The 57,671-nt window shown below is 61.4% G+C and carries 53 protein-coding genes (1 of these 53 only partly in view); 28 read left to right on the forward strand and 25 right to left on the reverse strand.

Annotation, left to right across the window (positions count from 1 at the left end):
• The 9 genes from LAN70_02875 to LAN70_02915 all read left to right on the forward strand — a co-directional run.
• Nucleotides 1-855, forward strand: partial view of a cyclic 2,3-diphosphoglycerate synthase gene (locus LAN70_02875; protein ID MBZ5510092.1) — the 3' portion only. The gene continues 492 nt to the left of window position 1, outside the view; 855 of the gene's 1,347 nt are visible here — the last part of the coding sequence; the start codon falls outside the window, past its left edge; its stop codon occupies nt 853-855.
• 124 nt (nt 856-979) lie between these two features.
• The gene (argF, locus tag LAN70_02880; protein ID MBZ5510093.1) at nt 980-1,957 is read left to right on the forward strand and encodes an ornithine carbamoyltransferase; all 978 of its coding nucleotides are present in this window, start codon (nt 980-982) and stop codon (nt 1,955-1,957) included.
• A 9-nt stretch (nt 1,958-1,966) separates the two neighbouring features.
• Complete coding sequence (gene rocD, locus LAN70_02885) at nt 1,967-3,178, forward strand: ornithine--oxo-acid transaminase (protein ID MBZ5510094.1); 1,212 nt, start codon at nt 1,967-1,969, stop codon at nt 3,176-3,178.
• 317 nt (nt 3,179-3,495) lie between these two features.
• Nucleotides 3,496-3,714, forward strand: coding sequence for a DNA-directed RNA polymerase subunit omega (locus LAN70_02890; protein MBZ5510095.1), 219 nt, complete (start codon nt 3,496-3,498; stop codon nt 3,712-3,714).
• Between the two features lie 77 nt (nt 3,715-3,791).
• Complete coding sequence (rho, locus tag LAN70_02895; GenBank protein MBZ5510096.1) at nt 3,792-5,042, forward strand: transcription termination factor Rho; 1,251 nt, start codon at nt 3,792-3,794, stop codon at nt 5,040-5,042.
• A gap of 169 nt (nt 5,043-5,211) precedes the next feature.
• Complete coding sequence (locus tag LAN70_02900) at nt 5,212-5,475, forward strand: AbrB/MazE/SpoVT family DNA-binding domain-containing protein (protein ID MBZ5510097.1); 264 nt, start codon at nt 5,212-5,214, stop codon at nt 5,473-5,475.
• Nucleotides 5,476-5,504: 29 nt separating this feature from the next.
• Nucleotides 5,505-5,909 (forward strand): PIN domain-containing protein, encoded by a 405-nt coding sequence (locus LAN70_02905; GenBank protein ID MBZ5510098.1) that lies wholly within the window; start codon nt 5,505-5,507, stop codon nt 5,907-5,909.
• A 232-nt stretch (nt 5,910-6,141) separates the two neighbouring features.
• Nucleotides 6,142-6,453 (forward strand): PilZ domain-containing protein, encoded by a 312-nt coding sequence (locus tag LAN70_02910; protein MBZ5510099.1) that lies wholly within the window; start codon nt 6,142-6,144, stop codon nt 6,451-6,453.
• Nucleotides 6,454-6,641: 188 nt separating this feature from the next.
• Complete coding sequence (locus LAN70_02915) at nt 6,642-7,340, forward strand: GAF domain-containing protein (protein ID MBZ5510100.1); 699 nt, start codon at nt 6,642-6,644, stop codon at nt 7,338-7,340.
• A 77-nt stretch (nt 7,341-7,417) separates the two neighbouring features.
• On the opposite strand, the gene LAN70_02920 is transcribed toward LAN70_02915, so the two are convergent.
• From LAN70_02920 to LAN70_02970, 11 genes are all read right to left on the reverse strand, one after another.
• Nucleotides 7,418-7,735: an antibiotic biosynthesis monooxygenase gene (locus LAN70_02920; protein MBZ5510101.1), complete on the reverse strand. Its 318-nt coding sequence runs from the start codon at nt 7,733-7,735 to the stop codon at nt 7,418-7,420.
• A gap of 97 nt (nt 7,736-7,832) precedes the next feature.
• Complete coding sequence (locus LAN70_02925; GenBank protein ID MBZ5510102.1) at nt 7,833-8,177, reverse strand: hypothetical protein; 345 nt, start codon at nt 8,175-8,177, stop codon at nt 7,833-7,835.
• Between the two features lie 195 nt (nt 8,178-8,372).
• The gene (locus LAN70_02930) at nt 8,373-10,067 is read right to left on the reverse strand and encodes a M48 family metalloprotease (GenBank protein MBZ5510103.1); all 1,695 of its coding nucleotides are present in this window, start codon (nt 10,065-10,067) and stop codon (nt 8,373-8,375) included.
• Between the two features lie 61 nt (nt 10,068-10,128).
• Nucleotides 10,129-11,136, reverse strand: coding sequence for an energy transducer TonB (locus LAN70_02935; protein MBZ5510104.1), 1,008 nt, complete (start codon nt 11,134-11,136; stop codon nt 10,129-10,131).
• 447 nt (nt 11,137-11,583) lie between these two features.
• Entirely contained in the window at nt 11,584-11,778 is a 195-nt protein-coding gene (locus LAN70_02940; GenBank protein ID MBZ5510105.1) for a hypothetical protein, read from the reverse strand.
• A 153-nt stretch (nt 11,779-11,931) separates the two neighbouring features.
• Nucleotides 11,932-12,258 (reverse strand): hypothetical protein, encoded by a 327-nt coding sequence (locus tag LAN70_02945; GenBank protein ID MBZ5510106.1) that lies wholly within the window; start codon nt 12,256-12,258, stop codon nt 11,932-11,934.
• Between the two features lie 87 nt (nt 12,259-12,345).
• A complete protein-coding gene (locus LAN70_02950) occupies nt 12,346-12,759 on the reverse strand; it encodes a secondary thiamine-phosphate synthase enzyme YjbQ (GenBank protein MBZ5510107.1) in 414 nt (137 codons plus the stop codon).
• 188 nt (nt 12,760-12,947) lie between these two features.
• Complete coding sequence (locus tag LAN70_02955; GenBank protein ID MBZ5510108.1) at nt 12,948-15,314, reverse strand: DNA translocase FtsK 4TM domain-containing protein; 2,367 nt, start codon at nt 15,312-15,314, stop codon at nt 12,948-12,950.
• Nucleotides 15,315-15,554: 240 nt separating this feature from the next.
• Complete coding sequence (locus LAN70_02960; GenBank protein ID MBZ5510109.1) at nt 15,555-16,475, reverse strand: undecaprenyl-diphosphate phosphatase; 921 nt, start codon at nt 16,473-16,475, stop codon at nt 15,555-15,557.
• A gap of 63 nt (nt 16,476-16,538) precedes the next feature.
• Entirely contained in the window at nt 16,539-17,483 is a 945-nt protein-coding gene (locus LAN70_02965) for a hypothetical protein (protein ID MBZ5510110.1), read from the reverse strand.
• An 82-nt stretch (nt 17,484-17,565) separates the two neighbouring features.
• Nucleotides 17,566-18,537 (reverse strand): threonine/serine dehydratase, encoded by a 972-nt coding sequence (locus LAN70_02970; protein MBZ5510111.1) that lies wholly within the window; start codon nt 18,535-18,537, stop codon nt 17,566-17,568.
• 190 nt (nt 18,538-18,727) lie between these two features.
• On the opposite strand from LAN70_02970, the gene LAN70_02975 reads away from it, so the two are divergent.
• The 3 genes from LAN70_02975 (at nt 18,728) to LAN70_02985 (ending at nt 21,593) form a co-directional block, all read left to right on the forward strand.
• A complete protein-coding gene (locus tag LAN70_02975) occupies nt 18,728-19,801 on the forward strand; it encodes a radical SAM protein (GenBank protein ID MBZ5510112.1) in 1,074 nt (357 codons plus the stop codon).
• 295 nt (nt 19,802-20,096) lie between these two features.
• Entirely contained in the window at nt 20,097-20,486 is a 390-nt protein-coding gene (locus LAN70_02980) for a fibronectin type III domain-containing protein (protein MBZ5510113.1), read from the forward strand.
• A gap of 684 nt (nt 20,487-21,170) precedes the next feature.
• Nucleotides 21,171-21,593 (forward strand): type II toxin-antitoxin system VapC family toxin, encoded by a 423-nt coding sequence (locus LAN70_02985; GenBank protein MBZ5510114.1) that lies wholly within the window; start codon nt 21,171-21,173, stop codon nt 21,591-21,593.
• Between the two features lie 22 nt (nt 21,594-21,615).
• Here LAN70_02985 and LAN70_02990 read toward each other — a convergent pair whose 3' ends face one another.
• Nucleotides 21,616-22,305: an EcsC family protein gene (locus LAN70_02990; protein MBZ5510115.1), complete on the reverse strand. Its 690-nt coding sequence runs from the start codon at nt 22,303-22,305 to the stop codon at nt 21,616-21,618.
• A 102-nt stretch (nt 22,306-22,407) separates the two neighbouring features.
• On the opposite strand from LAN70_02990, the gene LAN70_02995 reads away from it, so the two are divergent.
• From LAN70_02995 to LAN70_03015, 5 genes are all read left to right on the forward strand, one after another.
• Nucleotides 22,408-24,078 carry a ribonuclease J gene (locus LAN70_02995; protein ID MBZ5510116.1) on the forward strand — a complete coding sequence of 557 codons (1,671 nt, stop codon included), beginning with the start codon at nt 22,408-22,410 and terminating at the stop codon, nt 24,076-24,078.
• A gap of 306 nt (nt 24,079-24,384) precedes the next feature.
• A complete protein-coding gene (locus tag LAN70_03000; GenBank protein MBZ5510117.1) occupies nt 24,385-25,854 on the forward strand; it encodes an aspartate kinase in 1,470 nt (489 codons plus the stop codon).
• Nucleotides 25,835-27,196 carry a threonine synthase gene (gene thrC, locus LAN70_03005; GenBank protein MBZ5510118.1) on the forward strand — a complete coding sequence of 454 codons (1,362 nt, stop codon included), beginning with the start codon at nt 25,835-25,837 and terminating at the stop codon, nt 27,194-27,196. The genes LAN70_03000 and thrC overlap by 20 nt, the downstream gene beginning before the upstream one ends.
• Complete coding sequence (thrB, locus tag LAN70_03010; protein ID MBZ5510119.1) at nt 27,193-28,176, forward strand: homoserine kinase; 984 nt, start codon at nt 27,193-27,195, stop codon at nt 28,174-28,176. The genes thrC and thrB overlap by 4 nt, the downstream gene beginning before the upstream one ends.
• Entirely contained in the window at nt 28,173-29,465 is a 1,293-nt protein-coding gene (locus tag LAN70_03015; GenBank protein MBZ5510120.1) for a homoserine dehydrogenase, read from the forward strand. The genes thrB and LAN70_03015 overlap by 4 nt, the downstream gene beginning before the upstream one ends.
• A 16-nt stretch (nt 29,466-29,481) precedes the next feature.
• Here the strand turns inward: LAN70_03015 and LAN70_03020 are convergent, their stop codons facing one another.
• From LAN70_03020 to LAN70_03035, 4 genes are all read right to left on the reverse strand, one after another.
• Nucleotides 29,482-30,687: a glycosyltransferase gene (locus tag LAN70_03020; protein ID MBZ5510121.1), complete on the reverse strand. Its 1,206-nt coding sequence runs from the start codon at nt 30,685-30,687 to the stop codon at nt 29,482-29,484.
• Nucleotides 30,688-30,700: 13 nt separating this feature from the next.
• Complete coding sequence (locus tag LAN70_03025; GenBank protein MBZ5510122.1) at nt 30,701-30,955, reverse strand: PEP-CTERM sorting domain-containing protein; 255 nt, start codon at nt 30,953-30,955, stop codon at nt 30,701-30,703.
• Nucleotides 30,956-31,165: 210 nt separating this feature from the next.
• Nucleotides 31,166-33,406 carry an insulinase family protein gene (locus LAN70_03030; protein MBZ5510123.1) on the reverse strand — a complete coding sequence of 747 codons (2,241 nt, stop codon included), beginning with the start codon at nt 33,404-33,406 and terminating at the stop codon, nt 31,166-31,168.
• Nucleotides 33,403-34,935 (reverse strand): insulinase family protein, encoded by a 1,533-nt coding sequence (locus LAN70_03035; protein ID MBZ5510124.1) that lies wholly within the window; start codon nt 34,933-34,935, stop codon nt 33,403-33,405. The genes LAN70_03030 and LAN70_03035 overlap by 4 nt, the downstream gene beginning before the upstream one ends.
• A 315-nt stretch (nt 34,936-35,250) precedes the next feature.
• On the opposite strand from LAN70_03035, the gene LAN70_03040 reads away from it, so the two are divergent.
• The 9 genes from LAN70_03040 (at nt 35,251) to LAN70_03080 (ending at nt 43,625) form a co-directional block, all read left to right on the forward strand.
• Nucleotides 35,251-36,450: an amino acid ABC transporter substrate-binding protein gene (locus tag LAN70_03040; protein ID MBZ5510125.1), complete on the forward strand. Its 1,200-nt coding sequence runs from the start codon at nt 35,251-35,253 to the stop codon at nt 36,448-36,450.
• A 72-nt stretch (nt 36,451-36,522) separates the two neighbouring features.
• A complete protein-coding gene (locus LAN70_03045; GenBank protein ID MBZ5510126.1) occupies nt 36,523-37,383 on the forward strand; it encodes a branched-chain amino acid ABC transporter permease in 861 nt (286 codons plus the stop codon).
• Nucleotides 37,380-38,345: a branched-chain amino acid ABC transporter permease gene (locus LAN70_03050; protein ID MBZ5510127.1), complete on the forward strand. Its 966-nt coding sequence runs from the start codon at nt 37,380-37,382 to the stop codon at nt 38,343-38,345. Before LAN70_03045 ends, LAN70_03050 begins: the two co-directional genes overlap by 4 nt.
• On the forward strand, nt 38,342-39,094 hold the full coding sequence (locus tag LAN70_03055; protein MBZ5510128.1) for an ABC transporter ATP-binding protein: 753 nt from the start codon (nt 38,342-38,344) through the stop codon (nt 39,092-39,094). Before LAN70_03050 ends, LAN70_03055 begins: the two co-directional genes overlap by 4 nt.
• A complete protein-coding gene (locus tag LAN70_03060) occupies nt 39,091-39,807 on the forward strand; it encodes an ABC transporter ATP-binding protein (protein ID MBZ5510129.1) in 717 nt (238 codons plus the stop codon). The genes LAN70_03055 and LAN70_03060 overlap by 4 nt, the downstream gene beginning before the upstream one ends.
• A gap of 51 nt (nt 39,808-39,858) precedes the next feature.
• Entirely contained in the window at nt 39,859-40,614 is a 756-nt protein-coding gene (locus tag LAN70_03065) for a DUF72 domain-containing protein (protein ID MBZ5510130.1), read from the forward strand.
• Nucleotides 40,615-40,688: 74 nt separating this feature from the next.
• Nucleotides 40,689-41,621, forward strand: coding sequence for a site-specific tyrosine recombinase XerD (locus LAN70_03070; GenBank protein MBZ5510131.1), 933 nt, complete (start codon nt 40,689-40,691; stop codon nt 41,619-41,621).
• Between the two features lie 75 nt (nt 41,622-41,696).
• Nucleotides 41,697-42,569, forward strand: coding sequence for a tyrosine recombinase XerC (locus tag LAN70_03075; protein MBZ5510132.1), 873 nt, complete (start codon nt 41,697-41,699; stop codon nt 42,567-42,569).
• Between the two features lie 24 nt (nt 42,570-42,593).
• A complete protein-coding gene (locus tag LAN70_03080; protein MBZ5510133.1) occupies nt 42,594-43,625 on the forward strand; it encodes an HD domain-containing protein in 1,032 nt (343 codons plus the stop codon).
• Here the strand turns inward: LAN70_03080 and LAN70_03085 are convergent.
• Nucleotides 43,622-46,360 carry an AMP-binding protein gene (locus LAN70_03085; protein MBZ5510134.1) on the reverse strand — a complete coding sequence of 913 codons (2,739 nt, stop codon included), beginning with the start codon at nt 46,358-46,360 and terminating at the stop codon, nt 43,622-43,624. The two genes, LAN70_03080 and LAN70_03085, sit on opposite strands and share 4 nt — an antisense overlap.
• A gap of 102 nt (nt 46,361-46,462) precedes the next feature.
• Nucleotides 46,463-46,705, reverse strand: a complete 243-nt coding sequence (locus LAN70_03090) for a hypothetical protein (protein ID MBZ5510135.1) — start codon at nt 46,703-46,705, stop codon at nt 46,463-46,465.
• A 377-nt stretch (nt 46,706-47,082) separates the two neighbouring features.
• Between LAN70_03090 and LAN70_03095 the strand changes: the two genes are divergently transcribed.
• Both LAN70_03095 and LAN70_03100 read left to right on the forward strand, forming a co-directional pair.
• Nucleotides 47,083-47,301, forward strand: coding sequence for a hypothetical protein (locus LAN70_03095; protein ID MBZ5510136.1), 219 nt, complete (start codon nt 47,083-47,085; stop codon nt 47,299-47,301).
• Nucleotides 47,302-47,622: 321 nt separating this feature from the next.
• Nucleotides 47,623-48,852: a hypothetical protein gene (locus LAN70_03100; GenBank protein MBZ5510137.1), complete on the forward strand. Its 1,230-nt coding sequence runs from the start codon at nt 47,623-47,625 to the stop codon at nt 48,850-48,852.
• 181 nt (nt 48,853-49,033) lie between these two features.
• Here LAN70_03100 and LAN70_03105 read toward each other — a convergent pair whose 3' ends face one another.
• The 7 genes from LAN70_03105 to LAN70_03135 all read right to left on the reverse strand — a co-directional run bounded on the left by LAN70_03105 (nt 49,034) and on the right by LAN70_03135 (nt 57,125).
• A complete protein-coding gene (locus tag LAN70_03105; protein ID MBZ5510138.1) occupies nt 49,034-50,335 on the reverse strand; it encodes a sugar transferase in 1,302 nt (433 codons plus the stop codon).
• A gap of 370 nt (nt 50,336-50,705) precedes the next feature.
• Nucleotides 50,706-51,629: a CpsD/CapB family tyrosine-protein kinase gene (locus LAN70_03110; GenBank protein MBZ5510139.1), complete on the reverse strand. Its 924-nt coding sequence runs from the start codon at nt 51,627-51,629 to the stop codon at nt 50,706-50,708.
• Entirely contained in the window at nt 51,626-52,573 is a 948-nt protein-coding gene (locus tag LAN70_03115; GenBank protein MBZ5510140.1) for an AAA family ATPase, read from the reverse strand. The genes LAN70_03110 and LAN70_03115 overlap by 4 nt, the downstream gene beginning before the upstream one ends.
• A gap of 3 nt (nt 52,574-52,576) precedes the next feature.
• The gene (locus LAN70_03120) at nt 52,577-54,103 is read right to left on the reverse strand and encodes a lipopolysaccharide biosynthesis protein (protein ID MBZ5510141.1); all 1,527 of its coding nucleotides are present in this window, start codon (nt 54,101-54,103) and stop codon (nt 52,577-52,579) included.
• 31 nt (nt 54,104-54,134) lie between these two features.
• Nucleotides 54,135-55,496, reverse strand: a complete 1,362-nt coding sequence (locus LAN70_03125; GenBank protein ID MBZ5510142.1) for a hypothetical protein — start codon at nt 55,494-55,496, stop codon at nt 54,135-54,137.
• 58 nt (nt 55,497-55,554) lie between these two features.
• Complete coding sequence (locus LAN70_03130; protein ID MBZ5510143.1) at nt 55,555-56,163, reverse strand: polysaccharide biosynthesis/export family protein; 609 nt, start codon at nt 56,161-56,163, stop codon at nt 55,555-55,557.
• On the reverse strand, nt 56,160-57,125 hold the full coding sequence (locus LAN70_03135; protein MBZ5510144.1) for a sigma 54-interacting transcriptional regulator: 966 nt from the start codon (nt 57,123-57,125) through the stop codon (nt 56,160-56,162). Before LAN70_03135 ends, LAN70_03130 begins: the two co-directional genes overlap by 4 nt.
• Nucleotides 57,126-57,671 lie beyond the last annotated feature (546 nt).

The raw sequence follows: 57,671 nt of genomic DNA on the forward strand, positions 1-57,671 counted from the left end.
CAGGCGGTGCAGCGCTTCGCCACCCTCGACGACCTGCAGCGCAACGAATGTACGATCGAAGAGTGTGAGGAATACGAGCCGCACCTGGTTCACGGCACCGTGGTGTATGCCGGCGTCGACTACGAGGCCATTCTCCGCCGCGCCGAGAAGGAAGCCGACCTGGTGCTTTGGGACGGCGGCAACAACGACACGCCCTTCTTCCACTCCGACCTCGAGATCGTGGTCGCTGACCCGCTTCGCGCCGGTCACGAAATGAGCTACTTTCCGGGCGAGGTCAATCTCCGCCGCGCCCAGGTCGTCGTCATCAACAAGGTCAACACCGCGCCGGCGCCGGCGGTGGAAATCGTCCGGAAGAACATTAGCCTCGCCAATCCCAACGCCACCGTCATTGAGGCCGCCTGCCGCGTCTCGGTGGACAATCCCGACGCCATCAAGGGCAAGTACGTGCTCGTCGTCGAGGACGGCCCCACCCTCACCCACGGCGAGATGCCCTATGGCGCGGGCGTCGTCGCCTCAGGCCAGTACTGGGCGGCGCAGCGCGTGGATCCGCGCCCGCACGCCGTCGGATCCATTCGCCAGACATTCGAAAAATATCCGCACCTGCACGACCTGCTGCCCGCCATGGGTTACAGCGAAGCGCAGCGGCACGAACTGGAGGAGACCATCAACCGTACGCCGTGCGACGTGGTGGTGCTGGCGACGCCCGTGGACCTGCGACGCATCCTGCACCTGAACAAGCCCTGCGTGCGCGTGGGATACGAGGTCGAAGAGCTTACCAAGCCGAACCTGGCGGATGTCCTTTCCGACTTCACCACCCAGCACCAGGAGCAGTGCGCCGCCACGGCGGCGCATTGATCGGATTGGGTGATTGAGTGATTTAGCGATTGAGTGATTTAGGGATTGAGGCGTTTACCGACGAGGCACTCAATCACTAAATCACAAATCACTAAATCACCAAATTGCCGGAAGGCAGGACAACATGACTCCTATTGCTAAGGATTTCCTCTCCATCCGCGATTTCACGCCCTTCCAAATTCGCGAACTCCTCGACCTTGCCGCCGACATCAAGGCCAGCCCGAAAACCTATGCGGAAAGTTTGAAGGGCAAGGCCCTGGCCATGATCTTCGAGAAGCCCTCACTGCGAACGCGAGTGACGTTTGATGTCGGCATCCATCAGCTCGGCGGTTTTTCCGTCTATCTATCGCCAGCGGAGATCAGCCTCGGCAAGCGCGAGTCGGTGCACGACATCGCCAGGAATCTCGAACGCATGGTGCAGGGCATCATGATCCGCACCTTTGCGCACGAGATCGTCGAGCGCATGGCCGAATACGCCGCCATTCCCGTCATCAACGGCCTCACCGACTTCAGCCATCCCTGCCAGGCCATGGCCGACTACCTCACCATCCGCGAAGTCAAAGGCCGCATCTCCGGCCTGAAGATCGCCTATGTCGGTGATGGCAACAATGTCGCGCATTCTTTGATGTTCGCCGGTGCGCAACTCGGCGCGCGCGTCTGGATCGCAACCCCTGCCGATTATGAACCCAGCGCCCAGGCGGAGACATGGGCGCGCGAGCGCGGCGCGCAGACCGGCGCCACCCTCACCCTGACCAACGATCCCGTCGAAGCCGCTTTTGATGCGGACGTTATCTACACCGACGTCTGGGCCAGCATGGGCCAGGAAGCCGAGGCCGAAAAACGTGACCGTATCTTCCGTCCGTTCCAGGTCAATTCCGAGCTGTTTGCCAACGCCAAGCGCGACGCCATCTTCCTCCACTGCCTGCCCGCGCATCGTGGCTGCGAGGTGACCGACGAGGTCATGGACTCGCCCAATTCCGTCGTCTTCCAGCAAGCCGAAAACCGGCTCCACGTCCAAAAGGCAATCATGCTGGAACTGATGAAGGGTGAAGTCGTCCTTCGCCCGCACAGAGTGGTTGCCGAACATCCGGTACACGCATAGGGAGCTGAAATGCCGACCCTGACAGAACAGAATCTCGCGCACGAACTGATTGACCTTGAGAATCAATACGGAGCTAGCAATTACCGTCCTCTCGATGTTGTCATTCACAAAGCCGAAGGCGTCTGGGTGTACGACGTCGAAGGGAAACGCTATCTCGACTGCCTGGCGTCGTATTCAGCGGTAAACCAGGGCCACTGCCATCCCCGCATCCTGGAAACCCTGATCGAGCAGGCCCACAAAGTCACGCTCACTTCGCGCGCCTTCCGCAACGATCAGCTTCCGCTGCTGTATCGCGACCTGCACGCGCTCACCGGCTTTGACATGGCGCTACCCATGAACACCGGCGCGGAAGCCGTCGAGACCGCCATCAAAGCCGCGCGCAAGTGGGGCTACACCGTCAAGGGCATCCCCGATGGCCAGGCCGAAATCATCGTCTGCGCCAACAATTTTCACGGCCGCACCACCACCATCGTGGGCTTCTCCAGCGACGAGCAGTACCGCCGCGGATTCGGCCCGTTTACGCCCGGGTTCAAGATCATTCCATTCGGCGATGCGCACGCCTTGCAAGCGGCCATCACGCCCCACACCTGCGCGTTCCTGGTCGAGCCCATCCAGGGCGAGGCCGGCATCATCATTCCGCCGGACGGCTTCCTGCGCGACGCGGCGCGGCTCTGCCGCCTCAATCGCGTTCTCCTGATGTGCGACGAAATCCAGTCCGGTCTCGGCCGCACCGGCAAGCTCTTCGCGTTCATGCACGACGGCATTACGCCCGACGTGCTCATCATCGGCAAGGCGCTCGCCGGCGGCTTCTATCCCGTTTCAGCCGTGCTTGCCGCGCGCGAAGTTCTCGGTGTCTTCCAGCCCGGCGACCACGGCAGTACCTTCGGCGGAAACCCGCTCGCTTGTGCCGTCGCCCGCACCGCGCTCCGTGTCCTGGTGGAGGAGAAACTGGTGGAGCGCTCCGCCGAACTGGGCGCCTACTTTCTGGAGCGCCTGAAAACTCTCCGCAGCCCCGACATCCGGGAAGTCCGCGGACGGGGCCTGTGGATCGGGATCGAGCTGCTGAGTCCCGCGCGGCCCTACTGCGAGGCCCTGAAAGAGCAGGGAGTTCTCTGCAAGGAGACGCACGAGAAGGTCATCCGCCTGGCGCCGCCGCTGGTCATCACCCGCGACGAAATCGACTGGGCCTTCGCCCGCATCAAAAAGGTGATCGAGCACTGATTCCGAGGCCACGGCGGCGCGGTAGCCGCCCACTCGAAGCGGGTGGCCTTGTCCCAGCTACCAGCGGCTCGGAGCCATTGGCTGGCGACTTCCGGCAGCCCGCGAAATATTTGTTTGCCACCAGGGTTAGCGGCGGCTAATCTGACTTATCCAGGCAACCGGACCCTCGATTTGGCAGCAACTTTGGAGGCCGGTGCGGCATCTATATGCAAGCAGCAGATCCGCACTGTTTCCCACGTCCCTAAAATTTACGAGGATGGCAGTCGGACCGGAACTCATGGTTCCGCCGCGGGTCTCAGTACAAGAGGAGATTTGGAATGAAGCGCTCGGATCTGGTATTCGAAGCTTTACACACCTTCCGGAACCGGTATATGCTTTGTCAGCTTGCCTCCAAGGCCACCCGCAGATTTCACCGGCCCAATACCCGCATCCAGGAAACCATGAACGAGGTATTGAACCGCATCGGGGTCGCCGACCGGGAGCAAGTCCTGGCGGAACCGGAAAAGGTTGCAGAAGCGCAGCGTCGGGCTGCATAATAGTAGTTCCTAGAGCGCGCCTTCGTACCGCGCAGCACGTCTTCTGACCCCCCTTGAAAATCTCGCCGTAGGTGAACATGACCATCGCTGAACTAAAAGAAAAAAACATTACCGAGCTGACCCGCATTGCTCGGACGCTCGATCTGCCCGGGGCCAGCGGCCTCCGCAAGCAGGACCTCATCTTCAAAATCCTGCAGGCCCAGAGCGAAAAAGAGGGGCACATCTTCGCCGAGGGTGTCTTGGAAATCCTGCCCGACGGCTACGGCTTCCTGCGCTCGCCGGACTACAACTATCTGCCCGGCCCCGACGATATCTACGTCTCGCCCTCGCAGATCCGCAAATTCGACCTCAAGACCGGCGACACCATCTCCGGCCAGGTCCGTCCTCCGCATGAGGGCGAAAAATATTTCGCGCTGGTCAAGATCGAGGCCGTCAACTTCGAGTCGCCCGAGGAAGCGCGCAACAAGATCCTGTTCGACAACCTGACGCCGCTCTACCCGCAGGAGCGCCTCAAGCTGGAGACCATCAAGGACAATGTCTCGGCGCGCGTTATGGACCTGTTGACGCCGCTCGGCAAAGGCCAGCGCGGCCTGATCGTGTCGCCGCCGCGCACCGGCAAGACCATGCTGTTGCAGAACGTCGCCAACAGCATCACCACCAATCATCCCGAAGTCGTGCTCATCGTCCTGCTGATTGACGAGCGCCCGGAAGAAGTCACCGACATGCAGCGCTCGGTGAAGGGCGAGGTCATCAGTTCGACCTTCGATGAGCCCGCCGCCCGCCACGTGCAGGTGGCGGAAATGGTGATCGAGAAGGCCAAGCGCCTGGTCGAGCACAAGCGCGACGTCGTCATCCTGCTCGACTCCATCACGCGCCTGGCGCGGGCTTACAACACCATCGTTCCGCCCTCCGGCAAGGTGCTCTCCGGCGGCGTAGACTCCAACGCCCTGCAGCGGCCGAAGCGCTTCTTCGGCGCCGCCCGCAACATCGAGGAAGGCGGCTCGCTGACCATCATCGCCACCGCGCTGGTGGACACCGGCTCGCGCATGGACGACGTGATCTTTGAAGAGTTCAAAGGCACCGGCAACTGCGAAATCATTCTCGACCGCAAGCTGGTGGACAAGCGCGTCTTCCCCGCCATCGATATCCAGCGCTCCGGAACGCGCAAGGAAGAGTTGCTCATTCCGAAGGACGACCTGGCGCGCATCTGGGTGCTGCGCAAGGTGCTCAACCCGCTGTCGCCGGTGGAAGCCATGGAGCTATTGATCGACAAGCTGAGCAAGACCCAGACCAACGGCATGTTCCTGTCGAACATGAGTTCGCTGTAGACGCGGCTCTCGGCTGTCGGCGCTCGGCTAAAGGCTCGGGCACCGGCTCGGGCCATTCGTTCAAAAACCCCGCAGCTGAGAAACGCGGACCAGCCCCGCCATGCTTCTTCCCCAAGCCAGCGGGCGGGAACAAGTCTGCTCAGCCAATTATTATGGTAGAATCTCTACCATGATTACTACCATGGATCGGGCCGGACGGCTGGTCATCCCCAGCGAGATTCGCCGGGAAGCCGCACTCGAGCCGGGTACGCCTCTTGATGTCCGCTGGCATGACGGCAGAATCGAGATCGAGCAGCGGCCGCTGCCGATAAAGCTTGAGCGAAAGGGACGGTTGCTCGTTGCCCAAGCTGCAGTGAAGGTGCCACCGCTCCGGACGGAAACGGTGGAACGCACCCGGCATCAGCTCCGGGCCAGAAACCGTCCGCGGAAATGAGGCCCGTATTCGCTCTCGACACGAGCTGCATGATTGCGGCTGTATGCGGCTGGCACGAACATAATACGGCGGCCGTCGGGGAAATCGAGCGTCGGCTCGGGCGAGGCGAGCGGCTGGCGGTCTCGGCGCCGGCACTGATGGAGACCTATGCGGTGCTGACACGACTTCCCGCCCCCTACCGTTTATCCGCTGCCGAAGCATGGGCGTTAGTCGAGGCGAACTTCGTCGAGGGCCGTACCATCTTCGCTCTGGACAGCGCGGCTTATGTCGCCCACCTTCGCCAACTGGCGATGCAAGGTGTGGGTGGCGGCCGTACTTACGACGCGGTGATTGCCGCGTGCGCTCGCCAATCGAAAGCCACCACGTTGCTGACATTTAATCGGCGACATTTCGACCCGCCCCCGGAGGGGGTCACCGTCGTCGAACCGGCGTGACACACTATCGAGGTTGCTCCACCCTTGTCGCTCCCGGGTTGGGAGCGAGAGTGTGGGGGACCAGCAACGCCGAAACGACTGCCAGGAAAATTCGCGTTCCGCGATAATTCTCCGCCATGGCTTCACGTCCATCGCGCGAGATAGTAACGCTTCAGGTTCCGCCGATGGACTTCGCGCTGCTTCCAGTCTAATTTTTCAGCAACAGCTAATTTCAGATCATGAAGGCAGCATCATGACTACGGGCGTCGAACGCCGCAGGGCCCCGCGGCATTCAGTCTTCCTGCCGGTACACATGCCAACCAGCGGAACGGAAGAAATGTTCGGTGTTACCCGGGACGTCAGCTCCGGCGGCTTGTTCTTTTACACCGAATTAGAGTACTTGGAAGCGGGCAGCCGCATCGACTTCGTCTTCCAGTTTCCGACGCAAGTAGGCGGTCACTCCGCGACCACGCGCTGCCGCGGCACCGTGATGCGCACCGAAGCCGCGAAAAATGCGCGCGGCATCGCCGTCCGCATCGACCGCATTTCCTTCGTGGACAGTTAGCTCGCCAGGTCATGGTCGTTGGTAATTTGTGCGTCCGGCCAGGCACGCTCACACTAGCAGTATTCAAGGTCCAAGAGGTTTGCATGCAGCAGGTTACACTCCCGACCGAACCCAATACGAGGTTAACCGTTCAGACCCGATCGCTGGCACATCGCAGGCCCGAACATCAGGCTGGAAACGTCGCCGAGATGCGCCCGAAGCAGGCGCCGGCGACCGATATTGAGGTCGCGGAGGGCTTCAACCTGGCAGCGAAATTCCTGTTGGCGACAACCCGCGCCAGCGGCGTGGCCGTCGCCATCCTCGATGAAACCGGGCTTCACTGCCGGGCCAGCGCCGGGGAAGCGCCGCAGCCCGGTACCGCGATCCGCCTGGAGAACACCATTTCCGGAGAATGCATCCGCAGCGGAGCATCCTTCCACTGCGAAGACACACTGACCAAGTGCCCCAACGCGCTGCCGGCCAGATCCATCCTGCTATTACCGATCGTGTGGGGACGCAACACGCGCGGTCTGGTGGCGCTGTTCTCGCGACAGCCGCAGGCGTTCGGGCCGGCCAGCGTCGCGATTGCGCGCTCGGCCGCGGCGATGGTGGCGATCGCACTCAGTGCCTGGTCGCCCCAGCTTGACTGCCCCATCGACGGCCAGGTGCTGGAAGCCGATCTCGTTGAGCCCGCACCGCCGGCGCCCGCGCTGGCTGCTGCGCCGGCCGCTGCGCCGTCCAAGATTGCTGCGCCCGCGGTCCCAGGCGAAACTGATTCACCGCTTGCGCCCGAGTGGCACGGCCGGCTGAGTCCTAGCAAAGTGCTGTGCGGCCTGCCGTGCGCGAAATGCGGCTCGTATTTCGCCGCCACCGAGCCGCGCTGCCCGGTGTGCAAGGCGGCGCAGTAGAAGCGGTAGACGCTTACCCATTCCCTGTTAACACAGCCTCGCACGAGGCTGCCCGCCAAGACTTAGAAGCCTGCGTGCTACACCCCGGGCGTATGGGTGGCGGCGATTTCGTAGTGCTGCGACTTGGGGTCGCAGCGCGAGAGGTGTTTCTTCCGCTCCTCGGGGATGACAGCAGTTTCGTAGTCGGGGCCGGCGACGGCGCGAATGGCGTCAATGGAATCCCACAGCATGATGGTGACGAACTCGATTTCGGCGCCGGCGTTTCTGCGCAGCAAGTAACTTCCTCTATAACCTCTTACTTTGCCGATGCCCGGCAGAAGTTCCGGTTTCAACATGGACTCATAGGCCTCGGCGTGCTCAGGCCTGGTGTAACCGTGCCAGATCCTTGCGATCATGATGGTAGCTCCGCGGTAGAAAAAGGCCGGCAGGATGCTGCTGCCGGCCTGAGAGGAAAGGGACAAGGAGATTCCTGAGATCAGCTCAGTGTTTCATCTAGTCCTTCTTCTTGCTGTCGCCGGTGTTCATGGACAGGGACATGACGTGCGCTTCGCCCTTGTCGGGATAGAAATGGGCGTTCAGCTTGACATGGTGTCCCTCGTGTCCCTTCACGGCTTCGGGGTTCACGAGTTTCCAGCTCTTCTTGTCCTTGTCGCTGGTGAAGGTCTTGCCATCCTTGCCGATGGTGCCTACGACGTCCTTGGCCGCCGGGCCCGCGCTGGTCTTGGCCGAGCTGTCCTTTTTGCCGGTGCTTTCCTGCTTGTCCGAACCGTACTGGGCGAGGGCAGACAGGGAAATCAGGACTACAAGCGCGAGCAGAGCCACCGATAGTTTCTTCATTGCCATCCTCCTGTGTCGTTTGTCCCTTTGGTGGGCGCGAGCCATTGTAGGTGTCGGGCGTGGGGAATGACAAGGGAAAGGGACGTGTGGAGACCAGGGGAACTTGATAATTGAAGTTTGAGATTGCGGAGGAAAATACAAAGATCCTGCGTGGGCGAGCACCGCGCCCACGCAGGATGACACTACGTTCAGGAGCTATTGCTGCGGCGCATTGGCGGCTGCGACCTTGGTTTTGTCGTCCGCGCCTATGCGCGTTACGTACGGGAACACGGGCGTGACTTCAAAGGACATCTTCTCGCGGGGCGAGATCAGCGGTACGCGGCTGGTCTTGGTCATTTCGATCTTGTCCGACCAGGCGTCCATGTGGATGCGCGCGCCCAGCGGCAGGGCGGCAATCTGGTCCGCGTTGCGCTGCTCCAGTTTCGGCGCGCCGGTCATGAGCGCCGACATGCGCAGGCCGCCCTTCTCCGCCAAGCTGTTGCCGAGATGGGCGCGCAGCAGGTTGGGCAGCTCCTTCTCACGAGCCTGGAGAGCTTGCAGGAAGAGGCCGGCATTGCCGAGTTTGTCCTTGTAAGGAGAGTTCTGCAGCAAGGCGATCGCTTTCTGATCGGCCTCGGCTTGGGCGTGCTCGTCGCGGGTCATGCGGAGGCGGCGGAACGCCTGCTCGTCGGGGAAGATCATGCGGTCGTTGAAGGCGTACTGGCTGTCGAGATCCTGGCCGAGGGTAATGTGCGCCAGTTCGTGGGCGATGACGGCGGCCAGCGTGGCTTCGTCGGGCAGGACGTCAATCAGGCCGCGGCTGAGCACAATGGTGTGGCCGATGGTGAAGGACTCCAGCGGGGCGGTGAGCAGCACGCGGGCGTGCACTTCCGGCTGAAGGCTGAGGTTGTTGGTGACTTCCAGGTTGTTGATGACGGTCTCCAGGACCTTGTCCACGTCGCCGGCGGGCGCCAGCAGTCCGGCCACTTCGAGGCGCTCAACAACATTGGTTTCGGCCAGGCGTTCCCAGGCGCGCTGCGCCTGTACGGGCGAGGCATCGTGCGCGGCCTCGCTCTGATCCTGCACCTTGGGCGAGTCCACCGTGATGGCGGAGTACTCGTCGTGGTGGCCGATGTGCGCCTGGTCATAGCCCCAGAGACGCGTCTGCGACTTGAAGCGCACGGTGCTGAACAGGTGATTGGGCACGGCAGATTCCTCGCTGTAGACGTAGGCGGGGAGCCACAGGCCCGGACGCATGTTCAGGCGCCAGCTGTCGAAGTGCAGATAGCTGGCGAAGCGCGGCGCGGGAGCGTAGGTGCCGTTGAAGCGGATGATGTTGTAATCCTGGTCTTCCACCCAGATACGGCCGAGGAAGCGCCCGTTGCCGGTGTTCTTCTTGGGCGAGACGTCAATGACGAGGCAGCGCACTTCGCCGAGGAACTCGCGGCGGACGAACTTGAAGTCATAGTGGGCGCGGTCGAAACTGCTGTCGTCCATCACGATCATCTGCATGAAGCCGAGCGGCAGGTACTTCATCGAATAGAAGGCCGTCAGCTTGTCCGCGAAAGCGCGCATGAACCCCGGCTGCGGCATAAAGGAGCGGCTGTGGCGGGCGCCGTTGCTCATATCCATGCGGCCGAGGAAGTAAGTGTCTTTCTCGGGAACGAAGCCGAGGTCGTTATCGCGCCGCATGTTCTGGATGTAGGTTTCGACCACGGGCGAGTACTTGCGCAATTCCTGCAAGGTCGCCTTCTCGCGCTCGGTGGCGCGGTCCACGACCTGCTCGAAGGAATTCTGCGCCACGCTGTCGGGCGCCTGGAGCGCGGTGGTCTTGGGTTCGTCGTTGCCGGCCATCAGCGGCAGGCTGAGGCACAGGACCAAAGCTGGGAACAGTAACTTGGCAATCCGCATGGTGCTCCTCCCCGGCTTCCGTCGCGTGGGGATGGCGCGGAAGTGACCGGGTTCAATAGGTTCAAGCCATCTGAAAAACAATGTGCAACGTTGCGGTGGAGTCAATGGGCGCTCCCCCGCGGGTTGCAGGTTTATAGCGAATCTGTTCGGCGGCGCGGATGGCGGACTCGTCAAGACCATGACCTAGTCCGCGCACAATGCGCAGCACGTGCAACTTGCCGGAGGCGCTGAACTCCACCTCGAGCAAAACTTCTCCTTCCACGCGGGCGGCGCGAGCGTCGGGCGTATAGCTGGGCGTGGGTTTGGAGATAATCTGTACCGGGAGCGCGTCGGCCTTGGGCGCCAGGTCGCGAGGCGCGACCTGCTTGACCGGTTCGCTGTTGGTGAAGCCGGCCTGCTTGATGGTGCCGCCGCGCCTTCCGCCGCCGGTGCCGGTGGCGACGCCATTGCCGAAGCCGGCGCTGGTCACCACGGCGCGGATGCCACGGCTGCCGCCAGTGCCGTTGCCATAACCGGATCCCTGCGGCAGATCAAATGAACCGAGAGCGGCGATATTCACCCGCCCGCTGGTGTTATTGCCGGCGGGAACGCCGTTGGGATCGCCGAAGCCGCCGGTCTGGACCTTGCGTGCGTCCAGAACCGCGGTGGGCGTGGCGGAGCTTCCGGTGGAAAACTGACCCGTCTTCACCTGCGGCGAAGGCTTGGGAGAAGGCCGCTCGGTGGCGACCGTCGGGAAATTGGCGGACTTCACGACCTGCGGCTTCACTTCCGGGAGATCAGGCTTGGGAGCCGGAACGTCGAATTTCGGCGGTTCCAGCTTCGCGACTTCAGGTCTCTCGACCGGTTTCAGTCTGACCGCCGCGAGCAGTTTCGGCGGAATGCGCTGCGGCGCGTGGTTCACCGGCGGCGGCGGCGCAAGCGAAATGTAAACGTACTGATGCTGGGGAAGAATGGCGGCAGGGCGGATCAGGCCGAGGCTGACCAGTACAGCCAGGCCGGCCGCCTGGACCAAGAAACCGGCGGTGAAAGCCTTCCGCCGCTTCGGCGCCGGCGGGATACCAGCGAACATGGGAACGACTCTCGGTTTCACACTGCTCATGGTTGATGGGCGTGGCGGCTTTTCGTTTTGAGGGAGAATAGCTGCCACCCCTGTGCAAGCCGCACATTACCAACTGCGCTGGGGCACGACAATGGCCACAGCCGTAACGAAAGTGCTTGTACCAGCCGGCGGCCGGCTACGTCGTTGGTTGAGGTTGTTCATTACTGAGTCATAGGTGTTTCGTCTCTCCGGTCCCGGCAGGGGAGGCTGAATTCCATGAATTTCGCCGGAAAGCGAGTTTCCAGGTTAACTACTTATTAAACAGAGAGCAGGGGGTGAGCAGGGGTATGAAAGTGGCATCGGGGAACGACGAATCCAGGAGTCGTAGGCCGATCGTGCGGATCATTTTGGACGCGCGAAGGCTGCGAACTGCTTAAGGACAACCCAGGCGAGGGAATTATCCCCACGGGTGATTGCTCATGCAGGCCGCGACTGTAGGGGAGCGGTGAACTGTTCGAGCGTGATGGAGGGCGAAAGTTGCTGGACGCGGGCGAAAACCTGGTCGCGGTCGGCATCGGACTTGGCGGTGGCATAGCGCCGGCGCAGGACGGAAATTTTTTCCTTGCGCGTGCGACGGCGGCGGATTTCGGGGCGGCGGCTGGGAGCGGACATGGAAACCTCGCGGGAGTTGCGATTACGTGCCGGAGTTCTCTATACACGGAGGAGGGGCGTAAAGCAAGCGGCCGATCCAATGGGCTCAACTCAAGCCGTGCGGTGCGGCCGGAACGGCAGACTCTTGACTGATTTTCAAGACCGGCGGGTGGTTCAGCGCGAGGGCAAATTCCGCATCAGAGAGCGGTGCAGCTCCATGACGGTGTCATGGATCTCTGCGAGGAGAGTGGGGTCGGGTTTGCCGCGGGACCGCTTCTGGAGGCGGACGACGGTATCGCGGAGAATCTGGAGGAATTCATCGCAGGCCGCGGTTTGATCGAGGTGGCGGCCGAGATCGGTGCAAATCTGCTTCTGCAGGCTGATGTCAATGTATCCGGATAAAGGCGCCAACACTTTAAGGCAGGCGGCGGCAGCTTCGTTGGAAGTTGCAGGCTTCGCGGAAGAGACTCGCGGTTTGCCGGGTTGTTTGCTTCGCGGCATGGTCGCACCGCGTACCGTAGCAATAGACTATTAAACAATTCTTACACAGCAAAGTGTCTTTGGTAATCCCGGGACACGTGGGTGGCGTTAATCACCCAAGATCTTGACGATGACACGCTTGGAGCGCCGGCCGTCGAATTCGGCGTAAAAGACCCGCTGCCAGGTGCCGAGGTCGAGGCGTCCGGCGGTGATCGGCAGAATCACCTGGTGGTGGACGAGAATTGCCTTGAGATGGGAGTCACCATTGTCCTCACCGGTTTCGTGATGGCGATAGTCGGGGCGGAAGGGGGCGAGCGTCTCCAGCCACTGGTCAATGTCGTTGATGAGGCCGGGCTCGTTGTCGTTGACGTAGACGCCGGCGGTGATATGCATGGCGGAGACCAGCGCCAGGCCTTCCCGCACGCCGCTTTTGTTGACGGCGGCTTCGACCTGCGGCGTGATGTGGACGTACTCGCGATGCTTCCTGGTGTTGAAGGTGAGGTACTCGGTGTGGGATTTCATGGCAGCTCCTGGGGAATATTAGACCGCAAAGGGCGCAAAAGGGGCGCAGCTAAACCATTTCCGATTGTCAATTGACGATTGGAAGAGGGTTGAGGTCCCTATGAGAGGCGCAGACGCGCCCGAGAGAGTAGGGGTCCCCTCGGCTTCGCTCGGGGCAGGCTCTCGCTCAGGATGACAGGCGTTAAGAATTATCGCAGGGACTGTTCGACTTCGTCGATCCAGTCGGGACGCTTGAGGACTTCGCGGGGCTTGGGTCCGTCGGCGGCGCCGACGATGCCGTCGCGCTCCATGAGGTCAATGAGATGAGCGGCGCGGCCGTAACCGACACGCAGACGGCGCTGCAGTAGGGAAGTGGACGCCTTCCCGAACTCCAGGACAAGTCGCACGGCATCTTCGAAGAGCTCATCGTTTTCCTCCTCGCCATTTTCTAAACTACCTGCGCTGCCGGCTTCCGCCCTGCCGTTTTCGTCCTTGGGCGCCTCGAGGAATTTTTCCTGATACTGGGCCAGGGCTTGCGACTTCCAGAACTCGACGACGGCGGCAATTTCTCTTTCCGTGACCAACGGGGCGTGCAAGCGATGGACGCGCGCCGAACCGGAGGGGAGATAAAGCATGTCGCCGCGTCCGAGCAGGGCCTCGGCGCCGTTGGCGTCGAGGATGGTGCGCGAATCCACTTTGGTGGCGACGCGGAACGAAATGCGGGCGGGGAAGTTGGCCTTGATCAAGCCGGTGATCACGTCCACCGAAGGGCGCTGCGTCGCCAACACCAGGTGAATGCCGACGGCGCGCGCCATCTGGGCGAGGCGAGTGACGGATTCCTCGACGTTGTTGCCGTCGAGCATCATCAGGTCGGCGAGTTCGTCGATGATGATGATGATGCAGGGCAGGGGGCCTTCGCGTTCCTCCTCGCCGAACAGGCTGAGCGTGTTGTCGCCTTCGTACAGTTTGTTGAACTGGTCAATGTTGCGTACGCCTTTTTCGGCGAGCAGCTTGAGGCGGCGCTCCATCTCGCGCACGGCATTGCGCAGGGCGTTGGCGGCGAGCTTGGGCTCGGTGATGATCGGGGTGTAGAGGTGCGGCACGCCTTCGTAGACGCCGAGTTCGAGGCGCTTGGGGTCCACCAGAATGAGGCGAACCTGCTCCGGCGTGGCTTTGTACAGCATGGACATGATCATGGCGTTGATGGCCACGCTCTTGCCGGAGCCGGTGGAGCCGGCGATGAGCAGGTGCGGCATGGAGGCGAGGTCGGCGACCACGATGCGGCCGTTGATGTCCTTGCCGAGGGAAATCGTCAGTTTGGATTTGTTGCCAAGAAACTCCTGCGATTCGACACACTCGCGCAGCCAGATGGTCTCGCGCTCGCGGTTGGGGACTTGAATGCCGACGGTGGACTTGCCGGCCATGCGCTCGATGAGGATGCTTTCGGCGCGCAGGGCGAGACAGAGGTCGTCACAAAGGCTGGTGATGCGGCTGTACTTGATGCCGGCCTCGGGCTTGAGCTCGAAGGTGGTGACCACGGGGCCGGGGTTGATCTGGGTCACCGAGCCGTGCACTTCGAACTCGGAACACTTGGCGGTGAGCACGGTGGCCAGCGTCTTGAGCTCATCTTCGTGGATCGTTGCCTGCTCGTCGGGACGATGCAGCAAGGCGCTGGACGGGAGCTTGAAGCCGCCGGCGATGCGCGGCAGGGTGGTCTTCGCCTTCTGATTGCTGTCGGCGCGCGTGGTGACTTCGGGGACGAGCGCGAGCCCGTCGGGGGTGAAGGTCACGGGCGGCACGGCACCGGAAAGCGGAGACGGCGCGGTGGCTGCGAGTTCTTTCTCGATGCCGGTCTTGACCGGCTCGGCAGGCGCGGGCCGGGCCTGCATCAGTTGCGTGCTGACCACCGTCCTCTGCTGGGCGCGGCGCTTCTCCAGTTGCTTTTGAGCTTGCGCCTTGGCGCGCGCCGCCCGCCAATCCTGGAAGCGATCACGCAGGGCGAAGGCGAAAGCGAAGCGCGTCTCCAGCCACAGGCGGAGCGCCCCGAAGGAGAAGGCGGTCGACAGATAGAGGGCGACAGCGATGGCGCTGGCGCAAACCAGATAGGCGCCGATCAGGTTGAAGAAGTGAATGAGAACATCGGCAGCGACGCGTCCGAGCAGGCCCTCGATGGGGATGGCGTGCAACCAGCGCCAGTGCCAGGGGAGCAGTCCCAGGAAGGCGGCGGCAAAAATGAGCAGCGAGCCTGCGCCGAGGACGCGCGCTGCCGGCGACTCGACCTTGCGCGAGCGAAACCAGCGCCCGCCCAGCAGGCCGAGAAACACCGGCATCAGGAAAGCAGCGATCCCGGCGAATTGCAGCAAGAGGTCGCTGCCGTAGGCTCCGACAATGCCGATCCAATTGCGCGACGGACGCGAAGGCAGCGGCGCGGAGGCGGTGTTGAACGACGGGTCGAGCGGAGAATAGGACGCGATGGCGAGGAAAAGGAGGAGCGCGGAGACAAGCAGGAGGAAGCCGACAAGCTCGTTCAGCCGGCGATTGCTCGTCGGGGTGAAGACCTGAGAGAAAACCTTCATGTGGCGTATCGCGAGGTGCGACAGCCAGAGCAGGGCAATTATGGCAGGTTTTTCGGGGATTTGGGATGAAATTTCGGGTGGGTAACCGATCAGGCACAAGGCGGAAGGCCGGTTTAGCCACAGAGGACACAGAGGAAAACGAAGGAAAGAAACCGCCGCGTCCTCGCTCAGGATGACACTCGTTTAATATGCGTTCAAAACCGGAGGGAGCGGGTGGTTCGGACATTCACGTGACTATCCTCAGCCACCTGATTTGAGAATCCACACGAAGACGGCGAGGCCGAGGAGGATGCGATAGATGGCGAAAGGGGCAAAGCCGCGCTGGCGGACCCATCGCATGAACCAGGCGACGACCACATAGGCGACGATGAAGGAGACGACGAAGCCGATGATGAGCACAATCCATTCGTGCAGGTCGCGTGGGGCGATGCCGATTTCGCCGCCCGCGCCCGCCTTGTGGCGCAGGGATTTCAGCAGGTCGTACCCGGTGGCGGCGATCATGGTGGGAATCGAGACCAGGAAGGAGAATTCAAGCGCGGCGGGCCGCGACATGCCGGCGGTTTGTCCGGCGGCGATGGTTGACATGGAACGCGAGGTGCCAGGGAAGACCGCGGAGAGGATCTGGCAGGCGCCGATCCAGATGGATTGCGCCAGGGTCATCTGATAAATGCTCTCCGTTCGGTAGCCCGCAGTGGCGGCGCCGAGGGCGCGCGCCCTGCCCGAGTTGAGAAGGATGCGAGGCGCGCCGTACACGGCGTCCACGACCCACATGACGATGCCGCCGACGATCAGGGAAGTGGCCATGACGTAGAGGCTCTCGAGATTCTTGCCGATAACCTTGGTCAATAGGTAGGCCGGGCCGGCGGTCACCACGAAGGCGACGCCAGTCAGAGTAAGGGGATGGTTCCACAGGTTGTGGCGGCCGTCCGGACCTTGGGGAAAAGTCTTGATGAATTCCTTGAGGCGGGCGCGGAAGTAGATGGGCAGGCAAAGAATGGCGCCGAGCTGGATGACGATGGAGTACATCTTCCAGTAGCCGCTGGCGAGGTCGAGCCCCATCGCCTTTTCGACGATGCGCAGGTGCGCGGTGGAGCTGACAGGAAGAAATTCGGTGAGGCCTTCGACGATGCCGAGGAGGACGGACAGCAAGTAATGGTTCAAAAGCGGATTCCTCGCTGCGCTCGGAATGACAATCTCATAAGGGCGGTTACCTCATAGGGGCAGTTACTCGACTGCAGTCCCGTAGGTGGGGATTCCCTGCTCCAATTTATACAACAGAGTTTGGGCGCGGTTGGCCCAGTCGCTTTGTGGAAAATTGGCGATGACGCGCTGGGCCAGGGCCACGGCCTTGGCTTTGGCGTCGCCGATGCGGTTCGACTTGCCGTCGTTCTTGTAGAGCTCGATGAGGGCAGAGCGGCGGTAGGCGGCGTCGTACAGGGCTTCGGCGGCGACCGGCGACTGGGGATGCTCGTCGGCGTATTTCTCGTAAACTTCGGCTTCCTTTTCGGGGCACTTGGATTCGCCCTGCCAGTCACCGCAAAGTTTGTTGTCGAGCAAGTCGAAGGCGGCGAGGTCGGCCCACTTGCTGTGGGGAAATTTCTTGATCACCTGTTTCATCAGGTCTTCGTTGATGCCGTACAGACGGCTGCTGGGAGCTCCACGGCCGGAGGGGCGTCCGAAAATGTCGGCGCGCTCGATTTGCCAGCGAATGTCGGCGGCGCGGTACAGCGCTTCGCCCGCCACCGGCGACTGCGGGAAGTATTCGGCGGCGCGGTAGTAGAGGCGGAGCGCATCCTTATCGGCGCCTTTGCGCCCGCCGCGGCGGCTGGCTTCCTGCTCGCTGGCGACGGCTTCCCCGAACAGGACCTTGTCGCCGTTGGGCGTGCTGGCGCGCACCACACCTTTGTCGAGAATCCAGCCGCTGATGTCGCGGCCTTCGCTGAGTTCGGTGGGCTCGGAGAGAGTGGCGAGCACGTGGAGCCAGTCGCGGGATTTCTCGATGACGGCGACCTCACGGCCGCGATCGATGGTGGCGATCCTGGGAGCGTTGGCGTCGGGCGAGAGGTAGATTTGCGCGACACGCACCATGACGCCGCGCTCGGCGGCGGCGAACGAGAGAGGCGCGGCGAGCAGCAGCGTTGCGATCAGGAGATGATGCCGGAATCGCATGATCAGTGAACTCCTGCGGTGATGTGATTCTAGCAGCAGGGAAGCGCAACACTGCGCGTTCGAGGGCGAACACGCTCCAACGTCATGAGTGAGGCAAGTCGGACAGGACGCGAGCTAGGAGGGCGGGGTCGATGTTGCCGCCGCTGATGACGGCAACGGTCTTGCGCGCCGGGGGGAGTTGGTCGGCGCGAAAGAGGAAAGCGGCAAAGGTGACGGCGCCGCTGGGTTCGGCGACCAGCTTGGCATCGAGCGCGAGGGTGCGGATGGCCGCAAGGATTTCCGATTCGGAGACGGTGACAATATCGTCCACGAAGCGGCGGATGTGATCGAAATTGATTTCGCCGACGGACTGGGTGCGAAGGCCGTCGGCGAGAGTGCGCGCAGTCTGGTCGGCGGAAAATTCGACGATGCGGCCGGAGCGGAAGCTGGCCTGCGCGTCGGAGGCGAGTTCCGGTTCAACTCCGATGACTTTCGCTCGCGAGCCGCTGAGCTTGAAGGCGGAGGCAATGCCGCTGATCAGGCCGCCGCCGCCGACCGGGACCAGGACGAGGTCGGCATCGGGCAGGTCAGCGAGGATTTCCAAACCCGCGGTGCCGGCGCCGGCGATGATTTTTTCGTCGTTGTAAGGCGGGATGATGGCGTAGCCGTGCTCGCGGGCGAGATCCTCGGCCCTGGCTTTGCGTTCGGAGCTGGCAGGACCGACGAAGACGATTTCGGCGCCGAGCGCCCGCGTGCTGTCAATCTTGATTTGCGGCGCATTGTCGGGCATGACGATGACGGCTTTCACGCCCAGGGCGCGGGCGGCGTAGGCGACGCCTTGAGCGTGGTTGCCGCTGGAGTAACTGATGACGCCGTGGCGGCGTTCAGCGTCGGCGAGCGAGGCGATTTTGTTGTAGGCGCCGCGCAGCTTGAAGGAGCCGATGGGCTGCAGGCTCTCAGGTTTCAGGTAGAGCTCACGGCCGGGCTGCTGGCGCGGGTAGGCAAGGAGCGGCGTGCGGGTGGCGATTCCGCGCAGGCGCGAGGCGGCGAGAGTGATGTCGTCAAGGGTGACCATGTTGAAACGACCATTGAACCGCAAAGGACGCGATGGACGCAAAGCGGAAAAGCATAGATCCTGAGTCGCGCAAGACCGGCGCGACTCAGGATGACGCCTTCCGGGGCGGTCCGGTTTTGACAACCTGGGCCGGCTGCGGATAATCTATTGCAGCGAAGAAAAGGCGAATATCTCCCGCTCCGGATTTCACATGAGTTCACTTCTCCTGCTCGAACCGTGCGAACCCGCATCGTCTTTGGTGGGCATCGCGCGGCTGGCGGCGGAGGGCGAGCCCATTTCGGAGGGCCACGACGTCGAGTTTTTCACGCTGGCGTCGCGGTCGCTGCTGAACCGCTGCACGGCGCCGCGGATGCCGTTCACCTGGACGATCAACCCCTATCGCGGCTGCGAGTTTGCCTGCAAGTACTGTTACGCGCGCTACACGCACGAGTTCATGGAGATGCGCGACGGCGTGGATTTCGAACGCAAGATTTACGTGAAGCAGCGGGCGGCGGAGCTGTTGCGGCGCGATCTGCGGAAGGTGAAACCGGGCGAGGAGATTGCGATTGGCACGGCGACCGATCCGTACCAGCCGGCGGAGCGGCGGTTCGAGGTGACGCGAACCGTCCTCGAAGTGTTTGCCGAGCAGCGCGGATTGGACATTGGGATCGTCACCAAGTCAGACACGGTGCTGCGCGATACGGAATTACTGGGCAAGGTGGCACGGCGGAACAAACTGTTTGTCAACCTGACGATCACGACACTGCATACAGACCTGGCGCGAATTCTCGAGCCGCGGGCGCCGCGTCCCGACCTGCGCATGAAGGCGGTGCAAAAGCTCAATCAGGCGGGGGTGCCGGCAGGCGTGATCTGCGCGCCGGTGATTCCGGGGATCACGGATTCGGCGCGCGACCTGGATGCCCTGGTGAAGGCGACAAAAGAGGCGGGCGGGCGGTACATCTTCGCCAATGCGCTTTTCCTGAAGCCGTGCTCGGCGGCGATTTTCCTTCCGTGGCTGGAAAAGGAATTTCCGCACTTGGCGCAGAACTATCGCGAGCGTTATGGAGCGCGCGCGCACCTGGGTCCGGCATATCGCAAGCGGATTTCGCAACTGATGGCGAAGTTGCGGCAGAAGCATAAGATCGGGACGCAATCGGACCGCGATCGCTTGGAGAGGGAAGCGTCGGCGGGTGAGCCGTGCGCGGCGCCGCGGGCGAAGACAACAAAACACCAAGAGCCCGCGGTCGAGATGCCGCTGCTTGAGGAGCAACTCCGGCTGTTCTGAGTCGCCAGTCAAGCAGGCAAAAAGTTCTTCAACTCTGAATCTTTTACTCCCATTTGGCGAGCGTTTGCGTGTTCGCAGCCGGTTTTTCCGGATTGCGGGAATGGAACCTGAACTGCAATTGCCTCAATAAGACCCAAAGTGTTAAATGTAAATTCTGCCGTCGCGCTGACGTCAGCTGAGCATGCGCAACCGCAGAATGTGAGCGGCACCGCGCGCAAATGATGGCTGCGGATCGAGTCCTGCCACTCGATCGCGGACGGTTGTGGGGCATTCAGCGGCGCCGCAGAGGTAGGGCATGGAGTGCCGTAGACCGCCTGGCGGGAAGACCGCGCACATCCTCACAATTTTTTCCATCCTAGTGTTGTTCTTGCTGTTGGGCTGCGGTGGTGGCCAGCAGGCAAACCCGGCGAGTTCTGCCGCCACCGTCACAAATACCGTCGCCCATTCCGTTCAGTTGACCTGGGCGCGGAACAGCGCGACTGACGTCCTCGGTTACAACGTGTATCGCGGATCTCAATCGGGCGGGCCTTATGTGAAGCTCAACCCCGCGCTGCTCGCGAATCCCGACTACCTGGACACCGCCGTGCTGTCTGGACAGACGTATTACTACACCGTCACAGCCGCCAATGCGGTGGCGGAAAGCGACCGCTCGGCGGAAGCGGTGGCGGTGATTCCGACTCCCTGAAGTGACACGTACAGAGCGGCCGATCCTTCAACAGTTCCGCTATTCGTGCGCAACTGAAAACTCTTTTGAGCCAATCCATGAAACCAAGCGTTTTCGAAGCGCCTTGCAGTATTAATTGATTGATATTTCAAAAATACCAAGTAATAATGTTATAACCTTATGTTACGGGAGCAAGATTATGCAGAGTTCCGCTTCAATCTCGAACGCGGCCAAGGTGAAAGTTGCAGACGAGGTGTGGATTGCGACCGCACTATTGCATCGCGAGCATCCCGACCGGAGCGATTTTTCGATTGAGGAGATTGTCGAGCGAGCGCAACGGGAGAAGCTCTGTGCGCCACTTCGGCCTGGTGTATATGTGCATGTGGTCCAACATTGCGTGGCCAACCGCCCACCCAACCCGGGTCGTTACCGCATGCTGTTCGAAACGACGGCTGGGCGTCGTCGCCTTTATCGCCCGGGTGACGCATACCATCCAGATCGTGAAGGATCCAAGAGCGTACCCGAGCGAGAAGATCTACCCGCGGGGTACGGTGGCTTGCTTCCCTGGTACCGCGACTGGTGTGCAGCGGCATCGAGCAGCGCTCTGCATTCCGACCCACTCCTGTCTTTGGCTGGATCGGGCAAGGAACTCTGGGCCCGCGAGTCCGCCGACGATTACGTGCGCCGGCTCCGGGAAGGCTGGCAATGAGCCGGATCTTCTGGGACACGAATCTGTTTATCTACCTGTTTGAAGGGTATGGCGAACTTTCAAATAGGACAACCGAGCTTCGCGCCAGAATGTTAGCGCGCGGCGACCAATTGCTGACTTCGACGCTGACCCTCGGTGAACTTCTAGTGAAGCCGATCGAGCAAGGGGACACAGAGCTCTGCAAGAAATACGAGGCGGCTGTGTCCGCGACCTCTGTTCTGCTTACCTTTGATGCCAACGCTGCGAAAATCTATGCGCGGTTGCGGTGTGATCGTTCGCTTCGCGCGCCGGACGCGATCCAACTTGCATGCGCCGCCGCGACCGGCGTGGACCTGTTCATCACCAATGACGCGCGTTTGCAAGGCAAACAGGTGACAGGAATCCATTTCATTGTGCCACTCGACCGAGTGCCCGTTTGATAGGCGGTTGAAGTCGCGCACATTATGGTGCGGGCGGCAGCGCGCCTGGCGTGATCGGCTGCGTAAGCGTGAGGCGGGAGCGCCTCAGATCGTGTTTTTGCCGAAAGTGGGTCATGGCGCGGCGTCCCCAGGTGCGCACGAAATAATAGTTGAGGGTGGCGCCGATGGCGGAGCTGAGGACGGGAATCAGGCGACCGGCCCAGCGCTCGACCACGTCGCTGCTGGCCTGCACCGCGATGCGCTGGATCACGCGCGGCACGAACCGGTTCACCACTTCCTTTTCCAATAATTCGCGGCTGATGTCCACGCCGGCGGCGCTGGCGGCGGCGACCCACAGATCCGCCACTTCCGCATCGGTGGCAAATTGGAAGCCGTAAATCAGGCTGAGCTTCTGGATGGTACGGATGGTGATGCCGGCGAGGATGCTGAGGTCGGGAACGATGGTGAGCAGGCCGCCGAGGCCGAACCCGGCGCCTTCCACTGCCGCGACCTTCATGCCTGAGCGGACCACGTCAATGGCGACAAGGTCGAGTTGCTCCTCGGAGACGGAGAACACGCCGTCGTAGGTGCTGATCGGCAGTCCGTAGGCGGTGCGGAGTTGGAGAAGGAACTTCTGCGGGTCCACCTTGACGGTTTCGTAGGCCTGGGTGAGGCCGCGGCGCAGGCCATCTTCGACGCGCAGCCGGAGCCAGGATGGTTTCTCTTCTGGCATCAATTGTCAGCATACACCGGTCGTCCTGCCGCGTTCGAGGGCGAACGCGCTTCACCTCACGGACTCCTGCGCGACCTGCTGTGCTAGCATCAAGGTTTACACATGCCTACTGGAAAGCTCCATGTCGTGCCGCTGGGCGGACTCGGCGAGTTCGGAATGAACTGCATGGCCGTGCGCTGGGGCGACGACATCATCGTCATTGACGCCGGCCTGATGTTCCCCGAGACGGAATTGCTCGGGGTCGACATCGTTGTTCCCGACATCGCCTACCTGATCGAGAACCGCAAGCACGTGCGTGCGATCGTGCTGACGCACGGCCACGAGGACCACATCGGCGCGTTGCCGTGGATCCTGGCGGAGCTGAACGTGCCGGTGTACGGCACCGAGTTCACGCTGGCGTACGTGGAGGACAAGCTCGACGAGCACGAGCTTTTGGACAACGCGACTCTGATCGAGATGCGTCCCGGCGAGATGGTCACCATCGGGCCGTTCAAGATCAAGCCGATCCACGTGACGCACTCGCTGGTGGACTGCGTTTCGCTGGCCATCCACACGCCGCTGGGCGTGATCATCCACACCGGCGATTTCAAGGTCGATCCCACGCCCACCGACAACAAGCTGTTCGACCTGCATACCTTCGCGGAGTACGGCAAAGAAGGCGTGCTGGCGCTGTTCCAGGATTCGACCAACGTCGAGCGCACCGGGTACACGCCGAGCGAACGGGCGGTGGGGCGCAAGTTTGACGAGGTGTTCGCGCGCACGCCGCGGCGGCTGTTCATTTCGTGTTTTTCTTCCTCCATCCACCGCATCAAGCTGGCGATTGACATGGCGTACCAGCACCGGCGCAAGGTGGCGCTGGTGGGGCGCAGCATGAACGACTCCACCGAGATCGCGCAGGATCTCGGATACATCGAAGTGCCGGACGGGCTGCTGATTCATCCCGGGGAGATCAAGAATTTCCCGCCGGAGCGGGTGATGGTGCTGATCAGCGGAACCCAGGGCGAACCGATGTCGGGACTGTCGCGCGCGGCGGTGGACAATCACAAACACGCGAAAATCGAGCCAGGTGACACCGTGGTGCTGTCGTCGCGCATCATTCCGGGAAACGAAAAGTCCATCTACCGGATGATCGATCACCTGTACCGGCGCGGCGCCAACGTGATTTACGAGGACGGATCGCATCCCCCGGTGCACGTCAGCGGGCACGCCAGCCAGGAGGAGCTGAAGCTGCTCATCAACCTGGTGAAGCCGCGGTATTTCATTCCCATCCACGGCGAGTACCGGCAACTGAAGCGGCACGCGGATTTGGCGGGCAGCATGCTGGGCGCGGTCGGATCGGTAATGATGATCGAGAGCGGCGACGTGCTGGAATTCGACGAACTGGGCGCGCGCAAGGCCGGGCGCGTCGCGGTGGGGCGGGTGTGCATTGATTCGGGATCGCGCGGCGACGTGGTGGAAGACCTCATCATCAAAGACCGGCGGCATCTCAGCGAGGACGGGATCGTGCTGCCCATCATCGCCATCAACAAGCTGACGGGGCAGATCGAGTCGGCGCCGGAGATCGTAATGCGCGGCTTCGCGGCGGCGGGCGCCGACAACGGTCTGATGGCCGAAGCACGCCAGATCATCATGGACACGCTGGAGCAATCGACCGAGGAAGAGAAGCGCGATTGGGGCGTGATCAAGGAAAAGATCCGGCAGGACCTGAAGCGGTTCATCGTGAAGAGCACGTCACGGCGGCCGCTGATCATGCCGGTCATCCTGGAGATTTGAGGGTAACCGACGGGCGATGACCTCTTGTACTGCTGGTTTGCGATTGACAGACGAAGTTGAACAACGATACTGTGAACAAATACTGGACGTTGATTTGAACCGCACTTTGCTAATCCGCCTGGTTGGTCCGACGCAAGCGCCGGAATTCGGGCTCGTCCGCGCGACATCAACGATTACAACAACAACTATTACAGGAGCGCACGGCGGATGAGGTAGTTCAGCCAGAATCAGGGTTTGAAAGCCACCTCCGCCGCCGGCGCAGGTGGCTTTTCTGTTCTTGCACACTTTTGAGAAACGGGGAAGGCGATGAGTTCGTTAGTGATGAAATTCGGAGGGACCTCGGTCGGGTCGGCGGAAAGAATTCGGCAGTCGGCGCACATCGTCCGTGACGAGCGCGGTAAGCATTCCGTGGTAGTCGTGGTTTCGGCGCTGAGCGGGATCACCGACTTGATCATTGAGACTGTAAATGCGGCTTGCGCCGGGGATCGCGACAGCTCGGAGGCAAGACTCGAACGCATTGAGCGCCGCCACCGCGAGGTGGTCGAGGAACTATTTGGCGGCGACAGGCGCGCAATGGTCATGGCCGCGATTGGGGAAGTGCTGCGGGAACTGCGGGAGGTGTGCGGCGCACTCCTCATGCTGCGGGCGGCCACGCCGCAGGTGCTGGATGTTGCGCTGGCGATGGGAGAACGGATGTCGGCGCCGATCTTTGCCGCACAACTCTGCGAACTCGGAATGGATGGGCGACCGTTCGACTCGATCCGTCTCCTGATTACCAATGACAATTTCGGGGAAGCCAGTCCCGACATGGAGGCGACGACTCACCTCAGCCGCGAATGTCTTCTGCCCGTCTTGCGCGAAGGCGCCGTGCCCGTCGTCACGGGTTACCGCGGTGGGACGGCCGCCGGGCAGCCGACGACGCTGGGCCGCGGAGGGTCGGATTACTCGGCCACGATCCTGGGCGCGGCGCTGAGCTGCGACGAGATTTGGATCTGGACCGACGTGGACGGCGTCATGAGCGCCGACCCGCGCATCTGCCCCGGCGCCGCCATTCTGCCGGAGATCACCTTCGCCGAAGCGATCGAGATGTCGTACTACGGCGCGAAAGTGATCCACCGCAAAGCGGTTCGCCCGGCGTTGGAGCACGGGATCCCCGTACTGATCAAGAACTCGTTTTGCCGCCAGGTCGAGGGAACGCGGATCGCTGCCCAGACGCAAGGGAACGGGCACGTGGTGAAGGCGGTCACGTCGGTCAGTCCGGCGGCATTGATCACGTTGAACATGCCCAATGGAGGCCACTTCGAGGACCTGTTCGGGCGGCTGTTCCTGGGGCTGGGACACGAGCGCATCGACGTACTATTCTCGACGCAGTCGTCTTCGGAAAACGCCATCGGCCTGGTATTTCGCGAGCACGATCTGGAACGCGCGTTGACCGTGACCGAGCGGGTGTTCCGCACCGAGATCAAGCACAGCATGATGGCGCCGATCGCGGTACAGCGCGATGTGGCGGTGATCGCGGTGTTGGGAGAGACGATGAAGGGCAAAGTCGGCGTGCTGGCGCGCTTGTTTACTGCCGTGGCGCGCTGCCGGGTCAGCGTGATTGCGGTGGCGCAGGGCGCCAGCGAAATCAATATTTGCTTCGCGGTGACAGCGGCTTCTGCGCCGGTGGTGATCCGCGCCGTGCACGATGAATTTCTGGGCGCAGCGGGGCAGCCATTTCACGCCTACGAATCCGGAGATGACGATGAACAGACCCATGCCAGCCGCTGCTGCTGAGGGGAGCGCCGAAGCGCAACTGCGGTGTTGCGGCTGCCAAGCGATTCAGGATGACCCGCAGCCGGATTTCCGATGCGCCCAATGCGGCGAGCTGCTGGAAGTGATTTATCCGGCATGGGAATCGGACGCGGGTCGTCCTTCTGCGGAAGGATTCAAGACGAAGTGGCGCGAACGAAAACTTTCCGGCTCCCAGGTGGACCGTAGCGGAGTCTGGCGTTTCAGGGAGTTGCTGCCAATTGTTCAAGCGCTGGATGAGGTAGTCACGCTGGCGGAGGGCAATACGCCGCTGTATGCGATGCCGCAAACGGCGCGCCGGCTGGGAATGCGGGCGCTGCTGGCGAAGCACCAGGGCATGAATCCGACGGGCTCTTTCAAGGACACAGGGATGACGGCGGCGGTATCGGTGGCGCACGCGCGGGGGTACCAGTGGGTGGTGTGCGCGTCGACGGGCAACACGTCGGCGTCGATGGCGGCGTATGCGGCGCGCGCCGGGCTGAAGGCCCTGGTGCTGCTGCCGGAAGGACAGATTGCGTGGGGAAAATTGTCGCAGGCGGTGGAATACGGCGCGGTCACGCTGCAACTGCGGACGGACTTCGACGGATGCTTGCGGGTGGCGATGGAGCTGGTGCGCAAGATGCCAATGTACATGCTGAACTCGATCAATCCGTACCGCATTGAAGGGCAGAAAACCGCGGCGATCGAACTGATGGAGCAACTGGATTGGAACCCGCCGGAGCACATCATTGTGCCCGGCGGCAATTTGGGGAATTCTTCCGCGCTGGGCAAAGGACTGCTGGAGATGCACCGGCTGGGGCTGATCGCGCGGCTGCCGAAGCTTTCCGTCGTTCAAGCCAAGGGCGCCAATCCGCTGTACACGGCGGTCCACGAGCACGGTGGCCGCAGTCTTGTGCCGGTGAAGGCGGAGACGATGGCAACCGCGATCCGCATTGGAAACCCCGTGTCGTGGCGAAAAGCGATACGGGTGCTGGAGGCAACCGGCGGAACCTGCGAGCAGGTGAGCGAAGAAGAAATTGCGTTGGCGAAGGCGGAGATCGGCGCCGAAGGGCTGGGTTGCGAACCGGCATCGGCGGTCACGCTGGCGGGGCTGAAGAAACTGCTGCGCAGCGGGTTCGTCGCTGCCGATGAAAAAGTGGTGCTGGTGCTCACCGGCCATGTTCTCAAGGATCCCGACTACATCATGAAATTCCACGCGGGAGAGTTGTTGGAGCGCGCTACCGAGCTGGGGAGCGAACTGGATCGCCGGCGCCGTCCTCCGATTCAGGTCGAGGCGGAATTGGAGAAAGTCATGGCGGTGCTGGAGAAGTTGCAGGGGGACGCATGAGTGCGGCTGGCAGCAACCATGATCGCAGCTTGCGCGGGATCGAGCTGAAGCTGCCGGCGAGCTCGGCGAACCTGGGTCCGGCTTTCGATTCGGCGGCGATGGCCCTGGATCTCTACCTGCGCGTGCGGGCCGAGGCGGCGGCGTCATTTTCGGTGACCGCGAGCGGACGTGATGCGGACGTGTGTGGCAAGGTCGAGCACAACTTGATCCTGGACTCCTATCGCGAGGTGCTGAACAACGCGAAGGCGCCCTGTGCGCCGCTGGCGCTGAGAATCGACAACCAGATTCCGGTGGGGAAAGGCTGCGGGTCCTCCGCCGCGGCGCGGTTGGCGGGGGTGGCGCTGGCGGTCCACTTCGGCGGACTGGCGTGGACGGACGAGCAGATTCTCGACGAAGCGGTCCGCCTCGAGGGCCACGCCGACAATGTGGCTGCGTGCTGGCTGGGCGGGTTCGTGATCGTGCAGGCCAATCGAAACGACCGCGGGAAGCGCGTGCAGGCGAGCCGGATTGAGGTTGCCCGCGAGCGGCCGATGCTCTTGGTTCTTTCCGGCGACGACCTGGCTACGGGAAAGTCGCGCGCGTTGGTGCCGACGCTGTACGGCCGGGAAGTGGTGGTTGCCAATCTGCAAAGCGCCATGGCACTGGTGGCGGCGCATGTGCTCGGGCGCGACGAATTGTTCAGCACGGCGCAGCACGACGCGCTTCATCAGCCGTATCGCGCGAAAGTGTGCCCGCTGCTGCCGTGCTTGCAACCGCTGGCGGGGCAGGCCGGAATCCTGGCGGTGACGCTGAGCGGCGCGGGAAGTTCGGTGCTGCTCACCTTGCGGCATGATGCGTCGCAGCCCGAGGTAGGCGACGCGGTCTCGGAGCGGCTGCGCGCCGCGGGCCTTGCAGGCGAATTGGTTTTCACCAAGATGGCGAAGCAGGGTACTTGCCGGACCCAACTGCCGGCACGGGCCATGGCCGGGGAGGGTGTGTGAAGGAAGTCAGGGTAGGAATCGTCGGGTTTGGCACGGTCGGGCAGGCGACGGCGCAGTTGCTGGCGGCCAACGCCGATCTCATCGAGGAGCGCAGTGGAGTGCGGCTGGCGGTTACGGTGGTGTGCCGCCGAACGCCAATCCCTGCCGAATTAATTCCAGCGGGGGCGCGCGCCTGTGCGTCGTGGACCGACGTGGTGTCCGCGCCGGATGTCGATGTGGTGGTGGAAACCATCGGCGGCAACGGCATTCCCCGCGAGGTCGTCAACCGGGCTTTGATTTCAGGAAAGCCGGTAGTGACGGCGAACAAAGCGCTGATCGCCAAGTACGGCGACGAGATCCTGGCACACGCTTGCGAGCGCCGCCTGCCGGTTGGAATCGAGGCGACGACGGCGGGAGGAATCCCGATTGTGCGCGCGCTGCGCCGCTCGGCCACCAGCGATCAAGTGATCAAGATATACGGAGTGCTGAACGGCACGGTGAACTACATCCTGAGCCGCATGGAAACGGAAGGCCTGGAGTTCCAGGCAGCGCTGACAGCGGCACAGCAGGCCGGCTACGCCGAAGCGGACCCGAGTCTCGACATTGATGGCATTGATGCGCGCGACAAGCTGTGCATCCTGGCAAGGATGGCCTTCAATCTGCGGCTGCATCCGGAAGACATCCCGGTCACCGGCGTGCGGCAAGTTTCACAGGTGGACCTACAATATGCACGGCGCCTGGGCGGGCGCATTCGGCTGGTGGGAGCAGCGGAACACCAGGACGATGGAATTGCGGTCACGGTACGGCCGTGGCTGGTGCCGCAAAATTCCATGCTCGGCAAAGTGGAAGGCGTGTTCAACGCCATCTTCGTGGAAGGCGAGCGCAGCGGCACACAGATGTTCTATGGCCGCGGCGCGGGAGGGCCGGCGACCAGCACCGCGGTGGTGGCGGACCTGATCGGGATTGCGCAGGGAATGGCGTCGAAAACTCCGGGACGCAACCCGATGCCCGGCTTCGGGCCGATCTCGGCGCTTCCCCTGACGACCTCCGGAACCTCGTGCGAGTGGTATCTCCGGCTGAGCGTGCGCGACCATCCCGGCATTTTGGCGCGGGTGGCCTCCGTACTTGCAGAGTTGGAGATCAACATTGATTCGGTGCTGCAGGAGCCGCACTTGCCGAAGGAGCGGCTGTCGTTTGTGATCACCGTGGAAACCGTGTCGGAGCGCACCATCAGGATGGCGATTGAGCGCATCAACCAGTTCGAATTCCTCACCGAACCGGCATTGCTGGTGCGCATGTTCGCGGGCTAGCGGGATGCGGCGCGCTCTACGCACGCCCATCAAGGACATTCCGGAAGAACTCTACATACTGCGGCGTCAAAGCCTGCGGGAGGTAGCGCCTGCCTGCCACCCGCGCTTTGTGGCACTCGGCCTGATAAAAATCTTCGTCATCAAAGAGGCGTATCACCAGGTCCACCCAGGGGCGCACTACCTCGGGAGCGACGGGAATCTTGTCATGCGGGGTCAGCGATTCCGGCAGCTTCAGGACAAACCCTGCTCCGGCGCAGCTCTCGGCCAGACCGCCGCGGTCGCTCACGATCGGCGGGATGCCGTTGAGCAGCGCTTCCTGCACCACCCGGCCCGCGGCTTCGCGCCAGAGCGAAGGCACCACCAGGATTCGTGTCGGGGTGTAGATGTCCCGTGGCTGAGGCACGGCGGATGAAACCATGATGTTTTCGTGCCGCCTCAGGTCGAAGCCTCCCGCCAGCGCCACCGAACCCAGCAACCCGGCGGTGCCGCGCGATTCGATCACCAGAATCGGAAGGTCCGGCCGTTGTCTGCTTAGCTCTTCCGCCAGGCGCGCGAAAACCGTCACTCCCTTCTCCGGAGACGGGTTGATCATGGTCAGAAAGATTGGCTCGTGGTTCTCGGCGAGGACCTGCTCCAGTTCCATGGGCGGCGGCAGCGGTGTGCTCTCAATCCCTAGAGCGTCACGATACAGATTGGACAGGTAGCGGCTGGGGGTAAGGAAGGCGTCGATGTCGTCCAACTGACCAGAGGACAGGTACGCATCATTGCGCAACCCGAAAACCAGCATAGCGCCGTGCTTGCGGGCCCGCCTGCGTCGTTGGCGGTCCCGGTCCAAGCCGCCGTATGTGAAGACGATGTCAGGCTGGAAGTTCTTCAGCTCGTCGTCAAACAACAGGTCGAAGCGCGCGCCATGCGCTCGGTCCCAAGTGGCGGGAGTGTGTTTGCCGACGTCGAGCAAGCGGAAGTCTATGCCCTTGCTCGAAAAGACCAACTGGCGGTGAGGCGGGCTCGGCATTGGCGAGCCAATGCCGAGCGCCTTAAGGTGCTTGCGGACGTCGAGTTTTCCGGCCAGCTCTGTAGCCGTGACCGCCAGACAACGAACCGCGAAACCGGCGGCGGCCAGTATTTCGCAGATGCTGGTGAGCGAACGAGCAGCCCCCGAGGCCGGGTTCTGCGGAAGCTCCGGCAAAACCAGGAGCACTCGGGGCGACTGGTGAGGCATGAGCTGCTCGAATTTACTTTTTCTTATTGCGCCCCTTTAGCACCTTGTACGCCGCAGTACCCGCCACACCAGCAGTCAGCAACATGATGCTGGCTGGTTCGGGCACTGTGGTACCACCACCGCCCGACGACTGAAACATGGCGAAGTTGGTGGTTGCGACGGTTCCCGCACTCGCCGTGGCGGCTGCCAGAGCAAAGGGCAGGATCTTCAGCGCGGTTCTGGTTTTGCTCGACTTCAAGAACGACTGGGCCTTGTCAAGAGCAGTCATGGATTCTCCTCTGAAGTGGCTGAGTAGGCGGAGTTGGAAGGTCATCCCCCCGAACATATGGAAGCAATTCACTGGCCGCTCCGGCTGGTTGTTATACGGTTGAAAAAAAAAGGCAAACAGATTCGTTGGCCGAACCGGGCCCCGCGGAAGCTGCAAAATCTTGCGCAAATATAAGAAAGGAATTCGCAGGAAACAGGGGCTTGCACCGGTCTATTTCGGCGGGGTGTCTGCCGGTTTTTCGAACAGCTTGGCGTCAAGCGGCGGGTTGATTTCGTAGGATTGAATCTGCTCGCTCGCGCTGGGCTGGCCATCCTCGGTGACGCTGCGTTGGAAGGGAACGGTGAGCCCGTCAACCGGGCGCCAGTCTGAGTAGCCGATGACGCGCTGCACCGGCCCGCGCTGCCCGGCTTCCTGGTAGGAGACCTGCAGTAAGCGTGCGCTCTGCGGGTCGAGCGCCCACTTGACGGAGATGCCGTTGCCGGTGACGTTGACGATCTGCGCCTCGGTGTTGCCCACCTTCTCGGTCCCGCCGAGGGTGAAAACGTAAGCCGGATCGGCGGCGCGTTGCGCGATGGCGATCCAGTCGCGCTTCAGAGTGTTCAGCCGGTCCTGCTTCATCGACGACGGCATGTCGCGCGTGCCCGCTCCCGGCATGCTCATGAACGCTGAAGTTGGCGAAACCACGACCAGCATTTCGCCCGGAATCTGTTCGGCAGTGACGGCGGCGCGGAGTTTGTCGGGGAATTGTACGGTCAAGTCGTTGTTGAATGTGATGGAGCCCTGGGGCGTGTGCTGCGTGCTGACCAACTTCTGATGCAGGGCTTTGACGCTGTCGAGTTTTGCCGCGCCGCCGATGGAGCTGACGAATTTTTCCACCAGCGCGCGCGCTTGCGGGTCGGACTGGGCGGGCTGCGGAGCATTCGCTGCAGGAGCGCCGGGCGGCGGGATCGAGATATCAATCGGCGTCACCGGCCCGAGCGAGGCCAGCGGCTTGCCGAACTCCGCCTGGTTGCCGACGACGAGCACGGCGAACTGCTGCGGGTGAACGTACTTGTGGGCGACGCGGTTGGTATCGTCGGAGGTTGACTTCTCGATCCCGGCACGGAAGCGCTCCAGGTAATCGGCCGGGTAGCCGTAATACTCGTACAACATGCGCTCGCCGAGGACCTTGTCCTTGGAATCGAAATTAAAGATGAAGCGATTGAGAATGGAATCCTTGGCTTCGCGCACTTCCTCCGCGGTAATCGGTTTGGCGGCGAGCATGCCGTTCAACTCAGCATAGAGCGCCTGGATGGCATCAACCGTGGTGGGACTCTTGGTCCCCATCGCGATGCGGAAGATGCCCGGATGATTGAAAGAGGCGCCGACGCCGCCACCCACGGAATACGCGAGGCCCTTTTCGGTGCGGATGGTCTTGAACAGCCGTGAGGCAAAGCCGCCGCCGAGCACATCGTTCATCACGTCCACGGAAAAGTAGTCGGGATTGTTGCGCTGGATGCCGAGCGCGACCATGCGGATTTCGCTCTGCGTGACGTCGGATTTTTCGATGAAGTACAGCCCGGGCTTGGGATCGTGGAAGACAATGTTCGGCTGGGGCGGGACGGGCGCCTGTGGCCACGATTCAAAAGCCTGGCGCAGGCGGCGTTCCATGGTGGCGGGATCGAAATCGCCGTACACGCCCAGGATGATGTTATTGGGGTGAACAAAGGTCTTATGCCACTGGACGAGATCGTCGCGGGTGAGGGCAGCGACGGTGGAATATTCGGCGATGCGGGCGTAGGGATTGTCCCGGCCATAGGCGAGGCGGACGGCTTCGCGTCCGGCGATTTCGCCGATGTCGTCGTTGCGCCGAGCGATGTCGGTGTTCATTTGGGTTTTCGCCAGCTCGAGCTTGTCGGCACGAAAAGCAGGTTCACGTAACACTTCAAGAAATACCGGGAAGACATCGTCCAGCTTGTCCTTCAGGCAATTGAAGCTGATGATGGTGGAGTCGGCGCCGCCGCCCGTTTCCACCTTGGCGGCGCGCGCTTCCAGGAAGTCATCGAGCTCATCGCCGGAGCGCTTGGTGGTGCCGCCGGTGCGCCAGACGGCGCCGTACGCATCGACCAGACCGACTTTATTCGCGGGCTCCTGGATAGAGCCGCCACGGATGCGCATCGTGCCGCCGACGACCGGCAGTTCGTGGTCTTCCTGGAGAAAAATGACCATGCCGTTGGCGAGCTGAATGCGCCGGGGTTCCTGCGGGTGAAACGGCGGCAGCGGCGGGATGGGGATCTGCTTCCATCCAGCGGCCGGCGCGCCGGTAACGGGCTTGGCAGTTTTTGTGTCCGTTGCAGGATGTGTGGTTTGCGCAGGTGCGTTTTTTTGTGGGGGCGCTTGCGCCCAGACTGCGGACGTCACCAGGAAGAGAAGCGAAAGAGCTGTCGTACTGCGGAGGAACGTGCGCGTCATTGTTTCTCCTCCGGCTGCTGGGCGGGCGCGGCGCCAGCCATCTTCGTGCTCTCGATGATGCCGACGGTGCGGTTGGCGGGTACGAAAGTCTTGTTGGCAACGCGGCGGATATCCGCCTTGGTCACCTTGTCATAGCGATCGAGCTGGCGGAAAAGTTCGCGCCAGTCGCCGAAGCGTGCCTGAAAGGTGGCGAGCTGCGCCGCGAGTCCGGCATTGTTGCCGAGGCCGCGGATGAGGTCTGCCGTGGCGCGGGTCTTAAACATCGCGAGTTCGTCGTCGGTGACATCGGAGGTCTTCAGCCGCTCGATCTCGGCTCGAATGGCGTCGCGGACTTCGGCATTGGTGTGGCCGGGCGTTGGCACGGCATAAAACGCGAACAGATGCGGATACTTGCTTCCGGGCCAGCCGCTAAACCCGGCCGAGTCGGCGGCGATCTTCTTGTCGCGCACCAGCGAGCGGTAGAGGCGCGAGGTGCGGCCGTTGGACATGATGTCGGAGATGGCGTCATACACGGAATCATCGGGATCGCGGTAATCGGGACGATGGTAGCCCTCGATGTAAACCGGCTGCGCGGTTTCGGTAAGCTCGACGCGACGCTCGGCCTGCTGTTGCGGTTCGAGCGTGGGATCTTCCACGGGCTGCGGCGCCTTGGGCAGGCGGCCAAAGTACTTTTCCATGACGGGCAGGGCTTGCGCCACCTTGATGTCGCCGACGGCAGCGACGACCATATTCGCCGGGACGTAATAGAAGTGGAAGAAACGCTCGGCGTCGGTGGCCGAGAAGCGGCGGAGGTCGGAGGCCCAGCCGATGGTCGGGCGATGGTAGGGATGCGCCATGAAGGCGGTGGCGATGAATTGTTCGAAGAGGCGGCCGATGGGATTGCTTTCGGTGCTCATGCGGCGCTCTTCAAAGACCACGTCGCGCTCCTTGTAGAACTCGCGCATGACGGGTTCCAGGAAGCGCTCCGATTCCAGGTATGCCCAAAGCTGCAGCCGGTTCGACGGGAAGGAATAAAAGTAGATGGTCTGGTCGTCGCTGGTCTGGGCGTTCATGCCAACGCCGCCGTTTTCCTCGATGATCTGGGGATAGGCGTTGCGCACGACGTACTTGTCAGCTTTCTTGATGGCGTCCTGCCACGCTTTCTTGAGTTGGGCGACCTTCTTGTCGTCGCGGCCAACGCGTAGCTCGAATTCATAAATGTAGGCGGCATAGGCCTGCTCGACCTTCTGCAACGCAACTTTTTCAGCCGGCCAGTTGGTGGTCCCGATGGTCTTCGTTCCCTTGAAAGCCATGTGCTCGAACATGTGAGCCAGGCCGGTTTCGTTCTTCGGGTCCTGCACCGAGCCGGCGTCCACGAAGGTGTACCCGGAGAAGACGGGGGCTTCGGGGCGCTCCATCACCAGCAGCGTGAGGCCGTTGGGCAGCTTGCGGACGGTGATGCGTTTTTCCAACGACGCAATGTCCTGGCCGAGGAGCGGAACAGAAGCAAAGAAGAGGAAGGCGAGCAGGGACGAAAGCAGCCTTCGCATGCGACCTCCGAGGGGCGAATTCAATCGTAAAACGTTACGCTGCGGCGGAAATTGCTGTCAAACGCGGGAAGCCGCCAACTGCGAGTTCCGGGTTGTGAGTCCGGCGAGCACGGTCACAGAGAAAGCCCGCTCTCTCAGGCCAAAGCGAAGCCACGCGCCACTCGCCGCAGCGTGGAACCGGTGTCCTGTTCACTTCGAGGTTAACAGTGGGGCTGTGATAGGAGTCACAGGCAAATGTGAAGCCAGCCCTGTATGCTCGCGGTCGGCCATGGTATAAACCCAAGGCGAAATTTAAGGTCTTTGGAGGTCATTATTGTGAAGCGCATCGGTGTTTGCTTCTTTGTCATTTTGTTCTTCTTCTTCTGCCTTACCGCCCAGGCGCAAACCATCACTGTCGGGTTCACCGTATCGAAGACGGGAGCCCTCAACGTTGACTCCACCGAGCAGTACAACGGTTTCGAGCTCTGGCGCGACCAGGTGAATGCCAAGGGCGGCATCAAGGCTGGCGGGAAGAGCTACCAGGTCAAGTTCGCCAGCTACGACGACGAATCCAATACCAAGCGAGTGCAGCAGTTGTACTCGCGCCTGATCCTGGAAGACAAAGCCGACTTCCTGTTCAGCCCCTATTCCTCTGGTTTGACCACCAGCGCGTCCATTGTTTCGGAGCAGTACGGCAAGGTGATGATGACTACGGGCGCGGCCGACGAGAAAACCTACCGACAGGGCAACAAGTACCTCTTCCAGATGTTCGCGCCGGCGACGCAGTACCTGGTGACCGCGATTGACGCGCTGAAGGCCAAAGATCCCAAGGCGACGATCGCGTTTGTGTACGCAGACGATGCGTTCTCGGTGGCGGTCGTGAACCCGGCGAAACCCTATGCGCAGCAGCAGGGCTTCAACGTCGTGTTCAGCGAGGCCTATCCTCCCAATACGATGGACTTCAGCGCCATTCTCGACAAGGTAACCGCCTCCAAGGCGACGGTGCTGCTGGGCGGCGGCCACTACGCCGACGGTTCCACCCTGGCGCGGCAACTGTTTGCGCGCAAGGCCAAGATGAATATGGTCACGGCGTTGGTAGCGCCCGACAGCCCGAAATGGACGGAATTGGGTGATGCCGCCGTCGGCATCTGCGTGCCCTCGCAATGGGAACCGCAGGTTATCGTGAAACCGCAGTTCGGGCCAACGGTGGCGGAGTTCAACAAGGCGTACACCGCCAAGTATGGTGAACCCAGCTATGAGTCGGCGGGTGGCTATGCGGCGGGCCTGATCCTGCAGCACGCCATCGAGCAGGCCGGGAGCCTTGACTCGGAGAAGGTAGCCGGCGCACTGAACGGGGTGGATGCGACCACGTTTTATGGGCGGACCAAGTTTGCGACCGCGGCGAGTGAGCATGGTCTGCAAATGGGCCACAGCATGGTGATCGCGCAGTGGCAGAAAAAGGGCGGGAAGCTGACCAAGGAAGTGGTCTGGCCTCTTGCCAACAAGAGCTCCAACCTGGTTTATCCCATCCAATGACACAAACTGGCCAGCGGCAAGGCTGTAGCAACGCTTGCTGCTGGCCAATTCCTGGACAAGACGAGGTAGGGAATGGGCGGCATACTGGCCTCAATGGTTGATGGTGTGCTGGTCGGCTCGATTTACGGGTTGGCGGCCATGGGCCTGAGCTTGATCTGGGGCGTGATGGATGTGATCAATCTCACCCATGGCTCGATGATCGCCCTGGGCATGTTCGGCATGTATATGCTGTTTGCCGGGTTCTCCAGCAATGCATACGTCCTGCTATTGCCGGTCATCGTCGGGGGACTGGTCCTCGGAGTGATCGTGTACTGGATGTCGGTGCACTGGGTGGTGGGACGGCCGCCTCTGATGAGCCTGCTGTCCACCTTCTCCGTGAACATGATGGTGATTGGCGTTGGCACCGCCATCTGGAGCACGAGCCCGTACAACGTGAATTTCAGCCTGCCGGGGATCACGGTGGGTGCGTATACGTTTACCGGGAACCACATCGCGGCGGCGATCTCGGCCGTGGTAGTGGCGCTGGCGTTGGAGCTGTTCCTGTTCCACACCCGAACCGGCAAAGCCATTCGCGCCGTCGCCCAAAACCGTGATGCTGCGGAGTTGATGGGCATCTCCTCCACCGCGGTGCTGGCCACCGCGTTCGGTATCGGCATCGCGCTGGCGGCAACGTCGGGTGCGCTGGTATCCACACTTTTCCCCTTCACCATTCTTTCCGGCGGGGTTTACGAGCTGAAAAGTTTCGTGGTGACGGTGCTGGCGGGACTGGGCAAACCGCTCGGGGCGCTGGTCGCGGGAGTGCTGCTGGGCCTGCTGGAAGGACTGGTTTCACCCTTCATCGCCGTCAGTTGGGTGCCGCTGATTGAGTTCGGCCTTTTTGTCGTGGTGCTTGTCTTCTTCCCCAAAGGCATCTTCGCGAGGGCAAACGCGTGATTGTCCGCCGGCCGGTGTTCTGGCTAATCCTGATTGCTTCGGCGCTGTTCATCGCCATCCCGGTGCGAACCAATAACGTTCCACTGCGGGAGGACCTTCTTCTTGTCGCCGTGGCCATCATCCTGGCCAGCAACCTCAACCTGATGATCGGCTACACCGGGTACGTCAATTTCGGCAACATCGTGTTTTATGGACTCGGCGGCTACGTGGGGCTCTACCTGGCAACGGTGCGCCACTGGCCGCTGATCGTGGCGGCGCTCGCGGCCGGGGTGGTGGTGAGCCTGTTCGCCCTGCTGTTCGGGCTGGCCATCCTGCGATTGCGCGGAGCGTACTTTGCCCTAGCGACCATCGGGATTCTGCAGGCGGTGCAGTCCTTCGTCTCCAATTTCGATCCCTGGGGCCGTGCCACCGGGATGTACGTTTCCTTTGAATCGTACGCCCCGCTGGGCGGCGCCATGCGCGCGCTCTGGATCACGTATTACCTTGTCGTCGGGGTGATGGCGCTGTCGCTGTTCCTAAGCCTGGGGATCAAGATTTCGAAATTCGGCCTGGGGCTGTTTGCCATCCGCGAAGATGAAGACGCGGCGGTGGTCCTGGGGGTCAACACCACCGTGTACAAGGCGATCATCTACAGCGTTTCCGCGTTCCTGCCGGCGGTGGCCGGCGCACTGATGTTCTTCAAGAACGGCATGATCGATCCCCAGATCGCATTCGAGCTGATTGCCTCCATCGAAGGCATCGTGATGATGATGCTGGGAGGCCAGGGGACGGTGGTGGGCGCGGCGCTGGGGGCGGGACTGTACGAGCGATTACGATCGTCGTTGCTAACGTCCCCGAAACTCTCCAACTTCCATCTGGTGATTGCCGGCGGCCTGCTGCTGCTGGTCATCCTGTTTGCGCCCGGCGGGTTGATCGGGTGGCTGTACAAACTGGTGCCGCGTGCGCGGAAGGTGATTGAATGAATGTCCTGCTGGAAGGACGCGGAGTCAGCAAGCGGTTCGGAGGACTGCTGGCCGTCTCCGACGTCAGCTTTACCCTCCACGAAGGCGAGATTCTCGGACTCATCGGTCCGAACGGCGCCGGCAAGACCACGCTGTTCAACATCATCAACGGCGTATATCCCAACGACGGCGGGACGTTCACGTTTGCCGGACAGGACATCACGGGCTGGCCGCCCAACAAACTGGTGCACGCCGGGTTGGCACGTACTTTTCAGGTTGTGAAACCGTTGAACGAAATGACGGTGCTGGACAACGTCACCGTCGGCGCCTGCTTCGGCCGTGAGTACCTGGGCCTGCGCGCGGCGCACGAAGTGGCGCTGCAGGTGCTGGACCGAGTGCACATGGCCGATCGCGCCGACGTGCTGGCAAAGCATCTCACCATCGCGCTCAAGAAGCGGCTGGAAGTGGCTCGCGCCCTGGCCGCCAAACCCAAGCTGCTGCTGCTGGATGAAGTGCTGGCCGGCTTGAATCCGACCGAAGTGGCAAAGATGCTGGAACTGATCCGCGCCATCCGCGACCAGGGAGTGTCCATCATCATGATTGAGCACCTCATGCACGCGGTGATGAACGTGTCGGACCGGGTCATGGTGCTGAACTTCGGAATCAAAATCGCGGAAGGCAAGCCGGATGAGGTGGTGCGGGATCCGGCGGTCATCGAAGCTTACCTGGGCAGCGCGGACATTGCCGACAAATTGCGGGAGGGGCAATGAAGGAATTTGCCCTCGAAGTCGAGAACATCGAATCCGGGTACGGCGAAGTGCAGGTGCTGTGGGGTGTCTCGCTCAAGGTACGCGCCGGGAAACTGACCACCATCCTGGGCGCCAACGGAGCGGGCAAATCGACCACCCTGCGCACCATCATGCACTGGCTGAAGCCGTGGAAGGGCCGCGTGCTGCTGAATGGAGAGGATGTCACGCATCTTTCGGTGCATGGCAAGGCACAGCGCGGGCTGGTGCTGGTACCGGAAGCCCGGCAGTTGTTCAACGACATGACGGTCGAGGAAAACCTGCAAATGGGCGCGTATCCGGCGCGCACCAGGAAGAAGGTTGCCAGCAATCTCGATCGTGTCTATACGCTGTTTCCGCGGCTCAAGGAACGGAACACCCAGCGTGCCGGGACGCTGTCGGGCGGCGAACAGCAGATGCTGGCGGTGGGGCGCGGACTGATGCAGGAGCCGATTGTGCTGATGATTGACGAGTTGTCGCTCGGCCTTTCTCCGCTGCTCGCACAACAGCTCTTTCTGACGCTGAAAAAGCTGAAGGAGGAAGGCATCACTATCGTCCTGGTCGAACAGAACGTGCATCTGGCCCTGGCTCTGGCCGACTATGCCTACGTCATGGCGGAAGGGCGCGTGCGGCTGGAAGGTCCGGCGCACGAAGTGGCCAACATGGACGAGGTGCGGACGGCGTATCTGGGTTTGTAGCTACGGCGTTCGTGGCTCATCCGACCCGGAAGCGCAGCGAGGAATCCCGACGTGAGCCAGCCGGAGCAAACCCGTACCCCTACGTTCTACGCAGGCACATCCGGATGGGCGTACGCGGCATGGAAGCCGCAGTTTTATCCCGCCAAGCTGCCGCAGAAGGACTTCCTGAAGTTCTATTCCACGCAACTGAACGCCGTGGAGGTGAATTACACCTTCCGCCGCCTGATCAACGAAAAGATGATTGCGGCATGGGTGGCTCAAACTCCGAAGCATTTCCGGTTTGCACTCAAAGCACACCAGGCCATCACCCATCTCCGGCGGTTGAAAAACGCGGAGGAACCGCTGCAACGATTCGTTGATTCCATCCAGCCGCTGGCGCAGGCCGGGCGCCTGGGTCCGGTGCTGTTTCAGTTGCCACCGAACTTGAAAGCAGACCTGGGCCTGCTGGATTCCTTCCTTGAGCTGGTGCCGCGAAAGTTGCGCGCGGCATTCGAGTTCCGCCACGATTCCTGGTTCACCGAGGATGTGTTCGCCATCCTGAAGCGGCACCAGGCGGCGCTGTGCCTTGCCGAGACCGACGAATTGCATACCCCTGAGATACTGACTGCGGACTTCGGTTATTGCCGGTTTCGGCGCTCCGAGTACTCGGCGGAGGAGCGGCGCCGGATCGCCGGCAGGATGCGCCAGCGGCTGCCGGAAGCCGGCGAGATCTACGCGTTCTTCAAGCACGAAGAGCAGCCGGAGAGTCCGCTTTATGCGCGGGAATTGCTGGAATCGGTAAGCGGAACATCCAACGCCGCCGCTTAGCGTGTTTTTCCTGCCCGCCAGGGAACCCATCTTAGTAATTACGACCCGCGCACGTTATCGGACATAATCGCAGGGTGGAAATTTCCGCGCCCAACCACCGCGTGCTCGCCGGTTTTCGCGACTACCTGAAGGTCGAAAGAGGACTGGCGCCGCTTTCGGTGGAGGCCTATACCCGCGACTTGACGCAGTTCGCCAGTTTTCTTCAACAACAAAAACCGGCGCGGGCCTTGCTGCGCGCGCGCCGCCAGGACGTGCGCAATTTCCTCGACCATTGGTTTTCCCAGCAGGCCGACGGGCGTTCGGTGGCGCGCCGGCTCTCCGCCCTGCGGCAGTTCTACAAATACCTGCTGCTGGACGGGATGATCGAGCAGGATCCGACGTTGAACATCGACACCCCGCGGCAATGGAAGGTGTTGCCCAAGTCGCTGTCGCGGAGTGAAACGGAAAGCTTGCTGCAAGCGCGGGCGCCGCGGATTGAAGACGCCTGGCGCCTGGCGATTGCGGCGCGCGATCGGGCCATGTTGGAGGTGCTCTACGGCGGAGCGCTGCGCGTCAGCGAAGTGGTCGGAATCGCGCTCAACGACCTGAAGATCGAGCAAGGATACGTGCTGGTACGCGGCAAGGGAGACAAGGAGCGGATTGTGCCGCTGGGACGCGCCGCCGTCGAGGCCGTGCGGGCGTATGTTTCCGGGCCGAGATCGGTGCTGGCGGGGCAGCGCAGTTCCCCGCTGGTGTTTATCGCGCGCGGGGCGCGGCGCCTGACTCGGCAGCGGGTATGGCAGATGGTGCGCGCGGCTTCGCAGGCGGGCGGGCGCCCGGCATCCCCGCACATGCTGCGACACAGTTGCGCCACCCACATGGTGGAGAACGGCGCCGACCTGCGCACCGTGCAAACCATTCTCGGTCACTCCGATATTTCGACCACGCAGGTGTATACGCACGTGGCGATGGACCGACTGAAGACGGTTTTCATGAACCATCATCCGAGGGCAAAAAGAAGGAGTTAGTAGTTAGGAGTTGGCGCATTGGGTGAGCAGGACGGACAAAGCGGACGCGCGGCGAAGACGCCGGTCGAGAAGGGCATGGCGAATTTTCTGCGCAGCTTGCGCGAGCGCAATGCCTCGCGACATACGATCCATGCCTACGCGCATGACTTGGGCGAGTTCGCAAAGTATGTCGGGGAGCAGAAGTGGGAGAGCATTGACCACTTACGCGTCCGCGGGTTCCTGTCGCACCTCTATGAGCAGGGGCTGAGCAAGACGTCGGTGGCGCGGGCGCTGGCGGCCGTGCGGTCCCTGTACCGCTGGCTGGCGCGGGAAGGCATCGTGGAGCAAAACCCGGCAGCGCTGGTGGCGACGCCGCGACTGCCGAAAAAACTTCCGCGCGTGCCGACGATTGAGGAAATCAACTCCGTGCTCGACGCCGGCATGCCGGAAAACGCCGCCTTTCCGGATCGCGACCGGGTGATCCTGGAACTGCTCTACGGCTGCGGCCTGCGCAACTCGGAACTGGTGGGGATCAATCTTGCGGACATTCACTGGTCCAACGGCGCCATCCTGGTCCGGGGCAAGGGCAGCAAGCAAAGGGTGGTGCCGTTCGGCGAATCGGCCAGCGCGGCGCTCTCGACGTACTTGCCGAAACGCGAGAGGGAATTGAAGCGGCGCAAGAAATCGTCGCCGGCGCTGCTGCTGAACTGCCGTGGCGGACGGCTGACCACGCGGAGCGTCGGCCGGATCGTGAAGAGCATCGCGGTCGCGCATGGATTGCCGCCCGACCTGCACCCGCACACTTTGCGGCACGCCTTCGGCACGCACATGCTGGAAGAAGGCGCGGACTTGAGGGCGATCCAGGAGATGCTGGGACATGAGCGGCTGGCGACGACGCAGCGCTACACGCAATTGTCCATCCAGCACGTTATCCAGGTGTACGACGCCACCCACCCCAGGGCGAAATAGGACGGTCAGCGGAGGAGTACGAACATGTCTTCGAATACTGGAGTCAGCACAATGGCCGGAAGCGGGTCCCCATCGTCGGGCGCGAAGAGCGGCGCGACGAGCGTGATGAGCAGGCTGGGGGCGGTGAATCGCGAACTCTGGCTATTGCTGGGCATGTTTGCCATCGCGCTGCTGCTGAATTCGCTGGTGGCGGAGCGTCGCATGCTGCTCGGCCTCTATGTGCTGCCCACGATCTTTTCGGCGTACTTCTACGGGCGGCGGCACGCGGTGATGACCGCGTTCGCAAGCGTGTTTCTCATCCTGGCGATCTCCTTTTTCAATCCCGTGGTTCGGGGCAGGAATTTTGAGTTTATCGCCGAGGAGCCGTGGTTCGATTTCATGGTCTGGGGCGGAACGCTGGTGGTGATCGCGTACCTGATGGGGACGCTGTACGAAAGCAAGGAAGCCCACTTGCGCGAACTGCGGCAAAGTTATGAAGGGATCCTGATGATGCTGCAGCACATCGCCTCCGACAATAAGTACAGCCAGAATCACCCCTACCGGGTCTCGCTCACCGCCAGCAAGATCGCCGAGCAGATGGAGTTGGGGTCGCAGCGAGTCGAAGACGTGCGCGCGGCGGCGCTGCTCCACGAAATTGACAAGGTTGGGATCACGAATGAAATGCTGTACCAGGCTGCCAACATGTCGGTACAGGAACTGCACGAGCTGCAGGCGAACCTGGAGCAGGGACGGGAAATGCCGCAGACCCAGGGCAGCACGCTGCGGCGCGTGATTCCTCTTTTACTCGCTCACCACGTGCTCATGGACAAGGCCGAACACTCGCAGAAACTCCCGAATGCGCCGCTGGAAGCGCGCATTCTGCTGGTTGCCGACGTGTACGATTCGCTGACCAGCGCCAAGGACTCGCGCATTTCGCCTTCCGAAGCCGTGGAAAGAATCTCGCAGCGGGCGGGCATCGAGTACGACGCCGATGTCGTGGACGCCATGGTGAAGGTCTTCCGTAAGCGCGGCATGGGACCCGGCGAGCTGGCAAGTTCCTCGTGGTTGAGCGGCTAGTCGGCAGCCTGGCGCTGTCCGCCGTCGCGCATCTCCAGCCACATCTCCATCACGCGCGCCTTCAGTTCTGCCGTCAATAATTCGTAAGTTCGCTCCGGATTGTCCACCTGCTGCGGCGGATCAATGCGGTCGCCAAAGGCGAGGTGCAGGCGGGTGAATTTCTGGAATCCCTTGCCGCGCGGCCAGGCTTCGAAAAATCCATCCATGGCCACGGGGTAGATCGGCACTTTCAGGTGCGTCGCCAGAATGGCCGCGCCTTTCTTGAATACCTTGGGCGTGCCGTCAATGCTGCGCTCGCCTTCCGGATAAAGGATCAGGACCTTGCCGTGACGCAGTCCGTAGGCGCCGGCGCGCATGGCGGGAACCAGGTTGGCGTCGGGATCAACCGGAATGAGCTTCAGCGAACGGGCCAGGGCGCGCAGGATGCCGTTGCCAAAGATCTCGCTGGTGCCGACGTAAAACGCGTCGCGCAGGATTGAATAAGGAAGCACACTGACCAGCACCGCTGGATCGAGAAAGCTCTGGTGGTTGGGGGAGATGATGCACGGCCCGTGCCGGGGCAGCTTCTCGACGCCGGTAACGGTAAGGCCGAAACGATCGCGCACAAAGAGTTGGAAGAGCCGGCCGAACAGGAACCAGGCGCGCTCGGTGACCGGCTTGCGGCGCGCGACGGCGAGCACTTCGGGATCGGTCGGATCGATGTTGAGAATGGAATCCCAGGCGGCGCGCTCCTGAACGCGCCCGCTGCGGCCGACGCTCTGGCGCACGACATCCACCAGTTCGCGGACGGTGTAGACCTCGGAAACCACCGCATCGGGCACGCTGGCGCCGAGCTCGCGCTCCAGCGCCACCAGCAATTCGACGCGCTCCATGGAGTCGAGGCCGAGGTCGAGTTCGAGATTGTCGCGCGGATGAAGCTGCCGCCGGGCCCCATCGGCGGCGCGGGTGATGACGGCGACGGCGCGGGCGACGTCCGGGGCCGCAAGCCACTGCCGCTCATCCTCGGTCAGAGTGCGCGCCAGTTCTTCACCTTCGACCTGGGCGGCGGCTTGCTCCTCCTTGACGCGGCGCTCGACTTCAAAGCGTTTGATTTTGCGCGTGGTGGTGCGCGGCAGATCGTCCTGCCAGATGTCGAAGCCGAGAATGCGTTTGGTGCTCGGCAACTGCGCCGACAGCGTCTCGATATCGAACCGGATCACCTGACGTGCATTCACGATCTTGCGCTCACGAAGCACTTCGAAATTAGGCACAACGACGGCGTGCAGGCGCTCGGCAATCGGCTCGCCCGGCCGCCCCTGCAGGCCGAGAACGCAGATCTCCTTGATGAAGGGGCTCTTCAGGTAGTGCGCTTCGATTTCGTCGGGATGGATGTTCTTGCCGTTACTGAGGACGATGACTTCTTTTTCGCGGCCGGTGATGAATACGTTGCCGTGACTGTCGACATAGCCGAGATCGCCGGTGTGCAGCCAGCCGTCGCGGATGACTTCGGCGGTGGCATCCGGGCGCGCGTAGTAACCCTTCATGACGAGCGGCCCGCGGAGCAGAATTTCGCCGACCGCGGGTCCGCCGCCGTCCTCCGGCGGCTTGGCATCGCGCAGCTTGAGCTCCATGCCGGGCAGGGGCTTGCCGACGGAGCCGATGACGTTGTCGTAGGGCGGAGTGCCGATCGCGCCGCCGGTGGTTTCGGTGAGGCCGTAACCCTGGAGCAACTCGAAGCCCATGGCATAAAAATCCCGGGCAATGCCGGCATCCAGCTTGGAGCCGCCGGAGATGAGGTAATGCATCTTCGGTCCCAGTGTCGCGTGGACGGGACGGAACAGCAGCTTGCCCAAATTCAATCCGAAGCCGCGAGCGACGCGCGAGACTTGCAGCATCCAGCCGAACGCACTCTCCGCCAGCCGGCCGCGCGCGCCGGCTTGCTTCCGGATGCGCTCGTGGATGAGGTAGAAAAACTGCGGGACGCAGCAGAACAAGGTAATGTCGCGCTCGCGAAGGGCGCGCAGCAGCTCCGTGGTGTTGAGCGACTCCAGAAATACGATGCGGGCGCCTCCGGCCAGCGGCAGCAGCAGGTTGGCCATCTGCGCCAGGGCGTGAAACAGCGGCAGCACCCCGAGAATGGCGTCGCGCGGGGTGATGTCAATCAGCCGAAATACGCCTTCGGTTTCGGCGTGGAAGTTGTCGTGGGTGAGCATCACGCCCTTGGGATCGCTGGTCGTACCGGAGGTGTAGAGAATCGCGGCTGTCTCATCGCCGACAGCGTCAACCGGAGTGAATCCTTCGGAGCCGGCTTTCACGATGGCGTCGAAGTCCGGTCCGGGCAGCGGAGATTCGGCCGGCTCCAGCAGCAGCAGGCGGATCGGGCTGTCCGCGACAGCGCGCTGGGCGACGGGCAGGTGCTTGGCGTCCACGAACAGCAGGGAAGAGCCGCTGGCTTGGAGCAGCTTGGCAACCTGCGCAGCGTTAAACGCGGTATCCAGCGGAACCGTAACCATGCCCGCAGCGACCGTACCGAGATAACACGCAATCCAGCGCGGGCTATTGGCGGCAAGAATGGCGCAACGCGTGCCGCGGTCGAAACCGCTGGTGACCAGCCACGAACCGAGGGCTTCGGCCACGGTGCGCAATTGCGAGTAGGTGAGGCGCTCGATCTCACCAGCATGGCGCTGGATCTCGACCGCGACTGATTCGGGCCAGCGTTCTACCGACTGGAGAAACCCTTTGTAGAAGTTTGCCATGAGCGGAAGGTCAAGTTTATCGAACACCGCACTGGGAGCGCAGCAGGAAAGGCGCTGCGGTATTGGTTCGAGCCCGGGTGCGAAGTGAAGTAGCGCAGCGAGCTAGAGCCTGCCGCGCCGATTGCACTGGTCGCGGACGCGATCGAGTTCTTGCCGGCGCTTCTCGGCCTGCCGGCTGTGACGCCCATGTTTGCGAACCGCGTTGTCGAGTTGCGCCTCGGCCTTGCGGATCTTCTGTGCACACTTGTCATCCCGGTCACCAGCCTGGGCAGGAACCACGCCCAGCAGGAGCGCGCCCACGAGCGCTGCTTGCCCGATTCTGCGGAACCATTGATTGCAGGACATGAATTCATCCTCGAACGACGCGGCATTTTACACCAGGGCCATCGGGTAGTACGCGTGAATTCGCTGTCAGCATGGCGCCGTCGATACGCGTCGAAATGTCGATGCGGGCCTTTAATCTAGGCGCGGCGACGAAGGTGGAGCGCTACCAGATCAGCGCCGACCCGCGCCGTGGCGGGCGCTCGCGACGAGCAGCATAGGACAGGGCCGGGCCCCACCTTGTCGCAGTGCAGTCGACCGCGTTACCAAAGTAATGTTACCTGGTGGCTTGAAATCTCCTTGGGATTCCCCTTGACCGTGGATTTTGCGACCGTGATAATTGTGCGATGCGGGGGCGCTTTCAATTCGTTGTTGCGTCTGCTATAGCCTGCGCAGTGATAGTGATTCTGGTGTCGCCAACGGTGCCGTTGCCGCTGACCACGGTACCGAGCAACCACAAGGTGCAGCGCCCCGACGTTTCTGTCCATATCACGGCCGTACTTTCGATTACCGGTGTGTTCGACTCCGGCGTCGTGCATGAGATGGTGCTGATGCGATCGGGACACCCGACTGCCGGCGGCTGCGATATTGTAGACGTGACCACCGCCCGGCTCTGCTGACCGCTCATTTCCGATCCTACCCGGCAGTTTGAGTTTTCCCGCGACTGGGAGGACGAGCAACTGCACAGAACTTTGAGACCACGCAAGTGCCGGAGTCCAATGGGCATGACGAATCCTGTAGTTGAATACTTCAAGTACGCGTCCGAAGCTCCTCTGCGTTTCCGATCAGCCGGCTCTTTGTCCACGGATTCGGGTTACTTTGCTCTTGGACCGCGGATCACCTGCTACGGCAGGACGGGGGCCGGATACCGCTCCAAGCGAGCGGATCAGTTGCTCTGTGACGCTTCGAAGTATTCTTCGGCTGAGGGAAGCACACTATGCTTGCCGTTCGATCCTGCCGAAGTAGTCGCCAACCTCACCCATGAGCGATATCTGCGCGCTACTGCAAGTGCGTATACCACGCGGGAAGAACAGCTCGCGCGGCGGCTGTATTATCTCGTCAGACCTATATTGCGCTTAGGTCTGCGCAGCCGGCTGCAAAAGTACTATTTGCGCAATTGGCGCAGGCTTCGTTTCCCGAACTGGCCGGTTGATACGACCGTCGACATGCTGATGAAGAAGCTGCTGGCGCTCGCGGCAAAGGCAGCGGGAGTGGACAGCGTACCGTTTATCTGGTTTTGGCCGAACGGTCATAGCGCCTGCTCGATCATGACCCACGACGTGGAAGCCGAGTCGGGGAAACAGTTTTGCTCGACCATCATGGACATTGACGAGGAATTCAATATTCCGGCTTCGTTTCAGATCGTGCCCGAGCGACGATATGACGTCTCGGATGGTTACATCGCTGGCTTGAAGGCGAGAGGGTTTGAGGTGAACGTGCAGGATCTGTACCACGATGGCCTGCTGTTCTCGCACTACAAGAAATTCAAGGAGAATGCTGAAAAAATTAATCATTACGGGCGCGAGTTCGGAGCCGTTGGATTCCGGTCCGCGGTCCTTTATCGGAATCAGGACTGGTTTGACCATTTGGATTTCGAATATGACATGTCGGTTCCGAACGTGGCCCACCTGGATCCTCAGCGTGGCGGTTGCTGCACAGTGATGCCGCACTTCATTGGCCGTATGCTCGAGTTGCCGGTAACAACCACCCAGGATCATTCACTGTGGCACATCCTGAAGGACTACTCGATCGATCTCTGGCGTCGTCAGATGGATCTGATACGGGAGCAAAACGGGCTGATCAGCTTCATTGTCCATCCCGACTACCTGTTCGATACGCGTGCCCGGGCGGCGTACAGGTGTTTGCTAGCGGCGCTCAACCAGTTACGATCCGAAAACAACGTCTGGATCGCCCGTCCCGGTGAAGTGAATCGGTGGTGGCGGCAAAGAAGCGAGATGAAACTCGTTTCGAGAAGTGGACAGTTGGCCATTGAAGGCGAGGGAAGCCATCGGGCGCGTGTTGCATTCGCCAAGATTCAGGGCGATGACATTGTCTACTCCCTGCTGGAGAATGCTGATTATGGACACGACACAGGATGCGACAATTTGCGTTTGCCGCAGGGTCTTGGCAGTGACATCGCGAACGCGAACACTTCTGATGCTGCTGATTAGCTGACGGCCGTGAACTCGCGCTGCTCCGGACTCGAGCGTAACGCGGTACAGTCACTCTCTCACAGTCCGTTAATAGCAATTGAGTCCCATCAGGACTTAGGTTAGCTGTTTCCTCAAGTCGTAGAGAGTAAGTGCCCGCGCACTTTGATGTAAGGCAATCGTGGTGGGCGAGAGGTCGAAGCTAGTAGGCGCCGAAGAAGACAGCACGCGGTGTTTGCAGGATGATCTTCAGATCCAACGCGAGCGACGCCGTTTCCACGTACTTGAGATCCAGCCGGACCATCTCGTCGAAGCTGGTACGGCTGCGGCCGTGCACCTGCCAGAGTCCGGTGATGCCAGGCTTGGCGGCGAGCATACGACGGCGGTGCCAAGTCTCGTAGCGATCAACTTCATAAGGCATCGCCGGCCGTGGTCCCACCAGTGACATTTCTCCCCGCAACACATTGAAGAACTGAGGGATCTCATCCAAACTCGTCTTCCGCAGCAAGTGGCCGAACGGCGTTACTCGTGGGTCCTTGGTGAGCTTGTAAACGCCGTTGCCGTTGCTGTCGGTATGGAGGACGTCGTTAGCGCCGGCGATAAATCGCGTGACATATTCCTTGTGAATGTTGTGGTCGCAGTTGGCATACATGGATCGGAACTTCAAGAGCGTGAAGTTGTGGCCATACTGCCCGACGCGGGTCTGCCGGATCAACACTGGTCCTTTGGAAGTGAGCTTGACTGCGACCGCAACCAGCACAATAACCGGCGAGAGCAGCAACAGGGCGATCGCGCTCCCGACCAGATCGATGGCCCGTTTTAACCAAGAGCTGGTCGCGTCCGATCGCATGGGGTGGGTGATATCGGGATAGAACGTCAGGTCCGCTTTCCTGGCCGCATCGCCGTTGGGAGGCTCCGGAAACACGTGGATCGAAATCCTGACGTGACTTTCCTGCTCGGCTGGGATCAGTTTACCCACCAGGCCGGTGAATTTCGCAAGCAGGACGTTCATTGCCACCGAGGGCTCATCTGCAATCTCGGTGAATAGGACCGCCATAATCGAGCCCGTCTTGTACCAGCCGACGAGGTCGGTGTCGCGGGTTGACGACAGCAAAGCTTCGGCAAGGCACGCCGGGACGCTATCGCGTCCGCCATTCGCGAACCGTGCGCCACCCTCCACCAGCATGACCAGAAACGGTTTGCCCGAACGCTCGCTCCGCTTGCGTTCCAGACAGAGAAAACGAAGGAACTCGTCTTCGCTCACAAAGGACCGCTTGCTGAGAGCCGTATTCTGATTGCCGTTGTAGGTGGCGGAGAACAACTCGTCCGTAGGATATTGCCGCGGCTGCTCCAAGCTGCCGGATACGCGACCTTCGCCTTGCGTACCCTGGTCAGGATTCACACCTGTGCTCTCACCCTTTATCGATTCGGACTGTGACCCTGCCGACAGCCCCTGCTTCCGGCTGTGCGCCATCCCGCGGGCATTGCGCCCTGTTGTCGCCAAGCTGCTCCCTCCCCCTGTTGTCCCAAAAACTTCCGTCTCAGATTGCAACTACTTGGCTTGCTACCAGTGCTAGAGCAACTTCGTTACCATGTGTCCGCCTGGCAACATCCAATGCAAGTTGCTGATTCAGTGATCTTTCCCTGCACTGAATGCGGATATCAACTGTCGTCCGACAATTTGTCGGAGTGAAAAACGTTGCACCAAGGGGAGGAACATGCTCCGGCAGCGCCTAACTTCACTGCCGACAATCAGATTCATAGCCTTAAGCAAGATCGAGATCGCATAAACCGCGCACTTTCTCTGGCTTAAGTGTATGACTCCTCGCACTCCACCTTCGTGCCATGCGACCTACGGGTTCAAGACCATGGCCTTAGGGCTTGGCGGCGGTTTGAGGGGGATGTCCATAGCCGCCGTATCCCTTGTAGTAGGAACCGTTGTAACCCGAAGCCGGCGTAGCCTGGTTCAGAACCACCCCGACGATCGCCTTCTCACGGAATTCCCGAGCGGCTCGCTGCGCCTGTTCAGCAGGAGTGCTGCCGGAGCGCACGACGAGCAGTACACCGTCGCAATATTCCGCCAACATGCTGGCATCAGCCACCGGAACTGCGGGAGGCGAGTCAATTACGATCCAATCGAAGTTCGGTGCCAACTGCTGCAGCAGGGTTTTGCAGCGGCCGTTGGCAATCAACTCCGCTGGGTTCGCTACCTCCGTGCCCCCGGGGATAAAGAACAGCCCGTCCAGGGGGCCGCGTTGCAGAACCGCGTACTCATCGGCCGTTCCATGAAGGTAGTCAGTCATTCCCGGAGTTGCCCGCGCTCCCAGGCATTCGTGCAAGGATGCGCGGCGCAGATCGCCGTCAATCAGCAATACCCGGCGACCGTGCTGCCGGGCGAGGGCCTGGGCGAGGTTGGCGGAGACAAACGACTTGCCTTCACCGGGCAAAGCGCTACCCACCAAAACGACTTTGAGCGGGCGTTTCTCACGGATCTGGAACAAGCGCGAACGGAGGGTTCGGAATTCCTCCATTCCCACTTCGTAGTGTTTGGAAGAGTCAAAAAACAACATCGACTTCGGGTCAGGCTTCCATGGCGCCGGGACACAACCGGCGATGCCGGATTCCATCTTGCCCGGTCTCAAAGTGGGAAGTTGAGGTTCCACGGCGGCAGGAACTGAGGCGGCCGGCACCTCGCCGGGCAGGACTGGAATTGCCAGTTCACTAGCCGACAGTTCTCCCGGCTGGGCCGACTTGCGCTCCTGCTCTGCTTTCTGTAATGCCTCGTGAATGCGGCTCATCTGATTTTCCTGTCAATTGCGTGAATCGCGGCGTCACGCACTGTCTCCGTGGAACCGAGCGAAGTCCGCAGCGCGTCGATGAGGCGCCGCGTCTCGCCATCGCCATCGGACCGGATGGGAGGTATGGGCGAAACTACATCCAGCTCGAACTCGCGCGCGACGGTGTTGATTGTCTCGGGTGCGATGGGCTGCTGGCGGTCCACGAACCCGCTGATCAGAGCGTGTTCGCAGAGCAGATTGACGACTCGCGGGATGCCTTGCGAATACTCGAAGATCTTACTCACCGCTTCCGGACTAAAGATCGGCTCGCCATTCGCGCCGGCGATCCGCAAGCGTTGCGCGATGTAAGCACCGGTGTCGGTCAAGGTCAGCGGATGCGTACGGCAACGAAGGGTAATGCGCTGCCGCAGTTGGCGCAGGTTGGCGTCGCGCAGCTTCTGTTCGAGCTCCGGTTGCCCGGAAAGAATGATCTGCAACAGCTTTTCCGTGGAAGTCTCCAGATTGGTCAGCAGCCGGATCTCTTCCAGCAGCTCCAAGGAAAGATTCTGGGCTTCATCGATGACCAGAACGGCGGTTTCGCCGTCCCGGTAACGATCGAGCAGCCAGTGGTTCAAGCGCTGCAGCATCTCCGCCTTGTCGCGCGATTCGGTCGTCAGGCCAAAATCGTTCAGCATGAACTCGAAGAACTGGGGAACATCGAGCCGAGGATTGAACATGAACGCGGTCGAGATTCGGTTGGTGCGCAGCCAGTCCATGAGCCGGTTCAAGAGCGTGGTCTTGCCGGTCCCGACCTCACCCGTCAGCAGAATGAATCCCTTGCGCCTCTGCACGCCGTAGGCCAAGGACGAGAGCGCCTCATGAACCTGCCGCGTTGGGTAGAGGAATCGCGGGTCAGGGTTGACGTTAAACGGATTGGCGCGGAGCCGATAAAATGCCTTGTACATTGGTTAAGCCCCCAGCACTTGTCGCGCGCGACTTGGTTCGCGACTCGATCGCGGTTTTCCCTTCGGCGCGCGGCGTGCGGCAGCGGCCCCGACCGGCGGCACCATGGCCAGCGTCGGAAGCTTCAAGTAATATTCGACGTCGCTCTCGGTGCGCACGGACTTATCGCGGAATTCGAGAATCGCAACCGAAGCGAGACCGAATCCGAACCCTCCCAGAACGCCGAAGGCGGCAAACTGCCATCGCTTAGGAAAGGCCGGCGTTTCAGGAAGATTCGGTGGATCCATGACGCGAAACTGCTCGCCCTGTTGGCGGCGTTCGAGATTGGTCGCCATCTCGGATTGGGTCTTCTTGTTCAGCAGGTCGTCATAGTTTTTTTGCGCGGTCGTGTAATCACGCGTCAGCGATTTGTATTCCTCCTCAACTCTTGGACTCAACTGCACGCGGGATTGATAGAGTCCGATTTGCTGGCGGATGCGTTGTTGCTCCGAGGAGCGCTCTTTCACAACGCTTTCCAACTGGTGGATCTGCAGCCGCAACTGCTGCAGCTCCGGAGGTTGGCTTAACCCGGCTTTGTTGGCATCCTTGGAGACGACGTCGCCGGCGGAAGCGCTCTCGCTGATCGTCTTCTTGAGCTTCGCAATCTCGCTTTTCAGCTTGATAATGTCAGGATGATCTTCGGTGTACTTGCTCTGCAGGGTGACCAGCTGTGATTGCAACAAAGACAACTGGTGTTCCAGCGTGTCCGCGTTAAGACCGACCCGGGTTGCACGCCAGGCGGCGGTCTGCTGGGCCAGCAGGGACTCGGAATAGGTCTTGTCCTGCTGGGCGCGAGCCAGCGCCTGGGTGGTCGCCTCGAGTTGGGCGTTGAGCGTCGCCAGCATGCTCAGGTTGGTTTGCTCCTGTTCAGGAAGCTGGCCGGTATATTTCATCTTGAACTGGGCCAGCTTGGAATCTTGATCGTCAAGCTTGCGCTTGGCCTCGTCGAGTTGGCTGCTCAGGAAGTCGGTCGTCCCCACCAACCCCTGCTCGCGCGCTTTGAGGTTTTCCGACACGAACATGGAGGTGATCTCGGCGCAAATCTGCTGCGCCAACCGGGCATTCTTGGCGGTGAAGCTGATGGAAAAACCGGGCATATCGCCACGCCGGGCGTCGTTGGCGCGAATTGGCGTAACCGTGATCAGCTTGCGCATGCGGTCCACCAACTCTTCCATGGGCACCTTGCCCTGGTCGTCTTTGAATAACCCGAACCGCTCGATCATCGGTTGCAGTCGCGTGCGACTGAGGATCTGTTCTTGCATGGTCGCCAGGCGGCCATTCAAATCCTCGGTCACCACGGATTTCACGAAGGTGTCAGGCACTTTTTGCTGATCCACTAACACAGTTGTCTGCGACGTGTAGCGATTCGGAATTATGAGCGATATCAGAACCGCGAGAAGAGGGCCGATCACGATCGGAAGAACAAGCCACCACACCCGCCGGCGAGCTATCGCCAGGTAGTCGTGCAGGTTGAGTTCGCGATCACCTAACATTCCATTCCTCACGTTCATGCTTGCGCGGCCCTCATTCCATCCGGATGGGCCGGAATCCCCAGTCGAAGCCTACAGTGAAGAGGTGCCGAATGCTCTGGTCGCCGCACGTTGGACAAAACAACAGTCCGGCCTGCCGCTGGAACGAATAGCTGGCAAACACGCCACTGTACAAACCCAGTTGGCGTTCCACACCGGTGTTGGCGAAGAAAGTCGAGTAGGAACTACCATTGATCAGACCCGAGTTGTGCGAGTAGCCGACGCTGGTGGTGGTGAGCCAGCGGCGCAGGAACGGCCGAGAGAACCCGCCGGATACGACATCGCTATTGGCGCCAGGCTGGACACCCGAGCCGGCCGTGACGTTGCGTGCATAGGCCGCCGTGAAATCCATGCGATGGGCCAGGTAGTGCAGGTTCGCCTGTGCATTCCATAAAGTGAGATCTTGCGACTGGACGGCAGTGTCTACCTCCGAGATGCCGCCGCCGCCACCCAGCTGCAAGCTCAAACGGCCGGTGACACGCCGCCCGTACGCCAATTGCGCGACGTGATTGCGCGTCCGGGTATGCAGATCCAAATACCCATATTGCGTGAAACCATAGCTAATACCGACGGTGTCGCGGGCGGTGAGATTGCGGCTGTATCCGACGCTGCCCCCCTCTTGGTTGCTTTCAATCAGGTTCCCGTCGGGCGATCGAAGGATGCCGTAGTTCCCAATGACGGTCACGGTGCTGTGCGCGTCGAGATGGTAATCGGTTTCGACCACGGCGGTGTTGCTCACCTGCGATCCAACCTGCGTCAGCAGATTCTGCGCCGGTACTAGGGTGGGATTCAGGCCAGCGAGGTTGGCGCCACCGGCGAGGGCGGCGGGACCGATGACGGCAGCAGCCGCATTCGCACCTCCGCCGAAAGCGGAGCTCGAGGTATAACCGACTTGATCGCTGAAGAACAGCGACCAACGGCGGAAATCCAATCTCTCCGTTAGGCCAAAGAGCTGGAAGTTAGAGGATCGCCCGCCGAGTATGGCGACGTTGCTCCCATTGGCATTGAACATTCCGCCGCCCTGGTACCGCATGGTAAACAACTGGCTGCGGGAAACGCGCTGCAACTCGAATTCGCCGGTGATGCTGCTCACCGTGCCCACGTCGGAATCCGGCACGAAAACGTTGGGATTCGAATCCACGGTTTGCGCGAAATGCAGTTTCGGCAAAAAGAAACTGGGCAGATCGGGCCTGCCGAGGGTCAGTGTCTGGGCACCGGTCAGCGGACGGGTGTCGGGCGTCATGGTCGGGCCAGCTTGATCAGGCGCGGCCACTGCAGGGGCGTCGTGCTGGTACACCGGCGGCTCCGGAACGGCCGGGGCATCGGCTTTGTCCTGCGCTGATGCGCCGGTGAACAAAGCCAGCCACAACAGACAACCAACTTGCCATCGAGTGTGATACATCATCATCGTCCTTTCACGGCACCACGATCGTGTCACCGGGTTTCAAAAGGATGTTCTGCTCCGCATTCCGGCCTTTCACGACGTCGTGGTAATTGAACGGCAACTTGCTCTGCTTGCCGTTTTCGACTCGTAGGACATACATGTTCTTGGAGTTTGCAAACTGCGTAAACCCACCCGCGCTGGACAAGCCCTGGAGCACAGTGATGTTCGACACCAGAGGATACGCACCGGCCTTAGTCACCTCTCCAATTACGAAATAGCGGCGGCTGTTCACCTGAGTGACGACAACCGTGACGCGGGGCTGTTCCAGGTACTTCTTCAGCCTGTCCGTAACCTGGGCTGCGAGTTGGGTCGCAGTCAACCCGGCTGCTTGGACGTCGTTCAGCAGAGGGAGGGAAATCTTCCCATCGGGGCGGACCGGGACGGTAGCCGACATCTCGGCTTCTTTCCAGACGTTTACGTTCAACATATCTTCCGCACCAATGATGTAGTCAGAATCATGGGTGGCCGCTACGGCAGCCGCCGGCGGCTTGTCATCTCCAGGGTTGCCAGCCCAGACCAGTCCAGTGGCGGCAAGTAGCAGCGCCAAGACCAACGTCGCAGGGAACACTCGGGACTTCATGGATGCGTCTCCTCAGAACTCGAATATTCGTCGTCGAGGCCGATCTGTTTCAGTTTGTAAAGCAAAGCTTTGTAGCTGATCTGCAGTTCCTGGGCGGCTCGCTTGCGGTTCCATCGAGTGCGTGACAGCACCTTCAGGATGAGTTCGCGCTCTGCCTGGCGGGAAGCGACACGAGCAGCCTGTTTCAGGGAGAGACCTTCGGAATCGGCGGCGCGCTCCAACCCCTCGGAATGGTTGGAGCGCAAAACCATCATGGCTACGTGTTCGTCATCAACGGCGACGACGGTTTTGACCGCATTCTTGAGTTCGCGAACATTACCCGGCCAAGCGTACTCAATTAAATACTGCTGCAAGCGAGGGCTCAGGTCGCGCTTCGGCCGGGCAAACACCCGAGCATAAACGTCCAGAAAATGATCTGCCAGCAGCAGGATGTCCTCCCTGCGGTGACGCAACGGCGGCATGCGCAGGCAAACACTGCTGACCAGGTAGTAGAGGTCTTCGCGAAAGCGCCCGCTACGGATCTCCTGTTCCAGGCTGCTCGTGCAGGAGGCGATCAGACGGGGACGCGTCGAGGACTCTGGCGAGCGCCCGAAAAAGAACGACAGCATATTGGCCTGCATGGCGGACGGGAGATCGGATATGTGCCGCACAAAGACTGTCCCGGCGGGAGCGCTGCCACCATCGTGATTCTTGCCGTCGAACGGCATAAAGGAATCATGGGCTGCATCGAGGCAAGCGACCTCAGCAAAACGAGCATGCTGCCGTCCGGACATCGCATGAATCTGCTGTGCCAGGCAGCGTTTGCCCACCCCTTCTTCGCCCAAGATCAGGACCGGAGAGCTACCCATTGCAACTTTCTCAGCCGCCGTCTCCAGCGCCCGCATAGCCGGACTTGCGCTGCGGACGAAGACCTCGCCGCTGTCAGCACCGGCGCTGTGAGACCGAGGAGAGTCGCTAGGCATTCGTCCTCCGGGGAGGCAATAACGCGTTGAAGCGCAAGGGAGCCACAACTTTGCGTAAGCAACTGCAGGACCAACGTGGCAACTGCGGAAGGGAACAGAAGGCACGCGGCAGGCTAGGGGACAAGAATCGCTCTGGAGAGCGGACGAGGTCAGATTTTCGCCATTTTTCCGGTTGCTGGGGGGTGCTTGCTGACCATGCGTCCGTGGCGCTTGTCACGCTGTAACTGATTACATCTACAGTGGCTTAGGTATTGCAGACGGTCGAACACCAAGCCATTTTCCCGCCGGCAAATCGGTTTTGCCAGGGGCTGAGGATGCGCAACCGGCACGCAGCCTAATGGTCTATCAAATTACTAAAGTTTCGCACAGGGCTGCGCGGAGTTGCCGCAATTAGCCAAGAAATCGGCCCTCGCGAGGGAAATTGTTTTCCACTCTGCTCTAGGAATCTTCCACCTCTGAAACTGGCCAATCTCCCTTATAAAACAAGGAGATAGCAACTTCTTTATCGGATGGTGTGCCGGGCAGGGAGGGGAAAAAGGGAAAATG

It is taken from the genome of Terriglobia bacterium, from assembly GCA_020072845.1.
In the GTDB taxonomy this organism is placed as follows: domain Bacteria; phylum Acidobacteriota; class Terriglobia; order Terriglobales; family Acidobacteriaceae; genus JAIQGF01.

What these genes read in the sequence shown, in the direction of transcription:
- LAN70_02890 (MBZ5510095.1), top strand. Translation starts at nt 3,496, where the DNA reads ATGAAGCGCTCGGATCTGGTATTCGAAGCTTTACACACCTTCCGGAAC.
- LAN70_02970 (MBZ5510111.1), bottom strand. Translation starts at nt 18,537, where the DNA reads ATGGTCACCCTTGACGACATCACTCTCGCCGCCTCGCGCCTGCGCGGA.
- thrC (MBZ5510118.1), top strand. Translation starts at nt 25,835, where the DNA reads ATGCCAGCCGCTGCTGCTGAGGGGAGCGCCGAAGCGCAACTGCGGTGT.
- LAN70_02930 (MBZ5510103.1), bottom strand. Translation starts at nt 10,067, where the DNA reads ATGCGGATTGCCAAGTTACTGTTCCCAGCTTTGGTCCTGTGCCTCAGC.
- LAN70_03035 (MBZ5510124.1), bottom strand. Translation starts at nt 34,935, where the DNA reads ATGCGAAGGCTGCTTTCGTCCCTGCTCGCCTTCCTCTTCTTTGCTTCT.
- LAN70_02925 (MBZ5510102.1), bottom strand. Translation starts at nt 8,177, where the DNA reads ATGAAGAAACTATCGGTGGCTCTGCTCGCGCTTGTAGTCCTGATTTCC.
- LAN70_03110 (MBZ5510139.1), bottom strand. Translation starts at nt 51,629, where the DNA reads ATGAGCCGCATTCACGAGGCATTACAGAAAGCAGAGCAGGAGCGCAAG.
- LAN70_02950 (MBZ5510107.1), bottom strand. Translation starts at nt 12,759, where the DNA reads ATGAAATCCCACACCGAGTACCTCACCTTCAACACCAGGAAGCATCGC.
- LAN70_02980 (MBZ5510113.1), top strand. Translation starts at nt 20,097, where the DNA reads ATGGAGTGCCGTAGACCGCCTGGCGGGAAGACCGCGCACATCCTCACA.
- LAN70_02935 (MBZ5510104.1), bottom strand. Translation starts at nt 11,136, where the DNA reads ATGTTCGCTGGTATCCCGCCGGCGCCGAAGCGGCGGAAGGCTTTCACC.
- LAN70_02915 (MBZ5510100.1), top strand. Translation starts at nt 6,642, where the DNA reads ATGCGCCCGAAGCAGGCGCCGGCGACCGATATTGAGGTCGCGGAGGGC.
- thrB (MBZ5510119.1), top strand. Translation starts at nt 27,193, where the DNA reads ATGAGTGCGGCTGGCAGCAACCATGATCGCAGCTTGCGCGGGATCGAG.
- LAN70_02920 (MBZ5510101.1), bottom strand. Translation starts at nt 7,735, where the DNA reads ATGATCGCAAGGATCTGGCACGGTTACACCAGGCCTGAGCACGCCGAG.
- LAN70_03075 (MBZ5510132.1), top strand. Translation starts at nt 41,697, where the DNA reads ATGGCGAATTTTCTGCGCAGCTTGCGCGAGCGCAATGCCTCGCGACAT.
- LAN70_03120 (MBZ5510141.1), bottom strand. Translation starts at nt 54,103, where the DNA reads ATGTTAGGTGATCGCGAACTCAACCTGCACGACTACCTGGCGATAGCT.
- rocD (MBZ5510094.1), top strand. Translation starts at nt 1,967, where the DNA reads ATGCCGACCCTGACAGAACAGAATCTCGCGCACGAACTGATTGACCTT.
- argF (MBZ5510093.1), top strand. Translation starts at nt 980, where the DNA reads ATGACTCCTATTGCTAAGGATTTCCTCTCCATCCGCGATTTCACGCCC.
- LAN70_03045 (MBZ5510126.1), top strand. Translation starts at nt 36,523, where the DNA reads ATGGGCGGCATACTGGCCTCAATGGTTGATGGTGTGCTGGTCGGCTCG.
- LAN70_02985 (MBZ5510114.1), top strand. Translation starts at nt 21,171, where the DNA reads ATGAGCCGGATCTTCTGGGACACGAATCTGTTTATCTACCTGTTTGAA.
- LAN70_03055 (MBZ5510128.1), top strand. Translation starts at nt 38,342, where the DNA reads ATGAATGTCCTGCTGGAAGGACGCGGAGTCAGCAAGCGGTTCGGAGGA.
- LAN70_03080 (MBZ5510133.1), top strand. Translation starts at nt 42,594, where the DNA reads ATGTCTTCGAATACTGGAGTCAGCACAATGGCCGGAAGCGGGTCCCCA.
- LAN70_03030 (MBZ5510123.1), bottom strand. Translation starts at nt 33,406, where the DNA reads ATGACGCGCACGTTCCTCCGCAGTACGACAGCTCTTTCGCTTCTCTTC.
- LAN70_02990 (MBZ5510115.1), bottom strand. Translation starts at nt 22,305, where the DNA reads ATGCCAGAAGAGAAACCATCCTGGCTCCGGCTGCGCGTCGAAGATGGC.
- LAN70_02945 (MBZ5510106.1), bottom strand. Translation starts at nt 12,258, where the DNA reads ATGCCGCGAAGCAAACAACCCGGCAAACCGCGAGTCTCTTCCGCGAAG.
- LAN70_03000 (MBZ5510117.1), top strand. Translation starts at nt 24,385, where the DNA reads ATGAGTTCGTTAGTGATGAAATTCGGAGGGACCTCGGTCGGGTCGGCG.
- LAN70_03135 (MBZ5510144.1), bottom strand. Translation starts at nt 57,125, where the DNA reads ATGCCTAGCGACTCTCCTCGGTCTCACAGCGCCGGTGCTGACAGCGGC.
- LAN70_02975 (MBZ5510112.1), top strand. Translation starts at nt 18,728, where the DNA reads ATGAGTTCACTTCTCCTGCTCGAACCGTGCGAACCCGCATCGTCTTTG.
- LAN70_03115 (MBZ5510140.1), bottom strand. Translation starts at nt 52,573, where the DNA reads ATGTACAAGGCATTTTATCGGCTCCGCGCCAATCCGTTTAACGTCAAC.
- LAN70_03085 (MBZ5510134.1), bottom strand. Translation starts at nt 46,360, where the DNA reads ATGGCAAACTTCTACAAAGGGTTTCTCCAGTCGGTAGAACGCTGGCCC.
- LAN70_02905 (MBZ5510098.1), top strand. Translation starts at nt 5,505, where the DNA reads ATGATTGCGGCTGTATGCGGCTGGCACGAACATAATACGGCGGCCGTC.
- LAN70_02940 (MBZ5510105.1), bottom strand. Translation starts at nt 11,778, where the DNA reads ATGTCCGCTCCCAGCCGCCGCCCCGAAATCCGCCGCCGTCGCACGCGC.
- LAN70_03060 (MBZ5510129.1), top strand. Translation starts at nt 39,091, where the DNA reads ATGAAGGAATTTGCCCTCGAAGTCGAGAACATCGAATCCGGGTACGGC.
- LAN70_02910 (MBZ5510099.1), top strand. Translation starts at nt 6,142, where the DNA reads ATGACTACGGGCGTCGAACGCCGCAGGGCCCCGCGGCATTCAGTCTTC.
- LAN70_03020 (MBZ5510121.1), bottom strand. Translation starts at nt 30,687, where the DNA reads ATGCCTCACCAGTCGCCCCGAGTGCTCCTGGTTTTGCCGGAGCTTCCG.
- LAN70_03025 (MBZ5510122.1), bottom strand. Translation starts at nt 30,955, where the DNA reads ATGACTGCTCTTGACAAGGCCCAGTCGTTCTTGAAGTCGAGCAAAACC.
- LAN70_02955 (MBZ5510108.1), bottom strand. Translation starts at nt 15,314, where the DNA reads ATGAAGGTTTTCTCTCAGGTCTTCACCCCGACGAGCAATCGCCGGCTG.
- LAN70_02900 (MBZ5510097.1), top strand. Translation starts at nt 5,212, where the DNA reads ATGATTACTACCATGGATCGGGCCGGACGGCTGGTCATCCCCAGCGAG.
- LAN70_02995 (MBZ5510116.1), top strand. Translation starts at nt 22,408, where the DNA reads ATGCCTACTGGAAAGCTCCATGTCGTGCCGCTGGGCGGACTCGGCGAG.
- LAN70_03130 (MBZ5510143.1), bottom strand. Translation starts at nt 56,163, where the DNA reads ATGAAGTCCCGAGTGTTCCCTGCGACGTTGGTCTTGGCGCTGCTACTT.
- rho (MBZ5510096.1), top strand. Translation starts at nt 3,792, where the DNA reads ATGACCATCGCTGAACTAAAAGAAAAAAACATTACCGAGCTGACCCGC.
- LAN70_02965 (MBZ5510110.1), bottom strand. Translation starts at nt 17,483, where the DNA reads ATGCGATTCCGGCATCATCTCCTGATCGCAACGCTGCTGCTCGCCGCG.
- LAN70_03090 (MBZ5510135.1), bottom strand. Translation starts at nt 46,705, where the DNA reads ATGTCCTGCAATCAATGGTTCCGCAGAATCGGGCAAGCAGCGCTCGTG.